Below are 57,003 nucleotides of genomic sequence, written 5' to 3'. Positions count from 1 at the left end.
GTCGTCGCGACGTCGCTCCCCCGCTGATCTGCTGCGTGAAGCCGTTCCGGTGTGGGCTGGCCAGTTGCGCCACGGCGGTGCGCTGGGAATGTCGTGGAACACCCTTGGTCTGTCCCGTGAGGATCTTGTGGCGATCCTGTCCGGCGCTGGTCTGACTACCCTCGATGACAACCCTTGGCGTCAATTCAGCCACCGCGTCGACTCGTCGATCCACCGCGACCTCGTCGTCGCTGTCAAGAGCTGAGCAAAGGTTCAGGGGAAGAGCTGAGCCAGCACACCGAGCTGGTTCCAGCGCTGCACGTCCTCCCCGGCCGAATGCCCTGCGAAGGGATAGACGGCAATCTGCTTGTCCGCAACCATCCCGTCGCCCCAGGCGTTGTAAGCCGCCCACACCGATGATGGCGGCACCAACTGGTCCATCATCGCCACGGAGAACCAGGTGGCAGTACGGGCGCGACGAGCGAAGTGCAGACCGTCGAAGTAACCCAGCGTCTGGAAAGCCTTGCCACACAGGGACGGATGAGCCGCCAGGTACTTGACGACCTCGAGATACGGACCAGCCGTGGCGATGTCACAGCTGCGCCTCATGTGACACAGGAAGGGGGCATCGACGAAAGCACCAGCCAGCTTGATGCCACGCATGGCTGCCAACCCGCACACCGCGATCGTCTGACCAGCTCCCTGGGAGTGACCGTGGACGACAATTCTGGTGGGATCGACGATCTCCATCTCCCGGGCGGTCTGCAGGCACCGGAAGGCGTCGGTGAACAACCGGCGGTAGTAGTGGCCATGCGGGTCCGACAGGGATTGAGTCATGAATCCGGGAGCACCGGAGCCCTCGTGGACATCCGGGGAGTTCTCGGTCAGAGCGGGGTGGCCCCATCCCTGACCGCGCGGGTCGACGACGATGTGCGCGTACCCGGCTGCCGCGAAGGCCGACCCGATCGGGACCCCGCGCGAACCCGAGTAGCCGAGATACTCGATGACAAGGGGCAACGGCCCATTCGCCCCGGCTGGGGCATGCAACCAACCGCTCACCCGAGAGCCGTGATATCCCGCCCATGACAGATCCCAGGTGTCGATGAGGGCCTGGCGATTGTCGAACGGAGCTGCCGTCAGATCGAGTGGGACGTCGGCGTGCTCGTCGAGGGTTTCGGTCCAGAAGGAGTCGAAACCGTCGGGTTCAGGGACAACCGGGCGGTAGTTGCGCGCCTCGTCAATGCCCATATCCGTGAGCGGCATGCCAACATCGTAGGACCACCTCGCCCACGGGGTGCAACCATGGAATCATGCATACCCTGTTTCTCATGAGACATGCACAGCCCGTTTCCCATGCCGCTGGTGGCGACCGAGAGCGTCCGCTCACCGACGTGGGACGCCGTCAGGCACGCGAGGTCGGAATGCGTCTTGGACTGCGTAATGTCGGCCATGCGCTGGTCTCCGACGCCTTGCGCACCCGACAGACGTGGGACTGCCTTCAGCTGGATTGCCCCGTGGGATTCATGCGCGCCCTGTACTACTGCGGCACAGACACCATGCGTCAGCGCATTGGAGAGATCGACGACGACGTCGACAATCTGCTCGTCATCGCCCATGCCCCCACGGTCCCCGGTCTGGCGGCGCAGCTGGCCGCGATGAGCGGGGCCGAGGAGGAGGTCGGCTGCTGGTATCCGCCAGCAACCCTCACCGAGGTCGAAATCGACGGCACCTGGGCCGATCTGACCGATGACTACTTCGACAAGGTGCGCCTCGTCGGAGTCCAGCGGCCGATGTGACGAGCTGCCTTGGTCCTCGCTCAACGCAGGATGTGAACCTCGGCAGCGACGCCGCCGGTGCAGGTGGTGTGCGTCTCCTCCGTCCTGCACTTCATGGTGTAGTCCTTGCCGGTGACCGGGCTGTGGGCGTTCACCTCGTAGTTGCCCTGGGCATCGTCGGGAACTGCATTGGCGACTTCAAGCGCGAACGGGCATGACGTCGTGCCCACGGCGCCGACAGTCGAGGAGCAGACAGTGTCGCCGTCAGGAAGCTTGTCGGCAACCTGGCGAGCACTCGACGCCGGGGATTCCGGGGTGGAAGGGGCCGAACTGGCCGCGGGCGCAGGCGAGGACTCGAGGAAACTTGGCGTGGCGCCAATGGATGTCGCGCCCTCGTGGGGTTCCTCCGAGGCGTGGGGCTCCTGCGAGGTGGATTGCTCGGCATGAGTGCTGGCCGATGGCGTCGCCGCCGGAACGGGTTCCCCGCTTGAGCGCCCCTTCCGACCACCGGCGAAGAGCAGGATCGCACCCAGGATGACGAGCACGAGTAGCCCGATCACCAAGCCAATGAGCACGTTCCGGTGGCGGGACGAGTCATCCGGAGGCTGCGGGTGCGACGTGGCAGGGGAAGACGGCGGCGGGGGTGGGGTGAAGACAGGGTTATCCGGGACCGTCGCCATCGCGCGAGTCCGCTCTGCCTCGGGGTCACGGAACCAGTCGTCGGGCAGCTGGGAATCCCCGGCCTCCTGACCCTGACCTTGCGGAGGCTGCTGCTGACCCGACCAGGGCTGGCGGCTGTTGGACCACTGCTCGTTGGTGCTCCACTGTTGGGTCGGCGTGGACTCCTGCCGCTGCCACTGCTGGGTTGGTGTCACGTCCTGCTGATCTCGCGGCTTCGGCGGGATCTGCACCCGAGGAATCTCCCGCGTCGGAGCTTCATCAACGCCCACGGGGCTCTGCACGACCGTCTCGTCGAAGGAGCCAGGGTCTGTCATGCGCACGGCACCGGGCAGGTGCAGGTCCAGCCCACACTGTCTGCAGGCGGCATCGTGCGCACCCACCTGGGTGCCGCATCGCGCACAAAACATAGTCTCATCTCCGTCCATGAGTAGCTCGTCAAGGATATGGCATGTTTTCACGGCCTCCGCGTCACGTTCCTGTCACCGCCGTAACACCGTCGTCACACAAGAGCGCGATTCTTCACATGTCAGTAACGCCGACCAAACGGTTCCGCAACGCTGCCAGATGACGATTGACACCATGACACCACTGCTTGAGATCAATGCCGGCGACACCGCCTGGGTGCTCGCCAGCGCGTCCTTGGTGCTGTTCATGACACCGATGCTCGCCTTCTTCTACGGCGGTATGGTGCGAGCCAAGGGCGTGCTCAACATGCTCATGATGAACGTCGTTGCGATGGGGACCATCGGCGTCCTCTGGGTGGTCTGCGGTTACTCGATGGCCTTCGGTGACCCGCCGTGGGGAAGCCTCATCGGCAACCCCGCCCAGTACTTCGGACTCCACGGGGTCATGGGAACCGAGGTCGGAACCATTCCCGGATTCGTCTTCGTCGCCTTCCAGTCCGCCTTCGCCATCATCGCAACTGCCCTCATCAGCGGCGCCGTCGCTGACCGTATGAAGTTCTCCGCCTGGGTCGTATTCACCATCCTGTGGGGCCTGCTGGTCTACTTCCCGGCCGCCAACTGGGTGTTCGGCACCGGCTGGATCCTCAACACCATGCACGCCGTCGACTTTGCCGGTGGCACCGCGATCCACATCAACGCCGGCGCTGCCGCCCTTGCCCTGGCCCTCATCCTCGGCCCACGCGTCGGATTTGGTTCCAGGCCGATGCGTCCGCACAACACCACCCTCGTCATGCTCGGTGCCGGCGGCCTGTGGTTCGGTTGGTTCGGATTCAACGCCGGATCTGCGCTGGGGGCCAATGACACCGCAGGTCTGGCCTGGGTCAACACCCTCGCCGCTGCTGCCGCCGCCATGCTCGCATGGATCTGTGTCGAGCGCATCCGCGACGATCAGCCCACCACGCTTGGCGCCGCCTCGGGCATCGTCGCCGGCCTGGTCGGCATCACCCCGGCCTGCGCGTCGGTCTCCCCGTGGGGCGCCGTCATCATCGGCATCGTCTGCGGCGCCGTCTGTGCCCTGGCCGTCAGCCTGAAGTACCGCTTCGGCTACGACGACTCCCTCGACGTCGTCGGCGTCCACATGGTCGGTGGCTTCCTGGGCACCGTCCTCGTCGGATTCCTCGCGGACCCGCATGCCATGGCTGAAGGCGCCCCCGCCTCCCTCGAGGCCAATGGAGCCGGCCTGTTCCTCGGCGGCAACGGCAAGCTGCTGGGGGTCCAGATCATCTGTGCCCTCGCGATGATGACCTACTCCTTCGTCGTCAGCGGCCTCATCGGCCTGGTCATCAAGAAGACGATGGGCATCCGTGTTTCCACCGCCGAGGAGCTGCGCGGCATCGACCTGGTCGAGCACGCCGAGTCCGGGTACGACTTCTCCAGCGTCCGCTACTCCTCTCTGGTGCTACCCAAGGCCCACGCCCACCAGGAGGCCGCCCCTCGCCCGGACGGCAAGCCCGCCCGCGCCGCTGACACCACCGCCGACAAGGAAGAGGTCTCAGCATGAAGCTCATCACCGCCATCATCCAGCCATCGGCACTCGACACCGTCCGACTCGAACTCGCCAAGGCCGGAATCTCTGGTCTGACGATCTCCGAGGCCGCCGGGTACGCCCGCCAGAAGGGTCACACCGAGGTCTACCGAGGCGCGGAGTTCACCATCGACTTCCTCGAGAAGGTCCGCGTCGAGGTGCTGTGCACCGACGAGGAGTTCGAGAACGTCGTTGAGACGATCTGTGACGCGGCTCGTACCGGGGAGATCGGTGACGGAAAGGTGTGGTCCAGCGACGTCCAGGATGTCATTCGGATCCGCACCGGGGAACGAGGCCCTGCCGCCATCTGATTCGTAACCCAGGCTGGAACAACAGATCAATTTCGAGCAGTACCCGCTGCGCCGTCCTTCTGAAGGCGGCGCAGGACTGGTCCGGTCACGGTCTGGCCTTGCCAGACCTCATTTCGGCAGCTGATGACGTCGCCGCGGAGAACACCATCACCGCTGCTGACCTCGTGGCAAGGTTCGCCGCCGAGGTCAGCGTCAGACGGATCAGAGCAGGTCGACAGCCTCCTGAGCCGCGCGAGCACCGGCTCGCAGCGCGCCTTCCATGTAGCCGTTGAAGGAGGAGGCGTACTCGGCGCCGGCGAAGAGCACCCTGCCCAACGGCTGGGCGAGGATCGGGCCGGTGGCAGTCCAGAGACTGGGAGCGAAGTGGGCGCCGTGGCAGCCACCGGTGTAGGGCTCGGAGAGCCAGTCGCGGTCGAGGTATTCGATCGCGGAGCGGGGAGCCTCACCGAAGGCGGACTCGACGACCTCCTCGAAGGCGCGCTGACGCAGACTCACCGAGAGTTTGCCGTAGCCCGACGCTTCGGTGCCCTCGAAGAAGCCCATCAGGACTCCCCGGCCGGTCTCGTCGTCGGAGGTGTCGAAGATGACGCGAACGGCACCCTCGTCGGCACCCATCTGGCCGGAGGCTCCGGAGGTGCGCCACCACGGGCTGTCGTAGACGAGGTAGGCCTTGATGACATTGCCTGCGGGTACCTTCTCGGCCATCTCGAGACGCTCTGCCGGAAGAGCGGGATCGAACTCGATCTCCTTGAGAAGACGCGGAGGGACGGTGACGATGACGCTGCGCCCCTGGTACTCGGTGCCGGCGGATGTCGCGACGGTGACGGTGTCGTCGTCTGCGTGGATGGAGCGGACCGGGCAGGAGAGCTTGAGGTCATCGCCGAGACGCTCCGCGAGGTTGCGAGCGACCTGGGCGACACCGCCCTTGACGCGCTGCTGCTTGAGCCCACCGTTGACGGCGACGAGGGATTCCAGGTCCACCCCGGAGTTGGCCTTCGTCAGACCATCAAGAAGTGTGGTGTCGTCGGGAGAGACCCCGAAGGCACGCCGGAAAAGATTGGTGATGTATTCACGTCCGGCGTCCGTACGCACATTCGAGACCACCCACTGACTCAGGGACTGATTCAGCCACGTACCGTTCGCCGTCGTCCAACCCTTGTTGTTGGCAACGCGATCGGCCAGACGGCGGAACCTCAGCAGGCCCTGACCGAGGTCAGACAGTTCGAAGGGGCTGAGGGTGTGGGCAGAGCTGGAGGAATTAGTGACGTGGGAGACCCGTCCGCGAGCCTTGACGACGACGTCGCCCTCGGTGGAGTCGACCAGTTCAAGGCCTTGGGAGGCGATGAGGGAGCGAAGCTCTTCATGGCCCTCACCGACCCATTGGCCACCCAACTCGATGACCTGCCCATTGGACAACTCGGCGTTCTCGAGGCGCCCACCCACTCGGGAGCGAGCCTCCAGAACCACCACCGAGTGCCCTGCGGATGCGAGTTCTTCGGCGGCCGTCAGTCCGGCAAGGCCTGCGCCGATAATGATGCTGTCGTACATGGGTCCCCTTGCAATTCCGCTGTACGGCCGAACCGAGGAGTCAGGCCGCGACCTACGAATCGTGGTGCCTCGATCGTACCGGGCCACCCTGACGCATTGCGCGTAGACCCTGTTCGACACCCCGGTTCGCCCTTCCCGAGTCGGTGAACGCAAATCTGAGTTGAGCGAGTTCGTGCGGTACCTTGTCCGCGATGCTCTCCCAGTTCAACTCCCTGTTGCCCGAACTGTTCCGCGCCATTGACCTCACCGGCGTGCTCCTCAACGGAGTGTTGGGTGGCAGGTTGGCACGCATCAAGCGTTTCGATGCTGTGGGTTTCTGTGTGTTGGCGATCACGAGTGCGTTGGGCGGCGGGATGGTCCGCGACGTCCTGCTGGGAGCCGCTCCCCCAGTTGCCCTGACCGACCCGCGCTACTTGACGGTTGCGCTCGTCGGCGCTGGCGTGGCGATGTTGTGGAAGCTAGATTCCCGACCCTGGCGGATCGCCCTCATTCTCGCCGACGGCATGGTGTTGGGTTGTTGGGCCGCCACCGGCGCCCTCAAGACCCTGGCTGCTGGTTTCGGCATCATGCCCGCCCTACTGCTGGGGCTCATGACGGCCGTCGGCGGTGGCATGATCCGTGACGTCTGCGCAGGCAATGTGCCGCAGGTCTTCGGCGGCAACCACCTCTACGCGACGCCGGCGCTGGCCTCGGCCATCGTCATGGTCGTGGCACAGAAGTGCGGATTCCCCTCCTTCGGAATGGTCATCGCGACCCTCGTCGGACTGGGATTCACAGCATTGGCACATCGCCATCGTTGGGTACTGCCCCAGAATTCGGAGTGGACCCTGCAGCTGTCGTCATCGCAGGTGCAGAACATGTTGCGGACGCGAGCCGCACGCCGTGCGGAGAAGCTGCGAGCACGCCAGGAGGCTCAAGGGGACACTGTCAAAGGTCCACAGGAGTAATACCGGCCACAGCCCACTGGCACCTGCAGGAGAGCCATGGCCCGACCCCTTGCGTCGGGAGGCTGTAGCCCCAGGATGACTTATGGTGGTGTGAGTTAGGAAGGAGTCAGAATGATCTGACTGCTCTTCGCGTTGATTAAGGCAGTGTTGAGCTTTGTGTTCAACATCTTTCTGAACTTCTTCCACGCTCTGGTGATGGTGTTCCGGTGGGCCTGATGTTGTTCTGCGGTGAGCTGTTGCACCTTGGTGGTTTGGCCGGGGCGGTGTGGTCCTTCATCCGGCTGAACACGTTGTCGATGAATCATTGGGCAGGATTCGTCGGGGCGGCAAGGGTTCAAGTCATTGTGGCCGGAGTGGTCTCCTTGGTGGTGCTGTTCAATGGTGGAGGGCTCTTCGGTAGCGGGGAAAAGATGATCGATGAGGCGGAGAAACAAGCCGAGCGCCGTGAATTCATCGAGGAGATCAGGACCGCTATAGCCGGTACAGATTTGGATGGCCTTGATCGTCGTCGCTGAGGACGATGAGCCGGCTGTGGGCCAGTCCTAGTGGCCTCGCAGGGAAGGCGTTGGCTTGGCGTGACGCCCCATACCTGGCCGTGACGGCCCGCGGCTAGCAGGTCGGGACCAGACCGGCCAACGCTGGCTTGTGGTGGGTCAGCTAATGGTGTCGGGTCCGAAGGCGGCGACCTGGGTGTTGTGGAACGTGACGGTCCATTCGTGCAGCCGCATGTCTCGAAACCATCGCCCGTCGCGCTTGTAGGCGCGGTGGAACAGGACCGTGACGGTCATATTGGGATCGCGGTCAGGAGTCGAACCGGGTTCCTGCCCGCTGCCGCCTCCCAGAACGTTGTCAATGAGTACGGCAATGAATCCGTCATCAGCGCACATCTCCTTCCACCACGGGCTTGGCGCTACGTGCTTTTGAGTGCTGAGCTCGTGAGCGAGATCGGGTGTTGCCAATGGGTTGGCGCGTTTCCACGCGTCCGGAGGCGCACCGTCAATACGGCAATCAGCGGTCGCGGCCAGGATGACGAAGGTAGCAGCCACCTGTTGGGGGTGGGTCAAATCGTCCGGAATACGCGAGTAGGAGACTCCTCTGGACTTCTGCTGACTGGCAGCTGAGACCCGGTTCTGCGGTGGAAATGATGCAGGAGTGGTGGTGTCCATTGCCGGTGCACTGGCCGACGGCGGGGGCGTGGTGGAGGTGGGTGCGCGATCAGAGTGATCGGTGCTTGTGCATCCTGACAACGTAAGCCCCGCCACGGCCAGAGCGATACCGAGACGACGGAAGGTGGTGCTGGTCATTGCGTGCTCCTTATTTCTCGGAGTCGATAGCGACGTCGACGTCCGTCCCCGTGCGCAGGCCAGTTCGAGAGCCGGACGTATGGCGGTTCTTGTCGTAGGTCTTGACGGCGAAGAGGCATATGACCGCCTACGTCTCCGGAGGTGTACCCCACGCCGGTTGGTCTAGTCGTCGTCCGGGAACTCGGCTTCGACCTCCGCCTTGATCCTGTCCAACTGATCCATCCACTCGGCCCATTCCCGCAGAGACTCCGGACTTCCTGCGTGCCCGTAATTCGGGTCCGAGTCGGGAGGCTCGGGTCGATCAGGTCGTCCTCCTCGACCTCGGGAGGTGCCATGATCTCGGCCCGCGCTATCTCCTCGGCCTGCATCCTCGCCCGGTTCAGTCTCCCCACCTTGTGAAAGTACGTCTCCCCCGGTTCATCCGGTCCGGCCAGCTGAGTCGTCAAGTCGCTGATCATCCTCGATGCCTGCTGGCCCAGACTCTCGAAGAATTCCTCGGGATTGTCCATCTGACGCACCTCGTCCGGGCAGGCCATCTCCCAGGACCGCTGTATCTCGCTGCCGTACCTGTTCATCGCTGACTTCCTGTTCTTGAGACTGTGTTTGCGACCATGCCGACGCTTTCCCGGCCATGGATAATCTTCGCCCTTTGGTGGGCCAGTAATGCCGCCAGCCTGCTACGGAAGACACGACGAGGATCGTGGCGACTACGACCACGCCGGTGTAGACCTCGATCAGCGGACGCCGCGGTGAGACCTCCCCCTGGCCCACGTTGACTGTTATAGCCTTGAAAAGGAGGGAATCCGGCCCTTCTTGGAACTGGATCCCCTCTTTGGTTACCGGCGCTTGCCGCCTCGCCGCCTCCGAGTTGCAGCTCGGGGGCGGCTTTCGTTGCGGAGCTTGCGCACCGCAATCACGGCGGCTGCCACATTGGCGACCGCAGTCGCCGGCTGAAGCGCCGGGATAACGAGATCAGCCATGCTGACCTCCTTTCTGCCACGTCAGGAGGCGAGGCACCTGCCTTGCCTCCTGACGGGGTTAAGCGCGGTCCAGTAAGGCGCGCGTACGCCGTCGAGCCGTGTGACACTCGGCGGAAGAAGATTCTTGAATGCCTGACCGCGCGCAGCGAGCCCACGGGGCAAAGAGGTCTCTGCAGACGGCGTCAGTGAGAGATCCCGCAGATCGGGGAGTGACCAGATGGCGTCGACGCTGATGCGTCCGGCCATGATGGAGCCAACTACGGGAATCGAACCCGTGACCTACGCTTTACGAGAGCGTCGCTCTACCGACTGAGCTAAGTTGGCACGCCCGCCATGGCAGGCTCGCAAGACTATACCGGCATGATGACCTCGGCGCGAAACCGGTACGCTTCTTTCTGGAACACCACGCGACTCCCACCTGTCCACGACTCGCGATAACGTCATCCTCGTGACCAATGACAACGCACACACCACCCACCAGATGGGGTCAGAGGTCGACGAGGTTGCCGACCACCACTGGGACTCCCTCGTGGCGTCTAGCCCCATCCTGGCCACCGCCCTCGGCCTGGACCTCAACCAGGATGAGTACGACGACCTGACCCCCGCCGGAATGGAGACCCGGTACCAGCTCGTCATGGACACCTTGGACCGTCTCGACCAGGCCATGCCTGCCGACGACACCGACAGGGTCACCGTCTCCGCCATGCGCTCCAGCCTGGGTCTGGAGGCCGAGAGCCACGACAAGGGATACGACCTCCTCACCCTCAACGGCATTGCCTCGGGCGTCCACGAGATCCGCGAGGTTTACGACGCGATGCCCACCGAGACCCCCGATCAGGTGTCGACGGTCGCACGTCGTCTGCAGGCCACCGGCGCGGCTCTCGACGGCTGGCTGCAGACCCAGCGCGCCTCGATCGATGCCGGTGTCGCGCCCGCCATCCGTCAGGTGAACCTTCTCGTCGAGCAGATCACCTCCTGGACCGGCGACGGTGGATTCTTTGACGACTACCTCAAGCGGACCGCCTCCGACGACCTGCCCGACTCCGTGAAGTCGGAACTTGCTGAGGGCATCGACGCCGCCAAGGCCAACTTCCGTCGCACCGCAGAGACCCTCGCCGCCGAGATCGCTCCGCGCGCCACCGAGACCGACGCCGTCGGCATCGACCGTTACCGTCTCGCTTCTCGTCAGTTCGTCGGCACCACTGTCGACCTCGCCGAGACCTACGAGTGGGGCAAGCAGGAACTCGCCCGCATCGAGCAGTTGCAGCGCGAGACCGCCGAACGCATCCGTCCAGGAGCCAGCGTCAAGGAGGCCATGGCGGTCCTCGACGCCGATCCGACTTACCAGATCTCCGGCATCGAGTCCCTCAGGACATGGATGCAGGAGCGCGCCGACGAAGCCATCTCTTCCCTGGACGGCACCCACTTCGAGGTTCCCGAGCAGGCCCGTCACATCGAGGGCATGATCGCCCCGACCCACGACGGAGGCGTCTACTACACGCCTCCGTCTGAAGACTTCTCCCGTCCCGGCCGGATGTGGTGGTCGGTGCCAGAAGGCGTCGACACCTTCACGACCTGGCGAGAATTGACGACCGTCTACCACGAGGGCGCCCCGGGTCACCACCTGCAGACCTCATCGGCCATCGCTGCTCGTGACGAGCTCAACTCGTGGCGACGCAATTACTGGACGTCTGGTTACGGGGAGGGCTGGGCCCTCTATGCTGAGTGGCTCATGGCTGATCTGGGCTACATGGACGATCCCGGTCACTTCATGGGCCTGCTCGACGGGCAGTCCATGCGCGCTGCCCGCGTCGTCCTCGACATCGGCCTGCACTGCCAGTTCGAGGCCCCCGAGGAAGTCGGCGGCGGCGAGTGGGACTGGGACAAGGCCTGGACCTTCTTCAACAACCACGTCTCCATGGACGAGGGATCGGCTCGCTACGAGGTCAACCGTTACTTCGGCTGGCCCGGCCAGGCCCCGTCGTACAAACTCGGTGAGCGCACCTGGCTGGAGCTGCGGGAGGCTGCGAAGGCCAAGAACCCGAACTTCGATCTGAAGGAGTACCACACCAACGTCCTGCGCATGGGTGCTCTGCCGCTGGACGTACTGCGTCGAGCGGTGCTCTCCTGAGGACTCATGCCTGAGATCCCGCCAGCTGGCCACGAGGTGGCTGGCGGGATCGGGGCCTCACATCAAGGATGTCGCAGGCACAGGGCGCCGACGTACCCGGTGTCGTGGCTGAGCTCATGTCGCACTGACACCCGCGTCAATCCTTGCGGACAATTCGTACCGGGCTTGACGACGTCCTTGACGTAACGGGCACCGTCCTCCTCGCATGCCACCCTCGGGACACGTCCGTCGTCGACCCGTGCCCCGACCATGACGCAGTGCCCGTCAACGGCTTCCAGATCGTTCCATGCGTGGGACCGCCACGCCCACTCCAGGGCAAGGAGTGCGCCTGCGAGCAGGGCCAAGCCCGTGACACGCAACACGATGCCAATGACATGGCGCTGACCCAACGTCATGAGCGATCCCTCCTCATGACGACAAGGGTAACGACGTCTCCCAAACCTCCCGCCGGGCTCGCACGTCTGTGCTGACAGCCGTCACGAACAGCGGATACCGTCGCACCAGGACGGCCTGCCGCCACACCCCAACGTCAGCAGACTGTCTTGTCTCTGGGGACCTTCGCGTCATTGACGTAACTCTCGACGGCCTTCTTGACGCATTGGTTACCAAGCTCCCACGCCGAGTGCCCGGCACCCCGCCAGGTCAGCAACACACCGGACTTGAGCTGGTCAGCCATCCACTCGGCCTGCTCGTAGGGGGTGGCAGGATCACCCGTGGCACCCAGAACCAAGATGGGTGCCGCCCCCTGAGCCGTCAGGTACAGCTGGTGAGCCGGGTGGGCCGTCCAGACCTCACAGGTCGGCGTCATCCCCAGAGCCTTGCCGAGGGTCGGCGCCTTGGCTGCCTCCTTGGGCCACTCCTTCCGGACGTGGTTCAGACCGAAGTCAGCCTGATCCAGGCAGGAGATCGCTGGGAAGGCAGAGACGATCGTCTCCCACTGGCCATCCTTGCCACGCCCGTTCAAGAAATCGGAGGCTGTCAGCAGGTAGCTGCCGTTCCCGTCCTTCATGGCACCACGCAAGGAACCCGCCAGGTAGGGATATGCCTCCTTACCCGAGTACAGGAACAAGGCGATGCCAGTCGCTGCCAGACTTTGCGTCAGGGTTCGGTTCTCGACCTTCAACGGGTGGGAGTCCAGATGGTTGAGGAAGTTCAGGGTGGTCTTGCGGACCTCGGCCTCGTTCTTCCCCAGCGTGCAGCGCTGCCCCTGTTTGGCGCACCACTTGGCGAAGTCGCCGAAGGCTCGGTCGAACCCGACGCTCTGGCTGACGGTGTCGTGGTTGGTGATGTTGACCGTAGAGTCCAGCACCATCTGCCCGACTCGCCCCGGGTACAGCTCGGCATAAGTCGCACCGAGGAAGGTACCGTACGAAATGCCGAGGTAATCGAGCTTCTTGTCGCCCACGAGATACCGCAGGTAGTCCAGGTCCCGAGCGGTGTCGATCGTCGAGACATGATCCAGCAGCTCGCCGGAGTGCGCCCTGCAACTGCGTGCGAAATCCCTCGTGCCGCGGCCGAGCGCCTTCCACTCGGCCTCATCGTCGGGGGACGCGTCAAGGTTGAAGAAGGCGTCCATCGTCTTCGCCGGGCCGCAGTCAACGTGGGTGGACTGGCCGGTTCCGCGCGGATCCCACCCGATGACGTCGTGGTTCGGGAAGGCGGAGGACTTGAAGCTGTCCACCATCTCCTGGCCGGAACCGCCAGGGCCACCGGGATTGACGAAGAGGGTCGCCTTCGACGACGACTCCGCTGGCTTGCGCTTGAGGGCCAAGGTAATCGCCGGACCATTCGGATCATCCCAGTCCAACGGCACGAGAACCTTGGAACACTGGAAGTTCCCGCACGCATGCCACGAAATCTTGCGCGACAGGTATCGGTTCATCCCCTTACCGGCTGGCGGCTTGCTGAACTGCTTGTCGTCCTGCGATGCGGGGTGCATGGTCTGGCGGTCCGGGCTCTCCGGACCCTCCAAGTGGGCATGGGCCTTGGGATCGAACGAAGCGACCGGAGGGTTCGGGTCAGCTTTCCCCTGGGTCGGCTTGACTGACGCCGTCACGGACGGCGAGGGCATGGGGCTCGGGGTGGCGGACTGCTGGGTCGGCGAGGCGGATTGAGTGATCGTCGGCCCCGAGGTGGGCTCCTCAGTGGTGCAGGCTGTCACCGAGAACAGGGAGCAGGCGACCAAGGCCGCGGCAATCGTGCGTCGTCGCGGATCGCGTCGAGTCATGGGGACCTCCTGGGTCTGGCATCTTTGCGCTCCTCTTGCAGCCGGCGTCGTCCAGCTGTCGAGCAGGCCGACACCAGCGGACAACCCGGACCGTCCGGGCCGCTGGCTTCTCCCAGGGCAGCCTCGAAATCGGCGTAATAGGGAGACTCGTAGCGCAGGCAGCACATGAGTTTGCCGCATGCCCCGGTCACTGCCAAGGGATTGGACGCCATCCCCTGCTCGGTGACGAGACGATTCGGCACCGACAACGGCTCGGGCAGGAAGGTCGCGCAACACAGCGGACGGCCACACGCCCCTACCCCGCCGACGGCTCGGGCGGTGTCTCGGCCGCGCAGCTGACGCAGGTCTATGCGTGCGTGCAGCCGTCGCGCCAGTGGCCCGACAATGGTGGCGAACTCAACCCGGTGGGGAGCGCGGAAGTACACCGCGATGAGGCGATCATCGTCGGACTCCACCAGGTCGATCGCCAGGACCTCCATCTCGACGCCGAGGTCCTCGACGGTGCGCCGAGCGGTCTGCAAGATCTCATCCCGGTGGTGTCGGTCCTGGGCCGCCGCGGCGACGGCCTCGTCATCGGCGACACCTGCGCAGACCGGCAGGGCCCCATCAAGAACAACCTCTTCCGGCCCCCACACACACCGACACACCAGCGGGCCGTCAGGGGTGGGGTAGAGCAGCCATGAACCCACCTCGACGTCGAGAGTCCCGACGTCGAGGTGGAAAAGTTGTCCGTATTCGCGGAAGGCGACCGCTACGACTCGGCTCAGTAGCCGGCCTCCTCAGCCTTCGCAGCGGCACGGCTGCGCCGGTAGGCGGCGTCAATTGACCAACCACCGGCGCCCAGGAAGAGCAGCAGAACACCGCATCCGGCTAGCAGGAGCTCCAGTTCCCCCTTGAAGCCCATGGTCTTGAAGATGGCGAAACTGCCCCAGAAGATGAAGGTCAACGCCAACACCATGATGATGATGACGCCGACTCCGGCGATGCGGGTGAACAGGCCGAGGATGATGCACACGGCAGCAATGCACTCGCAGATGCCGAGCACCCATACGCCGGTCTGGGCGTATCCGCTGGGCAACGGGAGGGTCTGCACGGCGCGCAGGGTCAGATCACGCTGGGTGAGGTGCTGGAACCCGTGGATGCCCAGGATACCGCCGACGACGATGCGGAACAGGAACATGCCCAAGGAGGCCATGGCCTTGTCGGTGGTGCGTTTGGGGGTCGGCTCAGCCACTGGCTCCGGCTCGGGCTCGGCATGGGCGGCACGACGCTGACGCTCAGCCTCGATCGCCTGACGGTCAGCACGCTCACGGGCACGCTGATCAGCCAGCTCACGGCGGCGACGCTCCTCCTCGAACTCACGATCATCAACGACGCGGGTCTTCTCGGTGTCGGGACGGAATACGTCGTCGTCGATGACGCTGGTGCGCTCCGAGTCCGCCGAATCGCTGGGCTTGATGACTTCAGTGCGGTTGGCATCGGCATCCACGCGGGAGGCCCCCGTCTGGATGACCCGGGTGGTCTCGGCGTCGGTGGAGTCCGCTGCAGTCCTCTTGATCGCCTTGCTCACGCTCAATCCTCACGACTTGGGGACCGCACCGAGGATACGGTACGGCACATTCACACTGTGCCACGAAAATGGCTCCGGCAGTGGTGCAACACACCGTTGTCATTCACTTCGTCAGGCCTTGACAAGTGGGATTCGCCAGAGAGCGAGCTGCTCCCGTCATGGCGATGAGGAGAGTTTCCATCACGAGCAACGGGGTGACGCCGTGCTCGAGGGAGTTCCTCGCGTCCAAGATGGCGTCGATGGTGGCAACGGTGTGTTCGGGGCTCTGGGAATGCGCCACCCGGTGCAAGGAGGCTGACCAGCCGGCATTGACCAGCCGAGCCCCTCGCAGAGCGTTCTCCTCCTCCGGACGTACTGCCCCGGTCTGGATGGCCAACACATCGCGGTGATAGGCGGTCAGCTCCGTCAGGACGCGATCCAAGGCGTCCCGCTGAAGTCGCTTCGACCGCGCGGCCTGCTGCTTCTCCAGATCCCGGATCGCAGCCTGTGCATTGCGCGGACGAGCCCGTGCGGAACCAAATCCCAGGGCCTTCTCCAGCTCGGCGCGCTCGGAGGCATCGGACTCAGCGGTGGCAGCGGCGGCCTCCTCGCTGGCCTGGTTGACGAGGTCCTCGGCTGCTTGCAGGCAATCCCCCAGGCTCCGCAGCCGGGTAGGGAGCTCACCGATGGCGTTGCGGCGCGCTCGAGCCTCCTCATCGCGAGCCAGACGGCGTGCCCGGCCGATGTGGCCCTGGCCAGCTCGAGCAGCCTCGGCGGCCATCTCAGGGGGGATCCCGTCACGTCGAGTCAGTAGGTCTGCCACAGCTTCGTCGCGCGGGGTGGCCAGATGGAGACGTCGACACCGAGACCTGATCGTCACGATGACGTCCTCAGGAGTGGGCGCGCACAGCAGCCAGACGGTCTTCGGCGCTGGCTCCTCGATGGCCTTGAGTAAGGCATCCGCGCCTCGTTCGGTAATGCGATCCGCGTCCTCGACGACGACCACCTGATGACGACCGTGCGCCGGGTTCATCGCCGCTCGTCGCACCAATTCACGCACTTCGTCGACACCGATGGACAGCGCCTCGGTGCGGACCAGGGTGACGTCCGGATGAGCGCCTGACAAGGTGGTTCGGCAGGCATTGCATTGTCCGCAGCCGTGCTCGGCGCACTGCAATGCAGCCGCGAAGGCCTTCGCCGCGTTGGACCGGCCCGATCCTGGCGGTCCGGTGATGAGCCAGGCATGGCTCATGGCGTGGGAGGAGCGACCCGGTTGCGACTCCGCCGCACGGCGCAGCACCTTGACGGCCTTCTCCTGACCCACGAGATCGGCCCACACACCGGTCAACACATCGCTCACGGGATCATCGTTGCAGATCATGCCGACACCTTCGTAGTGACGGCGTTCGATTGCTCACCGGTCGAGGAGTTCGCTCACCTGCTTGCTGACGGCATCGCGGATCTCCTCACGACGCTTCCGAGCGTTGAGGACGAGATAGCGCTCTGGGTGAGTATCCGCAAGGTCGAGGAAGTGTTGGCGAACCCGCCGGTGGAACTCCTCACCGGCCGCCTCCATACGATCCTTGGCGGCAATCTTTCCGGCCCCCTCGGAGGGATCAACGTCGAGCAACACCGTCAGATCGGGGACGAGGCCAGCCGTCGCCCAACTCGCGAGTTGGGCCACCTCCTCAGGATCGAGGACGCGCCCGGCCCCCTGATAGGCGATCGTCGAGTCGATGTAGCGATCACAGACGACGACCTTGCCCTCACGTAGAGCCGGCATGATCACCTGCTCGACATGTTGAGCCTTGTCAGCGTTGTAGAGCAGGGCCTCGGCACGCGGGCAGATCTCCGCCGAGTCGGGGAACAGCACCAGTTCCCGGATCCTCTGCCCGAGCCCGGAGCCACCGGGCTCACGGGTCATGAGATGCGAAATGCGCTGACTCGTCAGCCATTGGTCGAGTAGCCGGGACTGAGTCGTCTTGCCGGCACCGTCCCCACCCTCGAGGACGATGAAGAGGCCGCCCAGATCGCGTCCGGTGCGAGTCTGCTGATCAGTCATGGAGAGCCTTCAGAATCTTGCGACGATGCTGTGGCCAGTCGTCCCGGAACGATTGCCGGGATGCGGACATGGCCGCCCGAGCCCGCTCCACCTGACGTCCAGCCTCGAAAGCCTGCTCGGGAGACATCCCGGAGACGTCGACGTCCTCGGTCACGTTGTTCTTGGTCCGGGCCAGTTCCTTGACGACCGGGCGCAGCCGCTTGGCCACCTTCTCGGCTCGACCGGTGTCAAGGATGCCGGCGACTGCGGCAGCATGACGGGCAGACGTCTCGGCGGCCGCCCATCCCTGGGAGTCCTCGATGTCGTCGCAGACTGCCACCGCATGAGCGACCGACTCCTTGAGCATGCGCTTCATCGTCGAACGGGCGGGCAGGTCGGGATCAACAGTCACACGCGGCGACCGCGCCGCCGCCGTCATCTCCTCGAGCAACTGGTAGTACTCACGGGGCAGGCTGTGGATGCTGATGTGGCTGGGGTCCAGCTTCATCATCCGCAGACACAGATCCCGGGCACGATCGACCCATGGCGGATCGAGCAGACCCGACATCGCGTCAAGGGCCTCCGACAGCGCATGAATCTCCTTCTGGAGAGGCCGAATGGACCCATGAGTGCCGTCGTGGATGCTGGGAGCCGAGGTCGTCACCGGGTCGTACCCCATGCCAACCAGGTCAGTGCGGTCCGGGGACTCGGGAAGGACGCGCGGCTCGGTACGTTTCGTCTCAGTCGACCCGAGGTCCATTCCCTGGCACCGCGCGGCCAGGTCTGCCTCGACGACGTCGCGCAGTCGCCCGGCCAGCTGGGCCGACACCCACGCCTGCGTACCGGCACCGTCATGCAGATGAGGACGTGGGTAATCGGTCAGGGCTCCGGCACCCGGGCCCAGGCGGCGCAGCACCGAGGGATGACGGGTGACGGGAACCCCACCCAGAGCGAAGATGCGGTTGGTGAGCCATTCCCGCTGACCCTCCGTGAGACCCCGACGCGGGTTGATGGTCAGCTCGCGAACCCTCGACGTCGTCACCCCGGATTGGACGACGGCAATCCGGTCGTCGCGGATAAGGGCCAACTTGGTGGAGTCAGGGGCCTCCAGCATGGTCTCGTTGCGCTCCCAGGACAGGGCCGCCACCGGACACAGGGTCGCCCCACGCAAGAACGGACGAGCCAGGCAGGTGAAGTCCCGGGGCAGCTCACCGGCCGCGTCGAGGGCCACCGACCGAGCAACCGGAAGCCATGACGACCATTCCGGAGCGTCCATGTACCACTCTCCCAGCCCGTCGACGACGCGGTGAGCGATGACGATTCCCGATCTCAGCAGTCGGTGGTCCGGGGAATCGAGCAGGGTGACCTCGCACTCGATGGTGCGACGCGCCCCGACAGTGGCGACGGTGGTGTGCAGGTCGGGCGGAACCGGTCGAGCAGCCGTCCACGCCAACTCGAAGTACAACGGTTCGGTGCTTCCCGAATGCCACGCCGTGGTCATCTCAGCTTCCTGACGACGACTTCGCAGCTGCCTTCTTCGTCGTGGTCGACTTGGAAGACGTGGACCTCGAGGTGGACTTGGTCGTCGACTTCCTCGCAGTGGTCTTGCGGGTGGTCGTCTTCCGCGTCGTCCTCTTCTTGGCCGGGCCCTTGGCCCTCTTCTCGGCCAGCAACTCCTGTGCGCGCTCGGGGGTGATGGCCTCGACCGAGTCGTCCCTGCGCAGGGTCGCGTTGGTCTCGCCGTCGGTGACGTAAGGGCCGAAACGGCCGTCCTTGACGACGATCGGACGCCCGGAGGTCGGGTCCTCGCCGAGCTCACGCAGCGGCGGCTTTGCGGCCGCGCGACCGCGTTGTTTGGGCTGGGCGTAGATGGCCTCGGCCTGCTCCAGAGTGATGGAGAAGATCTCCTCTTCGCTGCCCAGGGAGCGCGAGTCGGTGCCCTTCTTGAGGTACGGCCCATAGCGTCCGTTCTGAGCGGTGATCTCGGCGCCGTCGGCGGCCGTGCCCACCACGCGTGGCAGGGAGAGCAGCTTGAGAGCATCGTCGAGGGTGACGGTCTCGAGATTCATCGACTTGAACAGGCTGGCGGTGCGCGGCTTCACCTTGCGCTTGGTGCGACGCTTCTTGCCGTCCTTGGTGGTCGTCTCGACGACCTCGGTGGCCTCGTCGTCGTCGAGCACCTCGGTGACGTAGGGACCGAAACGGCCATTGCGGGCCACGATCGGACGGTGGCTGTGCGGGTCCAGCCCGAGCTCGCGATCCTGACCGTTCGGGCTTGCCAGCAGCTCCTTGGCAGCCTTGATGGTGAGTTCGTCGGGGGGAAGGGCGTCGTCGACGTTGGCCCGGTTGCCCTCGGAGTCCTCGACGTAGGTGCCATAGCGACCCACCCGGACGACGACGGAGTCTCCGATCGGGAAGGTGCAGATGGACCGGGCGTCGATGTCCCCGAGCTCGGTGACGAGCTGGTGCAGTCCCTCGTGGCCCTCGGCGGGCGTCGGGACGTCACCGTCGTCGGACTTGGTCTGGCCGAAGTAGAAGGTCGAGAGCACCGCGACGCGGTCAGCGTTGCCGCGCGCAATCTGATCGAGGGTCTCCTCCATGTCGGCGGTGAACTGGTAGTCGACGAGGTTGGAGAAGTGTTCCTCGAGCAGCCTGGTGACGGCGAAGGCCAGCCAGGTCGGAACGAGGGCCGATCCCTTCTTGAAGACGTAGTCACGGCTGGTAATGGTGCGGATGATCGAGGCGTAGGTCGACGGACGGCCGATCTCCAGCTCCTCGAGTTTCGCCACCAGACTGGGCTCGGTGTAGCGGGCCGGCGGACGTGTGTCGTGACCGTTGGCCGTCACCTCGCGCGGATCCAGGTCCTGGCCCTGCGAGAGCTGGGGCAGGCGCTTCTGGGCGTCGTCGGAGGCTCCCTCGTCGACCGACTCGACGTAGGCGCGCAGGAAGCCGTGGAAGGTGATGGTACGACCGGATGCCGTGAAGGTGGCAGTCCTGACGTGACCGTCGGCAACGCTGATCGGGGAGGACGGGGTGGCGCCGATCGTCACCGAGAGAGTCTCGCCCTTGGCGTCAGCCATCTGGGAGGCCAGGGTACGCATCCAGACGAGCTCGTAGAGCTTGAACTTGTCGCCGGTCAGGCCGGTCTCGGCCGGGGTGCGGAAGTGCTCGCCGGCGGGACGGATGGCCTCGTGGGCCTCCTGAGCGTTCTTGACCTTGGAGGCGTAGATGCGCGGCTTGTCCGGGATGTGGTCGGAACCGTAGAGCTCAGCGGCCTGGCTGCGGGCCGCACGGATGGCCTCCTGGGACAGGGCCACCGAGTCGGTACGCATGTAGGTGATGTAGCCGCCCTCGTAAAGCTCCTGGGCCACCGACATGGTGCGCTGGGAGGTGAAGCCGAGTTTACGGCCGGCCTCCTGCTGCAGGGTCGTGGTGCGGAAAGGAGCGTACGGACGACGGGTGTACGGCTTGGACTCGACCTTGGTGACGGAGAACGAGGCCTTCTCCAGGGCCTTCGCGATGGTGGTCGCGGTGGCCTCGTCGAGGCGGCACACCTTGGAGGTGAGGTCGCCGTGGGAGTCGAAGTCGCGTCCGGCAGCGATCTTGGTGTCGTCCAGGGCGACGAGACGAGCGTTGAACTCATCGGACTTGGCGGCCAGAACGGCCTCCATGTCCCAGTAATTGGCGCTGGTGAAGGCTATCCTCTCACGCTCACGGTCGACGACCAGACGGGTCGCCACCGACTGCACACGACCGGCGGACAGCCGCGGAAGCACTTTCTTCCACAGCACTGGGGAGACCTCGTAGCCATAGAGACGGTCAAGGATGCGTCGGGTCTCCTGAGCGTCGACGAGGTCGGTGTCAAGTTCACGGGTGTTGGCGACGGCCTCGTTGATAGCCTTCTCGGTGATCTCGTTGAAGACCATCCGGCGCACCGGAACCTTGGGCTTGAGTTCGTCGAGCAGATGCCAGGCAATGGCCTCTCCCTCGCGGTCACCATCGGTGGCGAGCAGAAGTTCGTCGGACTCCTTGAGCAGGCCCTTGAGCTCACGGATCGTCGACCGCTTCTCCGGGGAGACGACGTAGATGGGAGTGAACTCGTCGTCAACATTGACGCCGGTGCGCGCCCAGGACTGACCCTTGTACTTGGCGGGCACCTCGGAGGCGCTGGTGGGCAGATCTCGCACGTGACCCTGGCTGGCTCGCACGGTGTACTTGGGCCCCAGGTACCCGGCAATCATCGTGGCCTTGTGGGGTGACTCGACGATGACGAGGCTCTTGGTCGGTGACATTCCTGCCTTCTCCGTTGACGTGATGTGGGCTGCCCCGAGGAGGACGGTCCGCGACCCAATGTAGCGGCACCGTCGCCGGTGGTCGCGCGTCAACCGTAACAACAGCCGTCGCATCGAGCACCTCGAGTTCGCTCGCAACGAGAACACCCTGCCCCCGACGAGCCTGTTCGGCCAGCCTGTTTCGGGCTGGACGGCAGGAGGTCGAGGGCAGGGCGCGTTCACATCCTGCGAGAAAGCCTCAGGCCTGCTTGGTGAGCTTGATGTGCCACTCCTCCGGGCCCTCGGTGAGGTACTCGATGCCGAGGGATCCATTGATCTGCTCGAGCTGGCTCAGCAGGGGCAGCGGATTGTGTGGGGCAATGAGAACCATCGAGGCGCCCGGCTGCAGCTGGGCGAAGGCACCGATGACGGCACCGTGGCGTATGGCGTGCGGAATGGTGCGCACGTCGAGCTCGGGCAGTCCGGCATTGCTTTCGCCACAGCTGCAGTGATGGGTCTCGGTGAGGGGGATCTCCTGGTGATCGGTCATCAGTTCTCCTTTTTGATGATTTACTCACCAAAAATAGCGCACCGAGGAACACCCCTGCCACCGGGGCTAGAGTGGTCATCGTCCACCGGTTCTGAAGGACTCAGGCAGCCTCGAGGATGCCGTGACGCAGGCACTCGCGGACCAGCGGGAGCACCTCGGCGAGGACGTCCTCATGGTCGACCTCGAGGATCGCCGAGACGGCGCCGGTGATCTGTCCCAGGGTGAGTTCCCCGTCGCAGGCTCCCAGCACCCCACCGGAGGCCGTCGTCATCTCCACGGCACGGCACAACCCTCGACGCTGACGCAGCACGATGTGCTCCGGATCGGTGGCCCCGGGGCGTCCGGTGGTCTCGTTGTCGACGTCAGAGGCAATACGCCAGCGCCGGGCCACCAGGTCCTCGTCACTCAGACGAGCCCAGGTGACGGCCTGGGCTCGCTGGGCCATCGTCCCTCCGATGGGTTGTGCGACCTGCCAGGGCCATTCCTCGAAGGACAGATCCGGCTCGTCGCGACCAGCCTTCGTCAGCGTGATCCAACCCAGGGAGACACCGGTGACGTCGAGGGTGTCGAAGTAGGACAGCCACTCGTCGTAGCGAGGACGCCATTGAGGGGATCCGTCGAGGCCGGCATCAGTGAGCCACGTCTCGATGTATTCGCAGACGTCGAGGTGTTCCCGCTCGACAGCCCACAGGTCACAGCCAGTCCCCTCGACCCAGGTGGCCAGTCGCTCGGACCACGGCTGATCTCCGATGTGGGCCCAGTTGGCGAGAACCTGAAGCATGCCGCCGTCGTTGAGGCGGGCAGGGGCGCCACGGACGACGGCTTCCACCAGGCCGTCGCCGGAGAATCCGCCTTCTCGGTAGACCAGACGCTGACCGTCCGGGCTGGGAGGGGCCATGACGTATGGCGGATTGGTGACGATGAGGTCGAAAGTGTCATCTCCAGCAGGGTCGTAGAGGGACCCTTCCCGAATGTCCACGTCCGCATGGGAAAGACGGCACGTGAGTTCGGCCATCTGAAGGGCTCGTGGATTGATGTCAGTGGCAACGACACGGTCAGCGTGGCGAGACAGGTGCAGGGATTGCACGCCACATCCACAACCCATGTCCAGGGCGCTCCCGACATGGGTGGGAACGGCCATCTGGGTCAGGGACACCGATGCCGGCGAGACGCCCAACACGTAGTCGGAGCGGGTTTTGGTGATGACCCTGTCCAATCCCGGGGTGAGGTCGGAGACAGTCCAGCCGGAGGCGCCGTCGTCGGGAGAACCGTAGGGACGCAGGTCGACCAGGGCACGGACCGTCGGCCCGTCGACGCTCACGATTCCTGCCTCGGCGAGGGTCTCCAGTGGCAGTGGCGAGAGCTGCTCGGCGGGGACCTGCTGTTGAAGCAGCCAGAGCCGGATGGCCCCAGCCAGCGGATCGGTGCGACCCACGAGGGCCCGGGCGGCCGGGGTGGTGCTGTTTCTCGTCAGTCCGAGCTGCCCGGGGTCCCCGATGGCGGCCATAACGGGGTCCGTGAGGAAGCCGATATCAATGAAGGTGTTCCGCAGCTGTTCGATCTCGTCGGCGGTGAGGTGTCTGCCCATGGTGGCAATCTTGGCGCGTGGCCGTTCCATCTGTCCCGTCGATACCCGACGGCAGGACTGTGTCACGACTGCTGGCCAGCCCCCAAGTGGTGCACGTCGATCATCGTGACGCTGCGTCTGGGCGCACCTGTGAGTGGCCGTCATGGCTGCCCGAGGATTGTCGCAAAGCCGTGGAGAAGGCCGGCATCTCACACCCGTGGGAGCATCAAGCGCTGCTAGCAGAGTTGGCGAAAGCCGGACACCACACCGCCATCTGCACCGCAACGGCATCTGGCAAGACCTTGGCCTACCTGTTGCCCATCATGGCGGCGACGGCGTCGACGACTCCGGTGCTGCCTGACCCGCCCACCCCGAATCTGTCGGCCTCCCTGCGCGATTCCCTGAAACGCAACAGCGCCTTGTATCTGGCCCCGACGAAGGCCCTGGCCCACGACCAGGACCGGGTCTGTCGCGAGATCGGGCCGCGCAACTGGTTGGTTTCCACCCTCGACGGTGACTCCGACGACGCCGAGCGTCGATTCGCCCGGGAGCAGGCCCGGTACGTCCTCACCAATCCAGACATGCTGCACCACACAGTGTTGCCCTCCCACTCTCGGTGGGCCTCCCTACTGGGAAGTCTGAGGTATGTCGTCATCGACGAGGCACATCGGTACCGCGGGGTCTTCGGGGCCCACGTGGCCCAGGTCATCCGTCGGCTTCGCAGGCTCTGCCGGATGCACGGGGCTGATCCGGTCTTCCTGCTGTCGAGTGCGACGTCAACGAATGCGGCTGAGGCCGGGGCGCGTCTGCTCGGAGTGGAGAAGGTCGATGTCGTCGACGAAGACTGCTCTCCCCATCCGGGACGCGACGTCGTGCTGTGGCAGCCGGCCGAGTCGGTGTCCAGCGACGCCACCGGGTTGGTGGCGGACCTTGCCGACGCCGGGATGCAGACGATCTGTTTCGTCGCCTCACGGTCACTGGCAGAGGTCATCTCTGCCCACGCCCAGGACCGGGTGACCGGTGGGGCGTGGATCGCCTCCTATCGCGCCGGATACCTGCCCGAGGATCGTCGAGCCATCGAAGCCGGGTTGCAAAACGGATCCGTGCGAGCCGTGGTGGCGACGAACGCCCTGGAGCTGGGGGTGGACGTCTCGGGGATGGACGCCGTCGTCATCGCCGGATATCCCGGACGACTGTCGTCCCTGTGGCAGCAGGCCGGTCGCGCCGGCCGGTCCGGACGTGACGCCCTCGTCGTCCTCATGGCCCGGGAGAATCCGCTGGATCAGTACCTCTTCAACCACCCAGAACTGTTGTTCTCCTCGTCGGTGGAGTCGACAGTCCTGCATCCAGACAACCCTTATGTCCTCGGTCCGCATCTGGCTGCGGCCGCCCAGGAGGCCTACCTCTCCCCTGCCGACGAGGAGTTCTACGGGTCAGCCTTCGCCGGAATGTGCGAGATGTTGGCAGCCCAGAAGGTGCTGCGACGACGTGGGAATCGGCTGTTCTGGACCCGCCCGGGGCGAGCTGTCGACGCCATCGACCTGAGATCGGCAGCTGGCAAGGGGATTGACATCATCGATCGGTCCACCGGTCGAGTCATCGGGGTGGTCGACGAGGCCGCCGGGGATCGAACGGTTCATCCGGGAGCGGTGTACCTGCACCAGGGCGACCAGTGGTTGATCGACGAGTATGACCCCGCCGAGCACTACGCCCTGGTGCACCAGGGTCTGCCGGGCTACTGGACCCAGCCACAATCGGCGTCAACGGTACGCATCATCCAGGAGGAGAAGCGCCGAGATTTTGGGCCGGGCTATGTGGCATGCGGGCAGGTGGAACTGACCGAACAGGTCGTCGGATATCTGCGTCGCGACGAGATCACCAATGACGTCTGGGACTCCACAGCCCTGGAGATGCCCACCCACACCATGATCACCCAGGCGTGCTGGTGGGTCATCCCTGACGAGGTCGTCGACAAGCTGGGACTGGATGCGGTTCATCTGGCGGGGGCGGCTCATGGTTGCGAGCACACCGCGATCGGGCTGTTGCCGATGTTCTCGCCGTGCGATCGGTGGGATGTCGGCGGGGTGTCGACGGTCATGCTGCCCGATACCGGGGTGTGCACCATCGTCATCCACGATGGCCAGGCCGGTGGGGCTGGTTTCGCGCAGGCCGGTTTCGACAAGGCCGAGGAGTGGTGGCATGCGACCGCTCTGCGGCTGGCCCAGTGTGAGTGCGAGTCGGGGTGTCCTGCCTGCGTCGTCTCGCCCAAGTGCGGTAACGCCAATCAGATGCTCGACAAGGCATCGGCGGCCGCGTTGACAGCGGAGATGGATCCGCTGGGAACCTGATCTCAGTTCAGACGTCGCCTGCCACCCCGGCAATACCTGTCGGATCGCTGGACGATGACCGCCGGTGCGGCGATGGAGTAATCCCCCAGGGTCTTCGACCCTTCCTCCGCATGAGCGAATTACCTACTGAGAATGGCACCCAGTGACGACGGTGATCCGCCCCAGCTCCATGACGAGGTCACGAATTACTGCGGTATCCGTGCACGATCACCTGGCTGATCATGACCGCGACGCTGGGGACGGATCACTGACGGTCTCGACGTCACACGTGTTCTTCCTTGCCAACCTCCTGTTTCCGGCTCACTCGACCGGGCCGGCTCGAGAGGTTTTCACCACCGTCGTGGGCATGCCAGGCAACTCCCATCCGCGGTGGAGCCTCATCCCCACATCGACGATGACGGTGAACCCCGTCGGTCCACCACGCACCTCACAAGCCATCAGCTGAGCTCCGTTCGCCCGCACCGTCTGATACGCGACCGGACATCCCGACTCACCGAGGGCTTCAGCTCGTCCGGCCGCCAAGGAAGCCATGTCGGCCACCTCCTCAGCGCGATGACCGGCCGACCACCATCCCGTCACCAGGATGGACAGCCAGACCGCCGCGACGAATCCCACCCCGGCAGCCGCCAGTATCACGGTTCCCGAGCCTCGTTCCCGGCGCGCATCGCGACCACCGGACGAGCAGCGATGACACCACCTCCTCATGACTCCCCCGGTTCCATCGGCGAGCGCGCCTGACCGCGCAGATGAACCGGTCCGAGCCGTCCCAGGGACCGATCAACCTGGACCGTCACCTCAACCCAGCCACCCGAGGACCTGGTTGACACCTGCGCCCCGGTCGGGGCGTGTCTCTCGGCCTGACGTGCCGAGGCTGTGTCGCCACGAGCCACTTGGCGGGCCACCTGGGCAGCCGTCGTGCGACAGGTATCCTCGACGACCACCAGCCCCACCACCCAGCAGCTGGCCACCACGACCAGGGCTGCCGTGATGAGACTGACGGCCATCTCGACCGTCACCATTCCCCGCGACGCGTTCTGTCCGGATCGCCGCGAGGAGCGACCCGGCGTGGCGGACGCCCGTTGACGCCCACCACGACGAGTCAGCCTGATCACGGCAGCATGCCTCCGGCCTTGCCGATGATGCCGACGACCAGCTTGAGCAACTTAGTGAAGACCTCCTGGTGAGTGACGATCTTCAACATCACCAGGGCGAGGGCGACGGCAGCAAGAATGCCGACGGCGTACTCTGCGGTGGCCATGCCGCGATCGATGAGTTTGTTGCGGGCTGCTCGGTATCGTCCCCGAGCTGATGGTTCCACCGCAGCTTCGGTTGAACCAACCAGGTCGAGGGACCTTGCAGAGATGACGGGTTCAGTCGTTGGGTTCTTCTCAGACACTGTCGTCTCCTGTCTGTTCTTGCGGCCGGACCACTCCCGGCCGAGGTGAGGCCCACGCCTCACACCTTCAGTTGTCGTCTGAACCCTCGAGATCCGTCACCTTTTTCATTTCTGTGGACAACCCCCGCACGACCGTCTCAACCCCTTGTGGATAACCACTTTTGCCATGGACATGACGATGCCGGCCGCACCCTCAAGCACGGCCGTCACCCTCGTCACACCACCCCGAGCACCATCCCGGCGATAATCGGCACCACCCCAACCAGCAGGAAGGCTGGGAGGTGACAGCAGACCAGCGGGCCGATGGCGTCGACGCCGGCCTTGCGTGCCTTCTTCCCCGCCTGCTCGGCAGCAGCGATCTGCAATTGCGCGGCGTGGGCCGACAACAGCTCACTGACACCCTCGCCCGAATCAACGGCTCGTGAGACGTCCTGAGCCGGATCTCTCCACACCGGCGCCGACGCGAGGACGCTCCAGGCCTTGGAATCCGGAACCCCAGCAGCCAGGGATGACGCCAACCGGCGCAAGTCCTCAGCACAGGGCCCGTCCAAGGATTCCGCCACCGTCGTCACCGCCGATCGCAAGGGCAGGCCGGCCTCCATCGCGCTGGAGAGCATCATGAGGGTTTCTGGCAGTTGGGCCGCCCTCCGCTGCTCCTCCCGCCGATGCGCAGAAGACTCCAGCCGCCCAGATCCCCACCACACCACGGCTCCGGCAGCCCCGGCGACCACTACTGCCACCGGGAAGGACCAGGAAACTGCGGCCATGACCCCGCACCCGGCCGCCAGGCCCGCCACGACCCGAACCTCGGGAGCGGGGGCACCGCTGCGAGGGGCAAGCCAGGCCGGAGAACGTTTGCGAGATTTCGTTCGAGATTCCCCCGCTGGTAGGACGATCAGCCAGGCCGCTACTGCAGCCATCACCATTGCTGGAATCAGCGTTCTGTCCACATCGATGTCCGTCATGGCAGGGCCTCCCTCGCCACACGATCCGCCAGGGACTCGCTCCACAGCACCCCGACACAGGCCAGCAGGGTCGCACCCACCAGGCAGGCCCTCCCCAACCAGGTGGTCGTCAGGAAGACCGTCGGGCGCGCCCCGACGAGATGTCCCATGAGCAACCCGACGAAGGGCAGCAGGCCCATGATCCGTCCAGACGCCCTGGCCGCGGCGAGTTCGGAGTCCAAGGTGGCTTCCAGGCGAGCCCGCCGAGCGGTTCCTTCCGCCACTGACTTGGCAGCTGGGGCGAGTGGAGCACCCGTCGTCGCGGCCAACTGCCAGGCATGGGCCAGGGGCACCAAACCCGCCATTCCCGGTTGACGGGCGGTCGCGATGAGGGCGTCGGGAACACTTCCTCCCACCGCTTGGGCCCTCTTGGCCCGGGCCAGCACCTCGACATCGTCAGCAACGTGGTCCAAGGCCATGGCCGGGATCTCCCCGACCGACACTCGGCCTGCCAGGGCTCTCGTCGCCCGAGCCACTTCCTGTCCGCCTCTGAGAGTCTGGGTTCGTCGTCGCTGTCTCCGCACGACGATGAACACCGTCCCTCCCACTGCAGTGGCCATGACGGCCCACACCACACCGCTGATGCCACACACCAACCCGACGGCCACAATCCCGGCCGGCACCACTGACCAGGCTGGCGGGCGTCGTCCCTCTTGTCGTCTCATGGGAGGCGGGACCACCATCCACACCGCCACACCCATGAGGGCCGCGGCCGCCACGATCATCATGGGGCCACCTCCGTCCCCAGCAGCTCGGACAATCTCCCGGCACCCGCACCGAGGCTCGTTGCACCATCCGCGTCCCATCGCACGGCTGGCAGCACAACTGCTCGACCGTCGACGTCAGTGAAGACGCCGATCTTGGCCACCCGTCGCCCTGACGATCCCCGTTCCAGGTGGATGACGGTATGCAGGGCTGCGGTGATCTGGGCCGAAGCCGCGTCTCGCGACAGGCCGCCCAGGGCGGCAAGGGCCTCCAGACGAGCTGGCACCTCGGCCACACCGTTGGCGTGCACCGTCCCGCATCCGCCCTCATGACCCGTGTTGAGAGCCATGAGGAGGTCCCGCAGTTCGGCACCTCGCACCTCTCCCAGGACGATCCGATCGGGCCTCATGCGCAGGCACTGCCGCACCAGGTCCGTGAGGGTGACGGAACCTTTGCCCTCGGAATTGGCGGCCCGGGCCTCCATCGACACCCAGTGCGGATGGTCTATCCAGATCTCCCGGGAATCTTCGACGATGATCAGCCGCTGATCCGCTGGCAGACTCGTCAGCATTGCCGACAGCAGGGTCGTCTTGCCGGTTCCGGTGCCTCCAGTCACCAGGAAGGCCAGCTTGCGGATGAGGATCTCGTCGATAATCTGTCGGCACCCCGGGGTCATCGATCCCCAGGCCACCCAGTCGTCGAGGGACAGGTTACGTCGCGATGGCACGCGCAGGCTGAGACAGGTTCCCGGTCGGGCCAGGACGTCGAGGACGGCATGAACTCGGGTGCCGTCAGGCAACCGGGCATCCACCCACGGGTTGCCGTCATCAAGACGACGTCCCACCGCAGCTGCCAGGCGCACCGCCAACGCCCGCACTTCCTCTGGTCCACTGAAGGTGACGTCGGTCAGTTCCAGCCCCTTGCCGCGGTCGATGAACACTTGGTCCGGGCCGTTGACCAGGACATCCGTGACCCCATCGGTCACCAGGAGAGGCTCCAGACGGCCCGCCCCGGTACTGGTCCGACGCAGCTCCTCGACGACTGCCAATACCGTCTTGTCGGAGGCCACCCGACCGCAGTCGAGGATGGCGTGGGCGACGTCCATCGGCGTCCAGTCACGGCCAAGACCTGCCAGCCGACGACGCACCGGCTCGACCAGCTGACGGTCTGGCTCGTCGCCGCTCATGCGCACATCACCATCTCAGCCAGATCCTGGCACCGGCGACGCCATCGTCGAGATGCCACCACCCACGGTGCCTCGGCGTCGCCCTGCCCACGAACCAGACGGCGGTCATCCCTCACCACGACGTCCGGTCGGACTCCCAGTACCGACTCGATGTCCTCGTCACACATCGATCGCCCAGGGCCACGCCTGACCACCAGCAGGTTGGGCAGGTCCTGGCCTCGCGCGGTCATGACAGACCTGAGATCGGCGGCGACCACACCGACCCTGACGTCAACCGACACCTCCGGGGCCGACACGTGTCCTGGATCCACCACGACGAGATCGTGATCCCCCGACAGGGAATCCACCACGGCCCGGCGCGCCGCTGGAGGCACCTGGGCACCCACCCTTCCCGCGCTGACCACCTCGACGCCGTCAATCGATGGCAGGTGGGACCCCAGATCGGTGGTCACTCCACGCGCCGAGGCCAACTCAGGCCACCGCCACCCGTCCGTCCTCTCGATACCCAACAACAGATCGATCCCGCCGGCGTGAGGATCGAGCTCGACCAGCCCGACCTTCATCCCTGATCTCGCGGCAGCCCATGCCAGTCCGACCGCCAGGGTGCTCACCCCGGTGCCGCCACCACTCGAGTCCACCTGCACCACCGTGGCCTTCGCGGTCGCGGCCATTTCGTCATGGAGGATCTCGGTGAGCACCTGGTTGGCCCGCGGCACGACGATGACGCTGGCCGACAGTCCTGCCGACCACCGTGCAGCCTCCTCGGCGTCGAAACCGACGACATGGGTTCCCGGCCGAGCCGACAGGCCCCAGGCCATCACTGTCCCGGCCATGTCGGCACCCACGAGCAGGGGGCCGTGACGCGACCATGCCCGCGCCACGGCGTCCCGATCTGCCACGACCTCGACGACCACCCCGCCACTGGCCGCCACCGACCCGACGACTTCGGACAACCGGCTGTCTCGACTCACCAAGGCCACGGAGTTGGCGTCCGGGGCAGCGTCCTCGGCGGGCTGGCGCGGCGCCAGGTCCCGTCTTTCTCCAAGAATCCTCATACCTTCAGTTGTCGTCACAGGACGCGAAACCTGTCACCGAATCCTGGTTCTGTGGAAAACCGTGGCGAACCGCCGAGGAACCCCTGTGGACAACCCGGCCTCAGCAGTTCCCCCTACAATCGGGCCCATGGCAGTCACCTCCACCCCGCGTTTCCCCAGCGGCACGCTCGAATGGCTGACTGCTGGGCGCCTGGAGCCGGGTAGTCGGGTCATCGTGCTGTGCCCGACTGTCACCTATTGCCGGGCCGTGGCCTCTCACGGGGTCGACGTGCTGGCCGTCCATCGCGACCCTGAGACGGCAGCAAAGCTCAACCGGACTCCCGGCGTCATGGCTGTCTGCGGATCGCCCGAGTCCTTACCCCTCAACCCCTGTAGCTTCGACGCCGTCCTGGTACATCAGCGATTCCACGAGCTCGCTCCCGGACTCGTGCTGCCCGAGGTCGCCCGCGTCCTGCGACCCAGTAGCGTCCTCGGTGTCTCCTGGCTGGTGCGTGACGACACCGTCCCGTGGGTCAAGAGGCTGGCAGCCCTGTTGCGCACTGTTGACGAAAGCGCCATGAGTGGCGATTACGGCACTGAGTCGGTACAGGAACTCGTCTCCAGCAAGTACTTCCCCGACGACGAGCACACCACGAAGCGCCTCTGGGTTCCGGTCGATCGGGATTCCCTCATCGCCATGGCGGCCAATCTTCCTGCTGTCCAGGACCTCGACACCGACTCTCGCTCCGAGCTGCTGACCAAGGTCGCTGCTCTTGCTGACGATTCCGCCGGCATGAGTGGTCTGAGACTGCCCTACCAGCTGGAATGCTGGCGGGCTTGGGTCGATCACGACGAACTCACCACCCCCATCCGTCCTGACGACAACGGGCTCACCATCACCCTCTGACGCCCACTCATGGTGTAACGACACCGTCAGTCCACGAAATGAACATCGATGGGTGACGTCACACCCACTTGGTACCATTTTCAACGAGGTGTGCCGGGAAGTCTGGTCGGCGTGACCCTGTCCCCTATCCCCGCTGAGCCTGTGGCGCGGGTACGCGAAAGGCATTTATGACAGATTCCCACAAGAACAAGCGACCTCACATGAGCATCCTGCGGCCAGTGACGGGCCCCAACGCCCTTCACCTGTCCGACATCTTCCGAAACGAGACCACCGGCGGCATGCTCATGCTGGCAGCCACGGTCGCAGCCCTCTTGTGGGCCAATTTCGGTCAGCATTCGTACCACTTCTTCCGCGAGTTGACCGTTGGTCCTCTCACGATCGAGGGGTGGGCAGCTGACGGTCTGCTGACGATCTTTTTCTTCATCGCAGGCCTCGAACTCAAACGAGAGTTCGTCGAGGGTTCACTGTCACGACCCGCCGACGCCCTGGTTCCCATCGTCGCCGCCGTCTGCGGAATGGTGTTCCCGGCCGGCATCTACACGTTGTTCAACCTACTGTCCGCCGAGGGACATCCAGCAGGTTGGGCCATCCCGATGGCCACTGACATCGCCTTCGCCCTGGCAGTACTGGCCATCGTGGGATCTGGACTACCACAGGCCGTGCGAGCATTCCTACTCACACTGGCCATCGCCGACGACCTCGGTTCCATCATCGTCATCGCGGTCTTCTTCTCCAACGGAATCGACATCTGGTGGCTCCTGGGCGCGATCGTCTGTATCGCCCTGTGGGGAGTCATGCAGCGCTTCCACGTCGACAACGGCTGGTGGTACGTCCCGATCTTCATCGTCGGGTGGTGGTGCATGCTGCACTCCGGTGTCCACGCCACCATCGCCGGTGTCGCTTTCGGTCTGCTCACCCGCACCGAGGAGGACGTCCTCGACGACCCCGTCGACCGTTGGCAGCACAAGGTTGAGCCGTGGTCCGCTGGTGCCGTCGTCCCCTTCTTCGCCCTCATGAGCGCCGGAGTGCAGGTTAACAAGGAGACCTTCCTCGGTCTGTGGGCCCACCCCATCTCCCTGGGCATCATCTGCGGCCTCATCGGCGGCAAGGTCATCGGCATCACGTTGGGCTCCTGGCTGACTGCCCGATTCACCTCTGCCGAGCTGGGTCGAGGCGTCGTGTGGCGCGATATCATCGCGGTCGCCATGCTGGCCGGCATCGGATTCACCGTCTCGATGCTCATGACCGACCTGTCCTTCCCGAAGAACCACAATTTCGCCGACGAGGCCAAGGCCTCCGTGCTCGTGGCCTCCTTCCTGGCAGCCATCCTCGGAGGTGCCCTGCTCCATCATCGCGGCAAGAGGCACAGCTTGTGGGAGGAGAAGCATCCTCACGAGGTTCCGGTGGCTGCCGGTACCTCGAACAACACCGACTGACCCTGTTCCCTCGACGACAACTCGACCCGAATACAGCAGATCGAACCGATTCCCGTTAGGCTGAGATCACCATATTCATGACGCGGAGGCATCCCATGGCAGACAAGCTCCCGGTTGGCGACACGATCGACAACCTCAAGACGGACGGCCAGAAGTTCGTCCAGGACTCCAAGGCCTTGGTGACGGCGGAGATCAAGCCTGCAGCCAAGCACGCCGGGATTGGTGCCGGCATGTTCGGCGGTGCTGGCTACTTCGGCATCGTCGGCGCACTGCTGCTCTGGCTGTGCGGCGCCTTCGCCTTCTCCCTCATGTGGCAGCACATCGGTAACTGGAGCATCCTGCTGTCCCTGGTCGTTGGTTTCGCGACAATGGCCGTCGTCATGTTCATCCTGGCCGGCATCCTTGCCCTGGTCGGCAAGGGCCAGATCTCCCAGGTCAAGGCCCCTACCGGCGTCGTCGACGAGGCCAAGTCGACCCTCGCGGCTGTCAAGTCGGCCGTTGCCCGTGGCAAGTACAACGCCACTGCTCGCAGCAGTGTTGATGCCAGCGAGGTGTCCTCGCATGCCGCGTCGGCAGCCACTGGTGTTGCCGCTCCTCGCCGCGCCAGCGGCGCCACGGCTACCCGCCACTGAACTCAAAGTTTGACGCTGGCCCTCCCACGGCACTGTGGGAGGGCCAGCGTCGTTTTGTGCACCTTGATCTCGTGCTCTGACCTCGAGGATCAGGGGATGTCGTCGGGAGTGGTGCCCTCCGGCAGACGACGAGCCCCCAGATAGCCCTCCGGAATCTCCACCACGCGCTCTCGGTCCCACGGACGCGACCAGCCACCGCGGTCGAGCAAGGACTCGAGGACGTGAGCGGTGAATCCCCAGACGAAGAGGTCCGGCAGCACGAAAGCCGGCCCGCGATACCCCGACGGGTGACGGGTCGTGGCCCGAGCGGCCGGATTGGCCAGGTCTGCCAGCCTGACGCGCTGCACCAGGGCGACCTCGGCGGGATCGACGACCCCGACGGCCCCTTCTCCTCCCCAGGTCGCCACAACGGTGGCGACGTCGGACTGGCTGGCTGCTACGTGGGCCGTCGGGAGCACTCCCCTGACGGTGACGAGGCCTCGGTCCAGCCCGACCTCCTCACGAGCCTCCCGCAGAGCTGTGTCGACGATGGTGTCATCAGTCTCCTCCGCGCGTCCCCCCGGCAGGGCGACTTGGCCGGCGTGGTGACGCAAGGACAGCGGGCGTCGCGTCAGGATGATGTCATTGTCGGTCTCGCTGATGAGGGCGAGTACTGCTGAGGACTGTCCACCACCAGGACGACGTCCCACCGAGAAATCGGGATCGTTGCGGCCCAGGCTGGCGATGAGGGTACTCAGATGACTCATGACGGCCTTTCGAGAGCCTTGTCGATAGCGGAGTTGAGCTCCTGCTGGGAGCGCCACTGACCGCTGTGGCGGGTGACGATGGTGCCGTCCCTGACGATGAAGGTGACGGGGACCCCGCTGACCTGCCATGCGCCTCGGATGGTGCTGTCAGGATCTTGAAGCTGCGGGAAGGCCAGGCCGACCTCGCCGGCGAAGGAGATGGCCTCGGATGCGTCGGACTCGGCGTAGTCGACCCCGAGGAAGGCGACCCGGTCGTGATAACGACGGTAGGCGTCTGCGATGAGAGGGGACTCGCTGCGGCAGGGTCGGCACCACGACGCCCACACCGTCACCAGGGTTACTCCCTTGGAGGTTGCCCTGGCCATCGAGACCGTCGGTCCCTCGCCGAGGCATTGCAGGCCGACGTCAGGCATCGGCCGACCTTCCGCGGCCGTCCCCGAGGTCTTGGAGATGGGCCCTGAGGACAGATGGGAGCAGTCTGGAACGCCGACCTTGTTGCGTTGATGGGCCATATCGGCGTCTCCACCGCAACCAGCCAGCATGGCGACGGCCATCACCGCGCCGAGAGTGACCGTCTTCTTCATCGTCGCGGCTCCCTGACGAGGGTGGCGGCCTCCTCGGGGTCGGTCGGTCCCTCACCGTAGGAGGGACACCATTCGGCCACTGGGCAGACCCCACATGCTGGGCGTCGGGAATGGCAGCGACGACGACCGTGCCAGATGAGGCGGTGGCACAGCATCACCCAGTCGTTCGGGTCGAAGAAGTCGGCGAGATCGGTTTCCACCTTCGCCGGGGTGGTCGCGTCGGTCCAGCCGAGCCGGCGCGACACCCTCATGACGTGGGTGTCCGGGGTGATCCCGGGGACTCCGAAGGCATTGCCGAGGACGACATTGGCGGTCTTGCGGCCGACGCCTGGCAGGGTCACCAGGGAGTCGAGGCCTTCCGGGACGTCGCCGTCGAACTCGTCAACGAGTTTTGCGGCCATCGAGACCAGCCGCACCGCTCGGGTCGGCCCGAATCCCAGGGGTGCCACGACCGTCTCGACCTCGCTGACGTCAGCGTTCGCGAGGGTCTGTGGGTCGGGCCAGCGGGAGAACAGGGTGGGAGTGACGGTGTTCACCCGTCGGTCGGTCGTCTGGGCTGACAGCACGGTGGCGACGAGGAGCTGATAGGGGCCGTCGTGGTCCAATTCGCAGCGCGCATCCGGATAGGCCTCGGCCAGCAACCTGGCCACCTCGTCAGCGTGCTCCCTACACTGATCCCGACGCACTGAGGTGGTGGATGTGGCTGCCATGATTCCAAGCATAGAAGGAGAAAATAACCCCCGTGCCATCACAAAATGTGACACCTGCCACAATATGGGGACATGCATACGGTGACTCGACCGTCGATGGTCGGACGATGCAGGTGCTCATGAGGGGAGATGTTCGGATGGCAAATGTGGTGGCAACAGCGGCGACCCAACCGCTCTTCGCAGCTCTCGGCCCCGCCTCGGCCGCCCGGATCATGGCGATGTGTGAGGCCTTGGTCTGTCCGCGAAATACGGTGATCTTCGAGGCCGGCGACCCAGCCGACAACCTCTACCTCGTCGTCGAGGGCAAGGTGAAACTCACCCGTTCCACCACTGCCGAAGACCTCACCCCTCGAGACTCGCTGCTGTGGCTCATGGGCCCCGGTGACATGTTCGGGGAACTGTCACTGGTCGACGGCGGCATGCGCTCCACGACGGCCACCACCCTCACCCGCTGCAGCTTGTTCAAGGCACCTGGCATGCAGATGCGCGAACTCGTCGAGACCCGCCACGATGTCGCCCTGGCCATGCTGGGTCGACTCTCGGAGCGACTGCGTCGGGCCGACGACAACACCGCCCACTTCGTCTCCGGTGACGTTCCCAGCCGTCTGGCCTACACCTTGCTCGACCTGGCACGCCGGTTCGGCACCGCGAACCCGTCGACAGGTCACATCGTGGTCCGTCATGACCTCACCCAGCACGAGCTCGCCCAGGCCGTTGGTTCCTCCCGTGAGACCGTCAACAAGGCTCTCACCGACTTCACCGCTCACGGCTGGATCGCCGCACGTCCCAAGGTCGTCACGATCATGGAGCCGGAGAAGCTCGCGGCGCGCGCCAACTGAGTCCCAAAAGGCCGCACCCCAAGAGGATCCCAGACCGACGAAAAACGTCCGGGGCCAAGTACGAAACCTGGACCCGGACGCTGTGGTGATCCTTGGGCGATCAGACCTCGACGGTCAGCTCAACCTCGACGGCCGATCCGAGCGGCAGGGTGGCCACACCGACGGCGCTGCGGGCGTGACGGCCGTGCTCACCGAAGATCTGTCCGAGCAGCTGGGAGGCGCCGTTGGCGACACCGGCCTGGCCGGTGAAGTCCGAAGCGGAGTTGACGAAGACGACAACCCGGACGACGCGCTTGATGGCATCGAGCCCACCGGCAACGTCAGCGGCAGCCGCGATCGCGTTGAGGACCGCAGTATGTGCAGCCTCGGTGGCCTGCTCCGCGGAGACGGTGTCCCCCACCTTGCCGACGGCGGTGAGCTCGCCGTCGACGAAGGGCAGCTGACCAGAGGTCAGGATCTGTGACCCAGTCTGGATGGCCGGCACGTAGTCGGCCACCGGAGCCGCAACCGACGGGAGGGTGATTCCCAGTTCAGCGCACTTCGTCGTGGCACTCATCGGGACTGCTCCTGGTCAGGCAGCGGGCGCTTGAAGTAGCCCACCAGTGATTCCGGATTGGGGCCGGCGACGATCTGGACGAGTTCCCAGCCGTCGGCTCCGAAGTTGTTGAGGATCTGCTGCGAGGTGTGCACCAGAATCGGTGCCGTGAAGTACTCCCATCGAGTCATAACTTCACCCTAGCGGTTTTCGGTTGAGAGCCCTGATCGGCGAGCAACACGTCGCGCCAGCTCGTCACGTCCGGACGCTCGCGCAACAGGCGTCGCCTCTCGCGCTCGGTCATGCCTCCCCAAACTCCCCACTCGAGGCGGTTGTCCAGGGCTTCGGCAAGGCACTCGGGACGCACGCGGCAACCAGTGCAGATCCGCCTGGCTCGGCGCTGCTCCTTCCCGTCCGGGAAGAGGGCATCTGCCATACCGCGGCAGTTCGCGAGGAGTGTCCAATCGTCAGCTTCGTTGCTTCCCACGAGCCTCACGGTACGCGGTACGGATGCCTTTTGACAAGGCACGGCGCCTACGAATCGACTGCGCATCGGGACAAATCGTGGTACTGCTCACGCCGACGTCTAGAGTTGTGTCATGGACACCACGGCCACCATTGGTTGGGGAATCGCGGGCACTGGACGCATCGCCCGCACGGTTCTCGACGACTTCGCACACGTCCCTGGAGCACGCATTTCCGCCGTCGCGTCGAGGTCGATCGCGCGCGTCGATGCCTTCGCCGATCTGGTCTCCCAGAGCCTCGGCACACCACGTCCCAACGCCCATGACTCGTATGCCGAAATGATCGCCAACCCCGCCGTTGACGTCATTTATGTGGCAACTCCACACCCTCAGCACCGCCCGATCGCCCTGGCTGCCATCGAGGCAGGCAAGGCCGTTCTGGTCGAGAAGTCCTTCGCCGCCACCGCGGAGGCAGCGACCGAAATGGCCGAGGCTGCTCGGGCCCACGAGGTCTTCGCGATGGAGGGGATGTGGACCCGATTCCTCCCCGTCGTCACCGAGATGATCGACGCCGTCAACAGCGGTGCGATCGGGGAGCCGACAGGTGTTCAGGGGGACTTGTTCGCCCTGCGCGATTATGACCCGGAGGACCGTCTCTTCTCGCCTGCGCTGGGTGGCGGAGTGACCCTCGATCTCGGTGTCTACGCCCTCGATTTCGCCATCCGGCTCCTCGGTGAACCCACCGAGGTCATCGCTCGTGGCAAGCACTTCCCGAATGGCGTCGACTCCGATGCCTCCATGCTGCTGACCTTCCCGAAGGACAAGTTCGCCACACTGGCGATCTCCCTGACCTCCGACGGCCCGGGACGCATGACGATCCAGGGCACTGACGGATGGATCGAGGTGGAGCCCCGGTTCCACCATCCCAGCCGCATCCTCATCCATCGTCGCGGGGTCATCCCGGAGGTCCACAACACTCCTGCCCTGGGACGTGGTTATGCCCACGAGCTCATCGAGGTCTGCGAATGCCTGCGGGCTGGGCGCACCGAGAGCCAGACGATGCCGCTGGATGCCACCCTGGCAGTGGCTCGCACGATGGCCAACATCCTCGACCAGCTCGGCGTCGAGAATCACGACGACACCGAGTTGCCGTCCTGATCCTGACCCCGATTCTCCCCCTGACAACGTGCATCGGGCGGCCACCTTTGAAGGGTGGCCGCCCGATGTTATGGGTCCATCAAACCTTCTCGACCTTCACGGCGAGGCCGAGCTCCTCGTCGCGGGACCACTGCTCGTCAGCCTCGCCGCGGTTGGCCGAGGTGGCCAGCACCTCGCCGGTGATCTCGTCGAGGTGCTCCTCGATTGCCACCGCCAGCTCACCGTCAGCCTGCCAGGACAGGCAGATGCGGTCGGAGACGTCCAGGCCGGCCTTCTTGCGGCTGTCTTGGATGAACCGGATGACCTCACGAGCCTGACCGGCGCGGGCCAGCTCCGGGGTGATCTCCAGATCCAGGGCCACCGTCTCACCCTGCTCGTTGAGGACGCTCCACCCCTCACGCGGGCGCTCGGAGACAATGACCTCGTCAGCAGTCACGACCGCCCTGCCGCCCTCGACCTCGGGCACCTCCAGCTCGACCGAGCCGTGGGAGGCCAGCTCGGAGGTCAGCCATTCTGGATCGGCAGCGGCGATGGCGGCAGCGACCTTCGGGGTGGCCTTGGCGTACTTCTTGCCGAGTGCCCGGAAGTTGCCCTTCGCGGAGTGGTCGACGAGGTCGCCGGCCGCGGTGAAGGAATCCAAGGCCATGACGTTGAGCTCGGAACGGATCTCGGCCTGCAGATCCTCATCCAGCTTGGCCAGGGCAGCACCCGAGATGAGGGCACGCGACAGCGGTTGACGAATCTTGGCCCTGGCCTCGGCACGAGCGCCACGACCCAACTCGACGATACGTCGGGCCAGATCCATCGACTCGGTCAAGGACTCGTCGATGACGGACTCGTCGGCAACCGGCCAGGTCGACAGGTGCACCGACGTCGGGCCCCCAGGATTCGTCGTCACGAAGAGGTCCTGCCAGACGCGCTCAGTGATGAACGGGACCATCGGGGCCATCAGACGGGTGAGTGTCTCGAGGGTCTCGTGCAAGGTCCACAGGGCGCTCTGATCGCCGTCCCAGAAGCGGCGACGGGAGCGACGCACATACCAGTTGGACATCTCGTCGACGAACTGGGCGATGAGGGTTCCGGTGCGCTGAGTGTCGAAGTTGTTCAGTGCTTCGGTGACCTCACGGACGAGGACGTTGGTGGCGCTAACCAGCCAGCGGTCCAGGACGTGGCGCCCGGCGACGGCCGGAGCCGCGGGAGCGGTGGCCGGGGACCAGCCATTGGCGCGGGCGTACAGGGCATGGAAGCTGACGGTGTTCCAGTAGGTCAGCAGGACCTTGCGGACTGTCTCCTGGATGGTCTCGTCACCGACGCGACGAGCGCTCCATGGGGAACCGTCAGCGGCCATGAACCAGCGCACCGCGTCGGCACCGTGCTTGTCCATGAGAGGGATGGGCAGCAGGATGTTGCCCAGGTGCTTGCTCATCTTGCGGCCGTCCTCGGCGAGGATGTGGCCCAGGCACAGCACGTTGCGATACGAGGACTCGTCAAGGACGAGGGTTCCGACGGCCATCATGGTGTAGAACCAGCCACGGGTCTGGTCGATGGCCTCACAGATGAAGTCGCCCGGGTAGTGGGCCTCGAACTTCTCCTTGGAACCGGGAACGTGCGGGTAACCCCACTGGGCGAAGGGCATCGAGCCCGAGTCCAGCCAGGCGTCGGCCACCTCGGGGACGCGGTGGTAGGTGTGACCGTCACGAGTGAGGGTCACCTCGTCGATGAACGGACGGTGCGGGTCCATTCCGGTGAGGTCGCGTCCGGCGTACTGGGACAGTTCAGCCAGGGACTCAACGCAGATGACGTCGGAGGGATCGTCGTCGTTGCGCCACAGTGGCAGCGGGGTGCCCCAGTAACGCGAGCGGCTGACGGCCCAGTCGATGTTGTTCTCGAGCCAGTCGCCGAAGCGGCCGTGCTTGATCGTCTCGGGGTACCAGGTGGTGCCCTCGTTCTGCTCGAGCAGCTGCTCCTTGACGCGGGTGGTGCGGATGTACCACGACGGTTGGGCGTAATAGATGAGGTGGGTGTCACAGCGCCAGCAGTGCGGATAGGAGTGCCAGTGCATCTCGAGTCGGAACAGGATTCCGCGCTTGTCGAGGTCGTCGCACAGCGGCTTGTCAGCAGTCTTGAAGAACTGCCCACCAACCATCGGGACCGACTCGTCGAAGGTGCCGTCGGGACGGATCGGGTTGACCAGCGGCAGGCCGTAGCGACGGCAGGTCAGCAGGTCGTCGGCACCGAAGGCCGGGGCCTGGTGGACCAGACCGGTACCGTCCTCGGTGGTGACGTAGTCGGCGAGGACGACGAAGTTGGCGTCAGCAGGGGTTGGACGACCGTCGGTGGTGACGCGCTCGGTCCTGGGCCACTCCAGGAAGTCATAGGGACGCTCATAGGCCCAGAACTCCATCTCGGTACCCATGAAGGACTCGCCGGTCAGGCTCCACCCCTCACCCAGCACCTTCTCAAAGAGCGGCTCGGCGATGACGAGGTCCTCGGAAAACGGGTCGTCCCCGGAGGTGGTGGCGACGGCGTCGGAACCTTCGGGAACCGGATTCTGGTGGGCGACGACGTAACGCACCTCGGGATGCACCGCGACGGCGGTGTTCGAGAGGAGGGTCCACGGGGTGGTCGTCCACACCAGCAGCTTGGCGCGACCGGCCAGTGGGCCCGAGGTCACCGGGAAGCGGACGAAGATCGACGGGTCGCGGTCGTCCTGGTAGCCCTGGGCCAGCTCGTGGTCGGACAGGGTCGTGCCACACCGCGGGCAGTACGGTGCGACGCGGTGGTCCTCGCCGAGCAGACCCTTGTCCCAGATCCGCTTGAGGCCCCACCACACCGACTCGACGTAGGACGGGTTCATCGTCCAGTACGCCTCGTCCATGTTGACCCAGTAGCCCATTCGCTCGGTGAGCTCGCTGAAGGCGTCGACGTGGCGGGTGACGGATTCACGGCACTTGGCGTTGAAGGGCTCGACGCCGTACTTCTCGATGTCGGGCTTGCCGGAGAACCCCAGCTCCTTCTCGACGGCAAGCTCGACCGGCAGGCCGTGGCAGTCCCAGCCGGCCTTGCGGTCGACGCGGAATCCCTGCATGGTCTTGAAGCGGGGGAAGACGTCCTTGAAGACGCGAGCCTCGACGTGGTGGGTACCAGGCTGACCGTTGGCGGTCGGTGGACCCTCGAAGAAGGTCCACGGCTGGCCGTCCTTGGTGGCCTCCAGGGTCTTCTCGAAAGTGTGTTCCCGGGCCCACAGATCCATGATCTCGTGGTCCATCGCGGGAAGGTCAATCTGCGGCGGCACGCTGTTGTACTGCCGGCAGTCGTCAGGGCGGACTGAGTTCACATCGGTCATCGCGGTGGGCGGATCCTTCGTCTCGGGTATCCGAGGGACGAGCACACCGGATTCTCCGGGTACCCGCGGTACCACCCTCCTTGCGCGACGTCGACGACGTCGGCCTCTCGGTTCGTCGATCGCTGCCGGTTCTACTGAGGTGGTGTGTGCACGTACCCGTTCTTCCGGCGACTCCGGGGTGATCGCCCCATCACTGCCTTGCGGTCGCAAGCATCCTACTCCAACTGGAGAGAATTGTGGCGGGTCTCCGGGCACGGTGGCAATGACGTCGCTCCACGGCGTCTTTGCCACCACCGACGCCACGAACGACCATCATGTACCGAAATGCCACACACCCGGGATATCCGCCTGCCCGCACGTAGACACGTGATCGAGGCGTCGTACCACAAGCGCCGGTGGCACGCAGCTTTCAGAGTCAGCCACGGACCCCGGAGGAACCCCACCTGCCCATACCGGCCAGTTGGCCCCGTCCAAGCGGATCACCCACGGCTACACCACATGGCGAGACCTCACCAGCGAAGTAGAGATCCCCAGAAGGCAAAGGGTCCCTGAGAACACTGCAGACAATGCATCTGTGCGATCCTTCACCGGCCAAGACCACAGAGCTTCGAGACTCGTGGTGCTCCCCGCCACAAGACTCATGAGGACCCAGATAGTGGCAGGTAGGGCTGACAGCCTCTTGACACCAAGTGCGTTGGCGAAAAGGGTCACCCCAGACAATCCGACAATATTTCGCGTGGCAACCATTCCGACGGGAAGATCTCCCACATATGCCACGGTTCCAAGAAGCACGGCCGACGTCATTGACAAGAGACAATCGGCAAGTGCAGTCCGCCGCCCCGATCCTACTTCCAGCCGCGTGTCACGCCGCGAAAGACACCAACCTTGCACGATGACCACGCACAAGGGAACTACGGCGGCATTAGGAACGTCAACACCCCTCCCGGTCAAAAACGGGGGGATCGCGACCATGACCTCGGAAGTGAGCCCGATGAGGACACAACAAACCACAGTAGCTGCAAGCAAAGATAACAGGGACCGATTTCGCGCCCATGCCCTCCAGCCCAGCACCACATTACGGCTCAACATGTCCGAAGCCGGGCTCGATCTTGTTCAATAATGCTGGCCTGTTTCTCGATCGGCAATCGATCGATGGATTTCAACCACTCACGAGTCTCTGGGGACAATGTCGCGTCTCGCGCCTCGATGCCGGAATGTTCCACCAACCAAGCGACAACACGCTCCTGGACATCTTCCACCCAGATCTCCACTTGGTCTTTACGAGCTTGGCATGGAGCAACAGCCATGCCATCTGCGACTGCTGACAATGTGGGTCCTGCCGATCCAGACGCATTCTCTGCTGACGCCGACCACCAAACGGTTGTTTGAGTCGATTGTCCAGTGCCCTGCCGATATTCCCTTGGAACATGAATCCCGCTAGCCCTCCACGCAGCATCTGCCTTCTGCACTATGGGACCCAGGAGTTGGAGGTCCTGCGGCCCCCAGGTACACACCGTGGGATCCTTCAAACACGTCTGTGTTCCAGTTCGAGGCACGGCAGGGAGAGCACCCACACCCTCCACCTCACGGAACCCAATTAACACTGTTGAGACCAGCCCGATAATCAAGACCACGGTCACGATGGCATTTGGATGACGGCGCTCTCTACCCGCAATGAGCGCCATCATCGACACGACAAGAACGCCGCATGCCATCGTCATACCGGCCACAAGGACTCGCGGATCTAGCATCTCCCCCACATTGCAGCAGCTCATGTAATAGCCAACCAGATACCTCAATTCCAGTACCGATACGGCCGGGCCATACAAAACGAGAACAAATGGGACCCCAAGAGCTGTCGGTGCTGCCAATGCCAATGGCCATGACGCTCCAATCACGGCACCAAAGACACCCCACGCGAGCATCCAGACAACACCAATCAATGACATTCTTACAATTTTATCCCCAGATCCTGAAAGCAGAACTGAAACACCTACAGCCATTGCGGAGGGAAGAACAGCAATTGCCCACCACGGCGCCACAATTCTCAACCGAGACCGCTTGGATAATCTCTTTAGAATCTGGCCTTCGGTAAATCTCCGAAGTTCCAAGCAAGTGCCCAGTGCGACGGGCCCCGCAACCATCATGAATGCGTAAAGTGTGCTGGAAGCTCGCTCAATAGTTGAGTGTGCCGGAGGATTCCCAAATGCTCCATACCACCACATGATCAGCATTACCGGCAAAAGACGCACACCATAAGATCGCCGGAGCAGGAGACACCACGTCATGATGTCTGCTCCGATGCACCCACGACACCAAGAAACGCCGCCTCTGCTGCATGAGAAGATCCCGCACCATGCATCAGGAACTCATCGGTCGATCCGTCGTAGACAATATGCCCCTCATGCAATATCACGACCCTGTTGTACATTGAGTCAATGTCGGAAGTGTCGTGAGTGGACACCACAAAACTACGAGTAGCGCCGAGTTCCGTGAGCAGATTCCGAAATACGTGTTTCTGCGCTGGATCAAGGCCAGCGGTCGGCTCATCGAGCAATACAATCGGCTGTCCTCCTACCAGGGCTTAAGCCAGACCAACTCGACGCAGCTGTCCTCCGGACAACTGATTGGGCTTGTCCTTCAGGCAGTCTCCAATTGGACTGCCTCTAGCGCCATAACTGCCCGCTTCTCGCTCTGGGATGAACTACACCCGCCAAGCCAAGCTGAATATGCGACTTGCTCAACCACCCGGAATCCAGGAATTGGCCTGATCTGCTGGGGCATCAGAGACATAACGGAGCGGGGATCCTTGCCTCCATCCACAGCAATTAACCCCGCAGAGGGCCGAAATTCGCCCGCACATAACCGCAGCAGGGTAGTCTTCCCCGCTCCATTAAGGCCCAAGAGAACCGTCGGCCCCATATCACCCAGAATCAAGTTCAGTTCAGCAAAAAGCCGGGATCTGCGTCGCGGATAGGAGAAATGAACCCCTTCAAGCTGTAGGGTCCGGGTCATCATCGGATCCGGAAATCACGAACAGAAAGCTTCAACCACATAGTTGATCCTTCATCGGGCCAACTAGCCGGAATCTGTAAGTTCCGGCAGGCATGCGCCGATAGTAAGTGGAACCTGTCTTCGCGCACGACAGCATCCTTTCACCGAAGTTTACGTTTGGTTTGAAGCCCCGTGCCGTGGCGCACCCAATTACACCGCGACAAGTAGCCGCTAGTGTCACGCCTGCAACCGTTCGATTCTTCACGAGGCTAGCCTCGTAGCCCAGTGCCCGCCGCCACTCGGGGGGTCATCGCCGGGTCAGCGTATTTGCAGATTTTGGTTGCGGTCAAGACGGTGACGACGCTCATGGGTTTCCGCGTACGAGGGACCGTGCCTCACCTCATTTTCCCCGCGAAACGGTGTAGGTCAGCCACGATGGAGGGTCGGTGACTGTTCTCTCACCGCCAGCAGCTCCTCGACGACCTGGGCAACCCCATCCTCGGCGTTCGAGGGCGCCTGGTGACGCGCTGCTGCGGCCGCGAGCGGGACCGCGTTGGCCATCGCGTAGGAGTCTCCTGCCCACTCCAGCATCTCGACGTCGTTGGCCCCATCCCCGAAGGCGACGGTATCGCGCTGATCGATTCCCAGGTGATCGCACAGCATCGCCAGACCAGAGTCCTTGGTGACCCCCTTGGCACTGATCTCCAGCATCGGCTTGCCGGAGGTGGTGACGTGGACCTCGTCGGTCATCCCGACACCGGTGGCACGGGCGGCAAGCTCCTCAATGGGCAGGCTGGGGTGACGAGCCACCATCTTGAGGCAGTCCCCGTCGAGGACCTCGTCGAGGTCCAGGGCCGGCATGTCGGAGGGGTCGCGAGAGTGGTCGGCGAAGGTCGTCAACTCTGCGTAGCCACGCTGGGACGCAAATGTGAGACCGTCGTCCTTAATCGTCAAGAAGCGGGTGCCGGGAGCAGCAGCAAGGAGACGGTGGGCGAACTCATTCGCCACGGCAGCCGACATCAGCTGGCGGAAGAGCACCGTGTAGGCCTGGAGATCCCAACAAATGGCGCCGTTGGAGCACAGTGCCCACCGGCCCAGGTCGTCCCGCCATTTCTCAATGCCGTAGATCTGCCGGGCGGTGACCGGCACCACCGGCACCCCGACCTTCTCGGCAGCACGGATGGCATTACGGGTACGAGGGCTGATGGTGCCCTCAGGGGTCAGCAGGGTCCCGTCGAGATCTGTCGCGATGAACACACTGCGAGGTTATCGGGATGCCAAGATCTTCTCGACGACAACGGCGAATCCGTCGTCGACGCACGAAGGTGCCCGCAGATCGGCAACGGCGACGGCCTCCGGCTTCGCACCACCCATCGCGTAGGAAGTCCCAGCCCACTGCAGCATCTCGACATCATTGGCACCATCGCCCAGGGCGACGACGTCGGCGCGGTCCTGTCCGAGGACCTTGCAGATGTGCTCCAGGCCACTGGCCTTGGTGACGCCGGCGGGTCCGGCCTCGGTCACCGTGAATCCCGCCCAGGTGGAGTGGACTCCGGGGGCGTCGAGAAGCCTGGACCGCTCGTAGACCTCGGCTGCGGGGACGCTCGGGTGCACGATCATGAGCTTGACGGCCTCGGTGGAACACAGTTCGTCGCGACTGACGAGGACATGCTCGGCGGGGTCGTTCTTGGACTCGAACGGCGGGACGATGTCGTCATACCCGTCCTCAACGAGGAAGACCGAGGAGTCCCCGATCTCCGCGCAGAAGACTGTACCCGGGATCTCGGCGGTGAGCCGATCGACGTAAGCCCTGACGGTCGAGGCCGACATCGTCTTGGTGAAGAGGGTCGCACCGGTGGACAGGTCCACCCCAACGGCACCGTTGCTGACCAAGGCGTACTGACGGAAAACCGGACCGAGGATTCGTAGCCCGCCGATGGCTCGCCCCGTCACCGGGACGACGTGAACCCCGGCTGCTTCGGCAGCCTCAAGAGCCGCGAGATTCCGGGCAGAAACGGTGGCGTCCGGGCGTAAAAATGTTCCGTCGAGATCAGTGGCGATGAGCACATTCCCAACCCTATCTGCCCGTGCTGAACCCGCCCGGTCACCCGCACGGTTTGGGTACCGTCGGTGGGGACCATCACAATGGTTTCTGCGGGGCGTTTTGTGCGGAGGGGGTACTGGCCGATGGCGAGGAAGCAGGAGGGCGCTCGTAGCGGGTCCGCGTCGTCTCATCGTTGGCACGGGGACGAGCCCATCCCGCTCACCGCTGACGGTATCGACGCTCGCATCTTCCGCCCCGGCCAGGCATCCGCTCAGCCGACGTCCCAAACCCATCCGACTCCGCCGGAACCTCCGGTCGAGGATGACAGCCCGACCCGGCTCGGCCCGGTGCGCACGGCCTCGACGTCGTGGACCCTGCGGCCGTCGGCGACGACCTCGCCGGAGACGACCGCTCCGCAGAGCCGTCGATCCGGGCCTCCCAAGGTTCACCATGCCCGTCGCGTCCCCCTGGAGCGGTTCTTTCGAGCCGCGACCCCGATGGAGACCACCCTCGCCCTCAACCCGGGCAACTCCGACATGGCGACGCGGCAGGCTCGACGGGTCGTCGATCTCGTGACGAGGGTCTCCGTCATGGCGATCTCGGTCGGAGGTTCGGTCTCGGAGGCCATCGCGATGGCCCTGCGCATCACCGCGACCTACGGGGTGACGGTTCACATCGACATCACCAACACCTCCGTCATCGTCACCCAGCATCGCGGCCTGGAGGAGGACCCCATCACCGCGCTGCGGGTCGTGCGCTCCCGCAGCAACGACTACCAGCGTCTCGGTGAGCTCCAACTCCTCGTCGACGACATCTGCGCCAGGACCGTCGGGCTGGAGGGGGCCGCTGATCGCCTTGCCGCCATCACCCGCAGCCCGCGTCTGTACCGGCAGTGGTTCGTCACCCTGAATGTGGGCCTCATGGGGGCCGGGTTGTCGACTCTCTTCGGTGGCGCCCCGATGGACGGTGCACTGAGCTTCTTCTCCACGTGCATCGTCGACGCCACCGTGCAGGCCATGGCGCGCAGGAGGATCACCAACTTCTTCACCCAAGCTGCCGGCGCGGGCATCGCCACTGCTTTCGCCCTGCTCGTCATGGTGTACATGGCGGCCTCCCACCACACCATTCCGCTGTCCCCCTCTCTCATCGTCGCATCCGGAATGGTCTCCCTGCTGGCGGGAGGTTCCTTCGTCGCTGCTTCCCAGGACGCTCTCGATGGCTACGTCGTCACCAGTTCGGGACGATTCCTGGAGGGGTTCGTGCAGACCGGCGGGATCATCCTCGGTGTCATCACCGTCATGTGGGTCGGACTGCGACTAGGCGTACCGGGATACATCTCGCCATCCCTGGGATTCTCGACCGATCCCATCCTGCAGATGGTCTGCGCAGCTGTCATCGCCGTCACCTTCGGTATCTCCTCCCACGCTGGTTACCGCACCCTGGCCATCTGCGCGGTACTGGGAGCTGCCGCGTGGGGCGGCTACATCATTGGCATGCAGCTGACGGGATCGGTGTCTGCTGCCTCGGGGCTCGGCGCCATGGTTGCTGGCATCATCGCCGCCCTGGGGGCCCGACGTTGGAAGGTGCCGCAACTCGGTCTGGTGACGATCGCCATCGTCCCCCTGATGCCCGGTGTCATGATGTACCGAGCGCTGTACATGATCGTCAACGCCCAGAACGGGACCGGCGTCGCCACGGGCGACGGCTGGACCCTCTTCCTGGAGGCCCTGCTGGTGGGAGTGGCGCTGGCCGTGGGCGGCAGCTTCGGAGCCCTCATCGCTCGCCCGTTCACCTTGCCAAAGGATCTGCGCTCCCGGCTGGCGACCCTGGCCTCCTGGGGTGCTGGCCAGGCCGTTCCGCGCGAACGGCGTCGCCGTCGGTCCCAGCCCCCGGCTGATCCGCGTCATCCGGCTCTCAACAATCCCGACAACGACCCGTCCATGACGGGAACCTGGGCGAGGTAGCGCGCCTGGCCGACGCCGTCCTCAGTCCACCCGGGTCATCCGGGCCTTGGGCACCGGGACACACCACCTGGCCACGAGCCCCAGCAGGACCGGCGGAACGACCACGATGAGTGCCAGCCAGCCGAGTGGCCATGCGACAGGCTGCACCGTGTCGGCACACGCAATCATGATGACGATGGGCACGAATCCCACGATCAACCCGAGCACCTGGCCGATACCTGTCGTGACGAAGGCCTGTGCCGCAACCATGCGTCGCAGCGTCGCGGTGGAGGCTCCCACCGATGCGATGGCAGTACGCGAGGCGTTAGAGTCCGACAAGGTCAGGGCAAGTACCACGGCTCCCACAAAGGTGGCCAGGAGCGCCCCGATGATCGCTGCCCAGCGCACGACGGTTCCCGAGATGTCCGCGTATCCCTCTTCCCAGAAAAAGTCGGAGGTGCTTCCGGTGATGTCCATCAGGGAGCGCTGCAGACGGTCCCCCTCCTCCGAGGTCGGGGGGTGTGGCAGACGAAGCCACGTGTCCGTCGTCTGGGTCTTCATGTCGTCGGGACTGACTCCCAGCACCTTGGCAGCAGTGTTGCGTCCGATGAGGGCTGGCATCTGGAGGCCGAGAGAGTTCTCGGGGGCCCTGATCGCCGTCACCTCGAGGTCATGGGCCCCATTCGGTCCACCGTCCTGGAAGACTGATTCCCGGGATCGCTCTCGCGCATCGGGTTGGAAGAGGATGATGCCCTCGTCAAGGGCCTTCATGACCTCATCATCGGCATTCTGCCCAGTCAGCAACTCGTAGAGGGTGCCATCGTCAATGACCACCGATGGGATGTACAGATTGCGCACATTCACATCGAGACTGTTGCTGCAGTTCTGTCCGTTCTTGTCGCAGGTGACAGGTTCCACCGCACGCTGGTACTTCACGGATGGCCCGAAGACTGCCTCAACCTGCTTGATCTCCTTGCTCATGCGTTTTCCAGAAACATGATGACCACCGGTGTCATCCCCAGCCAACACCGCCACGTTGGCGGCATAAGTCGGCTGGTAGTTGTTTCGCTCCTGGATGGCGATGCCGTCCGCCAACGTCACGAAGGCACATGCCAGGACGGTGATGGCCATCGACGCCGCTGCTCCGGCAACCGCCCTTCCCCGATTCCGGTTGAGATCGCGCAGCGCAAAGCGGAGCGACAGTCGCGAGGACGGCCGCCCAGACAGCCTGTCAACAAGCCGCGGCAGAGCCAAGATCGCGGCCAGGTACAAGATGACGATGGTGACGACGATCCCGATGTTGAGAGGGATGACGTCGTCGGAGCCCGACACGTGGACGAGATCGTAGACGACGACACCGATCCCAACGAGCACTCCAACGATCGCCACGACGGTCGCTGCGATCGGACGACGTGCTAGAGGGGCAGCTGCCTCAGCATGTTGAACCCCCATGAGGACGTCCTGCCGAGCCACCTCCCGCGCCGGGAACCAACAGGCGACCACCGCCGCCAACAGACCGATGACCAGGCCGATGATTGCGTACTCCCAGTCGACGCTGTAGGTCAGGAGGTATCCGGGATTGGCTCGGCGTCCGATGGCCACGAACGCATTGGCCACTCCGATGCCGAGCACTACTCCGAGCACCGCACCCGTCGAGCCGAGCAACAGTCCTTGGCCGATCATCACACCCATGAGGTCTCGTCGGGCTGCACCGGTGGTTCCCAACAGAGCGAGCATGCGACGCTGCTGGCGAGCCCCGATGGAGAAGGCAGCAGCAGCGATGGTGGCGGTGACGATCGAGGAGAGAACGGCGGCAGCCAGGACCAGGGCGAAGATCTGGCCGGCGACGAGGCCGTCATCGTCAGAGGCACTGTCGGATTTCCGGTCCTCGACGCCCAGGCCCGACGCGTTGAGTTTCGCGATCTGTTCCTTGGCGAGCTGCGGACCTCTGACGTAATAGATGAGATCCCCATTCATGACGAGTGGATCCTCGGGTCCCACCCAGAAAGTCGGTTCGTAGCTGGACCGGTCCCGCGTCAGCCCTGTGATGGTACGTTGACGACCCTCGATGGTGACGTGTGAGCCGATGGACCAGCCATACGTCTTCGCGGCGTCCCCGGAGACCCAGACGCTGTTGCCACGAGGCATCGGGCCACTCGGGAACTCCATGCGATCAGGACGCATGGCGGTCACGTCCATCCCCTTGACGGTGACCTCGAAGGTGGCAGATCGCCATGCCACGTCGACAGTCTGGGTCCGCAACGGATACAGCTCGTGGCCCGCGACGTGAAGGTTCTCCATCGCCTGCCGTTGACGAGCGTGCAACTCGGGAGTCGGCGATCCCTGGACGCCACAGTGAGCGGAATCCGGACCGTACTGGGAGCAATGACCATCCCAGTCCTCAATCGGCATGATGAGCATGTCGGCGTCGCCATACTTCGAGACGGCCTGGCCCTCCGTGGTGGTTCCATCGGCCTCGAAGATCGTGCCCAGCCCGGACATGATGGCCACGGGCAGGGCTATCAGCAGCACGATGAGCAGGGAACGCGCCTTGTGCTTGCGGATGTCCCGGACGGCCAACCGGGTGATGAGACGGCGGTGGGATCGTCCACGTGCGACGACCTCTCCGGAGAGTCGGACGGTGGCGCCGCTGTCGGGGGTGTTCTCGGTTCCCATCACCACTCCCCGCACTTCGGGTTGTGGCTGAGGAGTTCCATGGGGTCGCTGACGACCTGGGACTCATCGACGAGTTGGCCGTCACGCAGGAAGACCACGCGGTCTGCCCAGGCTGCGTGGCGTGCCTCGTGGGTCACCAGGACGACGGCAACCCCCTCGTCGGCAAGCGCCCGGATGAGGGCCATGATGTCGTCACCCGTCGCAGAATCAAGGGCACCGGTGGGCTCGTCGGCGAGGAGTACCCGGCGGTCCCCGACAATGCCGCGCGCGATGGCGACCCGCTGGCGCTGTCCACCCGACATCTCCTCGATGTGACGATCAGCAAGGTCGGGCAGACCGACACGTTCCAGGGCGATCTCAGCCGCATTGCGGGCACGCTTGGCCGATGCCCCGTCGAGTTCAAGGGGCAGGGAGACATTCTCGACCGCGGTGAGGGTGGGGACGAGGTTGTAATCCTGGAAGACGAAGCCGAGCTGACGGCGTCGCACCCGTGCCAGGTCGTCACGGGACATGCCCCTCAGCGGCTCTCCACATACGGAAACCGTGCCGGAGGTGGGCTGATCCAGTCCGCCGGCGAGGCCGAGCAGGGTGGACTTGCCCGAGCCTGATGGCCCCATGACGGCTGCGAAGGTACCGGGATTGATGCCCAGACTGACGTCGATGATGGCGTCGACCCGTTGCTCGCCCTCACCGAAGGAACGACTCACGTGGTCCAGGGACAAGACGGTGCGAGGCGCCGGAAGGGTGATCTCGTCAGCGGCGCGCGGCGGGGTCGACGTCATGCGGTTCAGGCCTCCTGGGTGACCTTGGGCTCTTCGGTCACGGCCTCGACGGACTCGTCACGGCGACGGCGAGAGGTCTGGATGGCCTTGGACTCACAGTGGTCGAGCCAGCGGATCTCGGCCTCGGCGACGAAGATCATTCCCTCAACGAGGAGCTGACCGGCGAGGTCTTCCTCGGCGACACCACGGCGGGCCTGACGGTATTCCTGCAACTGGTGCATGGTGGCGCGGCGCTGATCCTGGATGAGGGCAGCGACGTCAACTTCCTTCGAGGTGGCCGCAAGGGCAATCTTGATGGCCAGCTCGTTGCGCGGCGGATTCGCCGGGGTGATCGGGGTGGCGAACCACTTGCGCACCTCTTCGCGGCCCTCGGGGGTGATGGTGGCAATGACCCGACCATCGGGGGTCTCGTCGCCCCGGAAGCACAGCCGATCACGCTCGAGGCGGTCCAACGTTGTGTAAACCTGTCCAATATTTAGGGGCCAGGTGTGATTTGTGCGGCGATCAAACTCATTTTTGATCTCATACCCATGACGGGGCTTCTCAGCCAGCAATGCGAGGATGGCGAACCTTATGGACATGTGACCTCCGGGTGCCGTGGTGGAATCTTGGCCAAGACTCGCATACGCGATATCCACCAGTCAAGGAATCATCGGTTTTTGACCACATAGTGAGACATAGTGCAGATCAGGCGCCGACACCGACGTGGAGACGCCCCTCGAAAGCGCGCCCCAAGGTCACCTCATCGGCGTACTCCAGGTCGCCGCCGACGGGCAGACCGGAGGCCAGACGCGACACCGTCACACCCATGGGGCTGATGAGACGGGACAGGTAGGTCGCCGTCGCCTCCCCCTCGAGGTTCGGGTTCGTGGCCAGGATGACCTCGGTCACCGCCTCGTCGGCCAGACGCTGGCACAGCTCGCGGATGTGAAGATCAGCAGGACCCTTGCCGTCCAGCGGGGAGATGGCCCCACCCAGGACGTGATAGAGACCACGGAACTGCCGGGTGCGCTCCACCGCGATGACGTCCTTGGACTCCTCGACGACGCAGATCATTGCCTGGTCCCGACGCGGGTCGCGGCAGTACTGGCACACCTCGTCGGAGGAGACGTTGAAGCAGATCTTGCAGAACTTGGCCTTCTCCTTGACCTCGCGCAGGGCGTCGGCCAGTTCATTGACCTCCTCTGCCGGGGCGTCGAGGATGTGGAAGGCAATCCGCTGTGCACCCTTCGGCCCAATCCCGGGCAGCCGGGAAAGGGCGTCAATGAGTTCCTGCAGCGGACCGTCGTACATCAATTCTCCTGTCTGACGTGGTGGGGGTGGATCAGAGCCCGAGGCCCGGCATCTGTGGCATGAGGGACTGCTGCATGGTGTGAGCCTGCTCGGTGGCGTCCTTGACGGCAGCCACGACGAGATCGGCGAGGGTCTCGGCATCGGTGCCCTCGAGGGCCTCGGGAGTGATCGTCAGGGCATCGAGATCGCCAGTTCCGGTGACGGTGGCACGGACAAGTCCGCCGCCGGCAGTACCCTCGAAGCTGCTCTCCGCGAGCTGGTTCTGGGCCGCCTCGAGCTGGCCCTGGACGGACTGGGCCTGGGCGAGCAAGGCGCCCATGTCGATTCCGCTGAGGTCGAATCCTCCAGTGGTCATGATGTCTCCCATGTGTGTGGCCCCTGATCCTCGTCGGTGGGGCGGCCTGGTGTCGCCAACCACAGTAGCCGCTGATGACGACGAGTTCGCGAGTCAGTACGTGCCGTGAGCGCAATCACCTGGCAGCTGAGTCACGGTCGTCCGAGGTGTCGATGACGATCCCGCCCAGCTCACGCATGATGAGGTCCACCGGGCTCTCGTTGGACTCCTCCAGGACGGTGTCGTCCCACACGCCATCCTCCTCAGGAGGCTCCTCGATCTGAGCTGGACGATGATGAGCTGTCTCGAGGGGGCGCACACTCCCCTTGGCACGCTCACTCCAGCGGTGGGTGAGGCTGTGGGGCGCCTGCGCTGCAGCGTCCTGTGAGGATGCCGTGGAGGTGTTCTGCCCCCGGCCTGCGTCATGGGACTCACCGCCCTGTGCTGCCTCGACGTGATCCTCGGCGGGCACGAGGTCAGGCTCGGGATCGGCGGCCTCACCACTGTCGGGATTGGGAGCGCCCGCCACCGGGCCGGACTCGACGATCTCATCGCGGACGTCTCCGGACTGATCCTCGGCGGTGGAACCCGGGGCCGAGTTGTCGTCACCCGAGTCGGTGGGATGGGAACTGTCGATCGGCGAGTTCGAGGGCTCCTCCGAGGCATCAACGAAACTCGACTGACGGTCACCCGGTCGGTCCTGGGGAGCCCGACCGGGACGAGTAGGGTCCGGCTGACCGTCACCCCGTCCCGGGCCCTGATGTGTCGGACTCTCACGGGTGGCCCCATGATCGGGAGGTTCCGGAGCCCAGGAATCCTCCGTCGGGGGTTCCTGGGCACCCGGTTCCTCATGGAACTGAGGACGTACCGCCGCCGGAGGTTCCCCGATCACTGCGGTGAAGGTCAGGTCCGCTCCCAGCACCTTGACGACGGCGTCGTGGAGGATCTTGGGGTAGTTGCCGTTGGCGAACCGTTCCCGCGCTCCAGGGTTGGAGAACCCCAGGGTGGCTTGGTTCCCGTGGACCTCCAGTACCTGGGCGTAGCTGCTGAGGACCATCCACGCGACACGTCCGCCGTCCTTCACGGCCTCGAGCACCTGCGGCCACTCGCGACGCAAGGTCGTGATGTCGATGGCACCCTCGGCACGATCACTCTGGTTCCCAGAGGGTTGCTGCGGCGCAGCCGGGGAGGGAGGATCACGGCGGGTCTGGTCAGAGGTCTGCTGTTCCTGAGGCCTGGGCTGTTGGCGCTGTTCGGTCGCCGGGCCGCCATCAGCCGTCCCCTGCGGTCCCTGAGCATGACCTGGGCCATTCTGGGCGGGGTATGGCTGACCGCCCGGTTCGTTGCCGGGTTGGTAATCCCTACGGCTGGGGCGCGGGCGCCCGGACGAACGCTGTGCCGGCTGGGAACCGCCACGAGGCGCGACCGACTGTTGGGGAGGTCCGAACTGCTGAGGACGTTCGGCGGGGCGGGAGACAGGCTGGCTGGCGGTAGGGCTCTCGACGCGGTCGGCCTCGTCCACAGGACCCGAGACGCCGATCCTGCGCTCCAAGCGCTCCAGACGGGCATGGATGCCGCGGCCGCCGGTGTCAGCCGCAGGGAGCAGGATCCGCGAGCACATCAGCTCCAGGTGAAGCCTGGGAGCAGTGGTGCCGCGCATGTTCGTCAGCCCGGTGGCCAGAACCTCCGCGGCACGGGTGAGCTCGCCGGCGCCGAAGCCGGCTACCTGGTGGGTCAACCGGGTGGCCTGCTCAGGAGAGACGTCGATGAGGCCGGTCCGGCACGCGTCTGGGACGGCCGAGATGATGACGAGATCACGCATCCGGCGCAGCAGGTCCTCGGCAAAGCGGCGCGGATCTTGCCCCACCTCGATGATCTTGTCAATGGTGGCGAAGACCTCGTGGGCGTCCCCGGCTGCGAAGGCGTCAACGATCTCGTCGAGGAGGGCTTCGGGGGTGTAACCGAGCAGGGCTGCCGCCTGCTCGTAGCTGACGTGGCCATCGGCGGCGCCGCCGAGTAACTGATCCAGCACCGACAGGCTGTCTCGCACCGATCCG

Annotated in this window: 53 protein-coding genes and 1 tRNA gene (2 of these 54 cut by a window edge); 14 read left to right on the top strand and 40 right to left on the bottom strand. The window is 64.8% G+C overall.

Going from position 1 to position 57,003, the window contains the following annotated elements:
• Positions 1-244 carry the 3' portion of a TRM11 family SAM-dependent methyltransferase gene (locus ACP8ML_RS01445; RefSeq protein WP_117189781.1) on the top strand. It extends 770 nt beyond the left edge of the window, so the window shows 244 of its 1,014 coding nt (coding positions 771-1,014); the start codon falls outside the window, past its left edge; its stop codon occupies positions 242-244.
• A gap of 8 nt (positions 245-252) precedes the next feature.
• On the opposite strand, the gene ACP8ML_RS01440 is transcribed toward ACP8ML_RS01445, so the two are convergent.
• The gene (locus tag ACP8ML_RS01440) at positions 253-1,242 is read right to left on the bottom strand and encodes an acetylxylan esterase (protein ID WP_117189764.1); all 990 of its coding nucleotides are present in this window, start codon (positions 1,240-1,242) and stop codon (positions 253-255) included.
• 47 nt (positions 1,243-1,289) lie between these two features.
• Here ACP8ML_RS01440 and ACP8ML_RS01435 point away from each other — a divergent pair, with 47 nt between their 5' ends.
• Positions 1,290-1,775: a SixA phosphatase family protein gene (locus ACP8ML_RS01435; protein ID WP_486702997.1), complete on the top strand. Its 486-nt coding sequence runs from the start codon at positions 1,290-1,292 to the stop codon at positions 1,773-1,775.
• A 20-nt stretch (positions 1,776-1,795) separates the two neighbouring features.
• Here the strand turns inward: ACP8ML_RS01435 and ACP8ML_RS01430 are convergent, their stop codons facing one another.
• Complete coding sequence (locus ACP8ML_RS01430) at positions 1,796-2,749, bottom strand: hypothetical protein (protein WP_486702996.1); 954 nt, start codon at positions 2,747-2,749, stop codon at positions 1,796-1,798.
• A 265-nt stretch (positions 2,750-3,014) separates the two neighbouring features.
• Here ACP8ML_RS01430 and ACP8ML_RS01425 point away from each other — a divergent pair, with 265 nt between their 5' ends.
• Together ACP8ML_RS01425 and ACP8ML_RS01420 are read left to right on the top strand one after the other, a co-directional pair.
• Positions 3,015-4,400, top strand: a complete 1,386-nt coding sequence (locus tag ACP8ML_RS01425; RefSeq protein ID WP_486702995.1) for an ammonium transporter — start codon at positions 3,015-3,017, stop codon at positions 4,398-4,400.
• Positions 4,397-4,735 carry a P-II family nitrogen regulator gene (locus tag ACP8ML_RS01420; RefSeq protein WP_069101975.1) on the top strand — a complete coding sequence of 113 codons (339 nt, stop codon included), beginning with the start codon at positions 4,397-4,399 and terminating at the stop codon, positions 4,733-4,735. Before ACP8ML_RS01425 ends, ACP8ML_RS01420 begins: the two co-directional genes overlap by 4 nt.
• Positions 4,736-4,936: 201 nt before the next feature.
• Here the strand turns inward: ACP8ML_RS01420 and ACP8ML_RS01415 are convergent, their stop codons facing one another.
• Complete coding sequence (locus ACP8ML_RS01415) at positions 4,937-6,283, bottom strand: flavin monoamine oxidase family protein (RefSeq protein WP_065673349.1); 1,347 nt, start codon at positions 6,281-6,283, stop codon at positions 4,937-4,939.
• Positions 6,284-6,474: 191 nt separating this feature from the next.
• On the opposite strand from ACP8ML_RS01415, the gene ACP8ML_RS01410 reads away from it, so the two are divergent.
• Both ACP8ML_RS01410 and ACP8ML_RS01405 read left to right on the top strand, forming a co-directional pair.
• Positions 6,475-7,230, top strand: coding sequence for a trimeric intracellular cation channel family protein (locus ACP8ML_RS01410; protein ID WP_065673348.1), 756 nt, complete (start codon positions 6,475-6,477; stop codon positions 7,228-7,230).
• Between the two features lie 206 nt (positions 7,231-7,436).
• Positions 7,437-7,745, top strand: coding sequence for a hypothetical protein (locus ACP8ML_RS01405; protein WP_065673347.1), 309 nt, complete (start codon positions 7,437-7,439; stop codon positions 7,743-7,745).
• A gap of 138 nt (positions 7,746-7,883) precedes the next feature.
• Here ACP8ML_RS01405 and ACP8ML_RS01400 read toward each other — a convergent pair whose 3' ends face one another.
• Both ACP8ML_RS01400 and ACP8ML_RS01395 read right to left on the bottom strand, forming a co-directional pair.
• Positions 7,884-8,534 carry a hypothetical protein gene (locus ACP8ML_RS01400; protein WP_065673346.1) on the bottom strand — a complete coding sequence of 217 codons (651 nt, stop codon included), beginning with the start codon at positions 8,532-8,534 and terminating at the stop codon, positions 7,884-7,886.
• A 1,228-nt stretch (positions 8,535-9,762) separates the two neighbouring features.
• Positions 9,763-9,838, bottom strand: a tRNA-Thr gene (locus ACP8ML_RS01395).
• Positions 9,839-9,995: 157 nt separating this feature from the next.
• Between ACP8ML_RS01395 and ACP8ML_RS01390 the strand changes: the two genes are divergently transcribed.
• The gene (locus tag ACP8ML_RS01390) at positions 9,996-11,645 is read left to right on the top strand and encodes a DUF885 domain-containing protein (protein ID WP_065673358.1); all 1,650 of its coding nucleotides are present in this window, start codon (positions 9,996-9,998) and stop codon (positions 11,643-11,645) included.
• A gap of 62 nt (positions 11,646-11,707) precedes the next feature.
• Here ACP8ML_RS01390 and ACP8ML_RS01385 read toward each other — a convergent pair whose 3' ends face one another.
• The 10 genes from ACP8ML_RS01385 to ACP8ML_RS01340 all read right to left on the bottom strand — a co-directional run bounded on the left by ACP8ML_RS01385 (position 11,708) and on the right by ACP8ML_RS01340 (position 23,901).
• Positions 11,708-12,040: a hypothetical protein gene (locus ACP8ML_RS01385; RefSeq protein ID WP_016666864.1), complete on the bottom strand. Its 333-nt coding sequence runs from the start codon at positions 12,038-12,040 to the stop codon at positions 11,708-11,710.
• A 134-nt stretch (positions 12,041-12,174) separates the two neighbouring features.
• Complete coding sequence (locus ACP8ML_RS01380) at positions 12,175-13,617, bottom strand: alpha/beta hydrolase (RefSeq protein ID WP_171048673.1); 1,443 nt, start codon at positions 13,615-13,617, stop codon at positions 12,175-12,177.
• Between the two features lie 251 nt (positions 13,618-13,868).
• Positions 13,869-14,561, bottom strand: coding sequence for a regulatory iron-sulfur-containing complex subunit RicT (ricT, locus tag ACP8ML_RS01375; protein WP_486702994.1), 693 nt, complete (start codon positions 14,559-14,561; stop codon positions 13,869-13,871).
• A gap of 74 nt (positions 14,562-14,635) precedes the next feature.
• Positions 14,636-15,442, bottom strand: coding sequence for a DoxX family protein (locus ACP8ML_RS01370; RefSeq protein WP_016666861.1), 807 nt, complete (start codon positions 15,440-15,442; stop codon positions 14,636-14,638).
• Positions 15,443-15,545: 103 nt separating this feature from the next.
• Complete coding sequence (locus tag ACP8ML_RS01365) at positions 15,546-16,781, bottom strand: DNA polymerase III subunit delta' (protein ID WP_486702993.1); 1,236 nt, start codon at positions 16,779-16,781, stop codon at positions 15,546-15,548.
• Positions 16,782-16,835: 54 nt separating this feature from the next.
• A complete protein-coding gene (gene tmk / locus ACP8ML_RS01360) occupies positions 16,836-17,483 on the bottom strand; it encodes a dTMP kinase (protein ID WP_016666859.1) in 648 nt (215 codons plus the stop codon).
• Complete coding sequence (locus tag ACP8ML_RS01355) at positions 17,476-18,963, bottom strand: hypothetical protein (protein WP_486702992.1); 1,488 nt, start codon at positions 18,961-18,963, stop codon at positions 17,476-17,478. The genes tmk and ACP8ML_RS01355 overlap by 8 nt, the downstream gene beginning before the upstream one ends.
• A gap of 1 nt (position 18,964) precedes the next feature.
• Positions 18,965-21,754 (bottom strand): type I DNA topoisomerase, encoded by a 2,790-nt coding sequence (gene topA, locus ACP8ML_RS01350; protein ID WP_117189770.1) that lies wholly within the window; start codon positions 21,752-21,754, stop codon positions 18,965-18,967.
• A 238-nt stretch (positions 21,755-21,992) separates the two neighbouring features.
• Complete coding sequence (locus ACP8ML_RS01345) at positions 21,993-22,283, bottom strand: DUF2249 domain-containing protein (RefSeq protein WP_004810388.1); 291 nt, start codon at positions 22,281-22,283, stop codon at positions 21,993-21,995.
• A 100-nt stretch (positions 22,284-22,383) separates the two neighbouring features.
• Complete coding sequence (locus ACP8ML_RS01340; RefSeq protein WP_016666856.1) at positions 22,384-23,901, bottom strand: methyltransferase; 1,518 nt, start codon at positions 23,899-23,901, stop codon at positions 22,384-22,386.
• Between ACP8ML_RS01340 and ACP8ML_RS01335 the strand changes: the two genes are divergently transcribed.
• Complete coding sequence (locus ACP8ML_RS01335) at positions 23,889-26,198, top strand: DEAD/DEAH box helicase (RefSeq protein ID WP_249361341.1); 2,310 nt, start codon at positions 23,889-23,891, stop codon at positions 26,196-26,198. The two genes, ACP8ML_RS01340 and ACP8ML_RS01335, sit on opposite strands and share 13 nt — an antisense overlap.
• 300 nt (positions 26,199-26,498) lie before the next feature.
• Here ACP8ML_RS01335 and ACP8ML_RS01330 read toward each other — a convergent pair whose 3' ends face one another.
• The 7 genes from ACP8ML_RS01330 to ssd all read right to left on the bottom strand — a co-directional run bounded on the left by ACP8ML_RS01330 (position 26,499) and on the right by ssd (position 31,544).
• Positions 26,499-26,903, bottom strand: a complete 405-nt coding sequence (locus ACP8ML_RS01330; RefSeq protein WP_081302639.1) for an Rv3654c family TadE-like protein — start codon at positions 26,901-26,903, stop codon at positions 26,499-26,501.
• Entirely contained in the window at positions 26,900-27,217 is a 318-nt protein-coding gene (locus tag ACP8ML_RS01325; RefSeq protein ID WP_117189772.1) for a TadE family type IV pilus minor pilin, read from the bottom strand. The genes ACP8ML_RS01330 and ACP8ML_RS01325 overlap by 4 nt, the downstream gene beginning before the upstream one ends.
• Positions 27,218-27,306: 89 nt before the next feature.
• Entirely contained in the window at positions 27,307-27,594 is a 288-nt protein-coding gene (locus ACP8ML_RS01320; RefSeq protein ID WP_004810383.1) for a DUF4244 domain-containing protein, read from the bottom strand.
• A 215-nt stretch (positions 27,595-27,809) separates the two neighbouring features.
• Positions 27,810-28,559 carry a type II secretion system F family protein gene (locus ACP8ML_RS01315; protein WP_065673338.1) on the bottom strand — a complete coding sequence of 250 codons (750 nt, stop codon included), beginning with the start codon at positions 28,557-28,559 and terminating at the stop codon, positions 27,810-27,812.
• Positions 28,556-29,326, bottom strand: a complete 771-nt coding sequence (locus tag ACP8ML_RS01310) for a type II secretion system F family protein (protein ID WP_016666852.1) — start codon at positions 29,324-29,326, stop codon at positions 28,556-28,558. Before ACP8ML_RS01310 ends, ACP8ML_RS01315 begins: the two co-directional genes overlap by 4 nt.
• Positions 29,323-30,489 carry a TadA family conjugal transfer-associated ATPase gene (locus tag ACP8ML_RS01305; protein ID WP_486702991.1) on the bottom strand — a complete coding sequence of 389 codons (1,167 nt, stop codon included), beginning with the start codon at positions 30,487-30,489 and terminating at the stop codon, positions 29,323-29,325. The genes ACP8ML_RS01310 and ACP8ML_RS01305 overlap by 4 nt, the downstream gene beginning before the upstream one ends.
• A complete protein-coding gene (gene ssd, locus ACP8ML_RS01300) occupies positions 30,486-31,544 on the bottom strand; it encodes a septum site-determining protein Ssd (protein ID WP_065673336.1) in 1,059 nt (352 codons plus the stop codon). Before ssd ends, ACP8ML_RS01305 begins: the two co-directional genes overlap by 4 nt.
• 271 nt (positions 31,545-31,815) lie before the next feature.
• Between ssd and ACP8ML_RS01295 the strand changes: the two genes are divergently transcribed.
• The 3 genes from ACP8ML_RS01295 (at position 31,816) to ACP8ML_RS01285 (ending at position 34,498) form a co-directional block, all read left to right on the top strand.
• Complete coding sequence (locus ACP8ML_RS01295) at positions 31,816-32,430, top strand: methyltransferase domain-containing protein (protein WP_231097143.1); 615 nt, start codon at positions 31,816-31,818, stop codon at positions 32,428-32,430.
• Between the two features lie 167 nt (positions 32,431-32,597).
• Positions 32,598-33,866, top strand: coding sequence for a Na+/H+ antiporter NhaA (nhaA, locus tag ACP8ML_RS01290; protein ID WP_065673335.1), 1,269 nt, complete (start codon positions 32,598-32,600; stop codon positions 33,864-33,866).
• 95 nt (positions 33,867-33,961) lie between these two features.
• On the top strand, positions 33,962-34,498 hold the full coding sequence (locus ACP8ML_RS01285; RefSeq protein ID WP_117189773.1) for a phage holin family protein: 537 nt from the start codon (positions 33,962-33,964) through the stop codon (positions 34,496-34,498).
• Positions 34,499-34,587: 89 nt separating this feature from the next.
• On the opposite strand, the gene ACP8ML_RS01280 is transcribed toward ACP8ML_RS01285, so the two are convergent.
• From ACP8ML_RS01280 to nth, 3 genes are read right to left on the bottom strand one after another with little or no spacing between them, the layout of a single operon-like run.
• Positions 34,588-35,244, bottom strand: a complete 657-nt coding sequence (locus ACP8ML_RS01280) for an NUDIX hydrolase (RefSeq protein WP_065673334.1) — start codon at positions 35,242-35,244, stop codon at positions 34,588-34,590.
• Positions 35,241-35,828: a TlpA family protein disulfide reductase gene (locus ACP8ML_RS01275; protein WP_016666845.1), complete on the bottom strand. Its 588-nt coding sequence runs from the start codon at positions 35,826-35,828 to the stop codon at positions 35,241-35,243. The genes ACP8ML_RS01280 and ACP8ML_RS01275 overlap by 4 nt, the downstream gene beginning before the upstream one ends.
• Positions 35,825-36,550 carry an endonuclease III gene (nth, locus tag ACP8ML_RS01270; RefSeq protein ID WP_117189774.1) on the bottom strand — a complete coding sequence of 242 codons (726 nt, stop codon included), beginning with the start codon at positions 36,548-36,550 and terminating at the stop codon, positions 35,825-35,827. Before nth ends, ACP8ML_RS01275 begins: the two co-directional genes overlap by 4 nt.
• A gap of 95 nt (positions 36,551-36,645) precedes the next feature.
• On the opposite strand from nth, the gene ACP8ML_RS01265 reads away from it, so the two are divergent.
• Positions 36,646-37,377, top strand: a complete 732-nt coding sequence (locus ACP8ML_RS01265) for a Crp/Fnr family transcriptional regulator (RefSeq protein WP_117189775.1) — start codon at positions 36,646-36,648, stop codon at positions 37,375-37,377.
• Between the two features lie 100 nt (positions 37,378-37,477).
• Here ACP8ML_RS01265 and ACP8ML_RS01260 read toward each other — a convergent pair whose 3' ends face one another.
• Genes ACP8ML_RS01260 through ACP8ML_RS01250 form a run of 3 tightly spaced genes read right to left on the bottom strand, consistent with a single transcriptional unit; the run spans position 37,478 to position 38,399 of the window.
• Entirely contained in the window at positions 37,478-37,933 is a 456-nt protein-coding gene (locus ACP8ML_RS01260; protein WP_117189776.1) for a RidA family protein, read from the bottom strand.
• The gene (gene sp36, locus ACP8ML_RS01255) at positions 37,930-38,103 is read right to left on the bottom strand and encodes a Sp36 family protein (RefSeq protein ID WP_016666842.1); all 174 of its coding nucleotides are present in this window, start codon (positions 38,101-38,103) and stop codon (positions 37,930-37,932) included. Before sp36 ends, ACP8ML_RS01260 begins: the two co-directional genes overlap by 4 nt.
• The gene (locus tag ACP8ML_RS01250) at positions 38,100-38,399 is read right to left on the bottom strand and encodes a WhiB family transcriptional regulator (protein ID WP_081302637.1); all 300 of its coding nucleotides are present in this window, start codon (positions 38,397-38,399) and stop codon (positions 38,100-38,102) included. The genes sp36 and ACP8ML_RS01250 overlap by 4 nt, the downstream gene beginning before the upstream one ends.
• Positions 38,400-38,511: 112 nt before the next feature.
• On the opposite strand from ACP8ML_RS01250, the gene ACP8ML_RS01245 reads away from it, so the two are divergent.
• Positions 38,512-39,534, top strand: coding sequence for a Gfo/Idh/MocA family protein (locus tag ACP8ML_RS01245; protein ID WP_117189777.1), 1,023 nt, complete (start codon positions 38,512-38,514; stop codon positions 39,532-39,534).
• Positions 39,535-39,613: 79 nt separating this feature from the next.
• On the opposite strand, the gene ileS is transcribed toward ACP8ML_RS01245, so the two are convergent.
• From ileS to ACP8ML_RS01215, 6 genes are all read right to left on the bottom strand, one after another.
• Positions 39,614-42,880, bottom strand: coding sequence for an isoleucine--tRNA ligase (gene ileS, locus ACP8ML_RS01240; protein ID WP_117189824.1), 3,267 nt, complete (start codon positions 42,878-42,880; stop codon positions 39,614-39,616).
• A 489-nt stretch (positions 42,881-43,369) separates the two neighbouring features.
• Entirely contained in the window at positions 43,370-43,951 is a 582-nt protein-coding gene (locus ACP8ML_RS01235; protein ID WP_081302641.1) for a hypothetical protein, read from the bottom strand.
• An 11-nt stretch (positions 43,952-43,962) separates the two neighbouring features.
• Complete coding sequence (locus ACP8ML_RS01230) at positions 43,963-45,114, bottom strand: hypothetical protein (RefSeq protein WP_117189823.1); 1,152 nt, start codon at positions 45,112-45,114, stop codon at positions 43,963-43,965.
• A gap of 406 nt (positions 45,115-45,520) precedes the next feature.
• Complete coding sequence (locus ACP8ML_RS01225; RefSeq protein ID WP_346723508.1) at positions 45,521-45,898, bottom strand: ATP-binding cassette domain-containing protein; 378 nt, start codon at positions 45,896-45,898, stop codon at positions 45,521-45,523.
• 402 nt (positions 45,899-46,300) lie between these two features.
• Positions 46,301-47,131: a Cof-type HAD-IIB family hydrolase gene (locus tag ACP8ML_RS01220; protein ID WP_065673330.1), complete on the bottom strand. Its 831-nt coding sequence runs from the start codon at positions 47,129-47,131 to the stop codon at positions 46,301-46,303.
• Between the two features lie 9 nt (positions 47,132-47,140).
• Positions 47,141-47,941, bottom strand: a complete 801-nt coding sequence (locus ACP8ML_RS01215; RefSeq protein ID WP_065673329.1) for an HAD hydrolase family protein — start codon at positions 47,939-47,941, stop codon at positions 47,141-47,143.
• 474 nt (positions 47,942-48,415) lie between these two features.
• Between ACP8ML_RS01215 and ACP8ML_RS01210 the strand changes: the two genes are divergently transcribed.
• Positions 48,416-49,882, top strand: coding sequence for a threonine/serine exporter family protein (locus ACP8ML_RS01210; protein ID WP_065673354.1), 1,467 nt, complete (start codon positions 48,416-48,418; stop codon positions 49,880-49,882).
• 21 nt (positions 49,883-49,903) lie between these two features.
• Here ACP8ML_RS01210 and ACP8ML_RS01205 read toward each other — a convergent pair whose 3' ends face one another.
• The 6 genes from ACP8ML_RS01205 to ACP8ML_RS01180 all read right to left on the bottom strand — a co-directional run.
• Complete coding sequence (locus ACP8ML_RS01205) at positions 49,904-52,537, bottom strand: ABC transporter permease (protein WP_117189821.1); 2,634 nt, start codon at positions 52,535-52,537, stop codon at positions 49,904-49,906.
• Positions 52,537-53,319, bottom strand: coding sequence for an ABC transporter ATP-binding protein (locus tag ACP8ML_RS01200; protein ID WP_117189820.1), 783 nt, complete (start codon positions 53,317-53,319; stop codon positions 52,537-52,539). Before ACP8ML_RS01200 ends, ACP8ML_RS01205 begins: the two co-directional genes overlap by 1 nt.
• Positions 53,320-53,324: 5 nt before the next feature.
• Positions 53,325-53,900: a PadR family transcriptional regulator gene (locus ACP8ML_RS01195; RefSeq protein WP_065673326.1), complete on the bottom strand. Its 576-nt coding sequence runs from the start codon at positions 53,898-53,900 to the stop codon at positions 53,325-53,327.
• 106 nt (positions 53,901-54,006) lie between these two features.
• A complete protein-coding gene (gene recR, locus ACP8ML_RS01190) occupies positions 54,007-54,612 on the bottom strand; it encodes a recombination mediator RecR (protein ID WP_004810355.1) in 606 nt (201 codons plus the stop codon).
• Positions 54,613-54,643: 31 nt separating this feature from the next.
• Complete coding sequence (locus ACP8ML_RS01185; RefSeq protein WP_081302640.1) at positions 54,644-54,967, bottom strand: YbaB/EbfC family nucleoid-associated protein; 324 nt, start codon at positions 54,965-54,967, stop codon at positions 54,644-54,646.
• A 115-nt stretch (positions 54,968-55,082) separates the two neighbouring features.
• Positions 55,083-57,003, bottom strand: partial view of a DNA polymerase III subunit gamma and tau gene (locus ACP8ML_RS01180; RefSeq protein WP_065673352.1) — the 3' portion only. Its footprint extends 944 nt past the window's final position; only the last 1,921 of its 2,865 coding nucleotides appear in the window; its start codon lies off the right edge, out of view; its stop codon occupies positions 55,083-55,085.

This window comes from Cutibacterium sp. LaCa_255, assembly GCF_057458005.1.
This window is presented reverse-complemented; position numbering and strand designations above follow the sequence as displayed.

What these genes read in the sequence shown, in the direction of transcription:
- ACP8ML_RS01440 (WP_117189764.1), bottom strand. Translation starts at nt 1,242, where the DNA reads ATGCCGCTCACGGATATGGGCATTGACGAGGCGCGCAACTACCGCCCG.
- ACP8ML_RS01200 (WP_117189820.1), bottom strand. Translation starts at nt 53,319, where the DNA reads ATGACGTCGACCCCGCCGCGCGCCGCTGACGAGATCACCCTTCCGGCG.
- ACP8ML_RS01330 (WP_081302639.1), bottom strand. Translation starts at nt 26,903, where the DNA reads ATGAGGAGGTGGTGTCATCGCTGCTCGTCCGGTGGTCGCGATGCGCGC.
- ACP8ML_RS01430 (WP_486702996.1), bottom strand. Translation starts at nt 2,749, where the DNA reads ATGACAGACCCTGGCTCCTTCGACGAGACGGTCGTGCAGAGCCCCGTG.
- ACP8ML_RS01435 (WP_486702997.1), top strand. Translation starts at nt 1,290, where the DNA reads ATGCATACCCTGTTTCTCATGAGACATGCACAGCCCGTTTCCCATGCC.
- ACP8ML_RS01245 (WP_117189777.1), top strand. Translation starts at nt 38,512, where the DNA reads ATGGACACCACGGCCACCATTGGTTGGGGAATCGCGGGCACTGGACGC.
- ACP8ML_RS01285 (WP_117189773.1), top strand. Translation starts at nt 33,962, where the DNA reads ATGGCAGACAAGCTCCCGGTTGGCGACACGATCGACAACCTCAAGACG.
- ACP8ML_RS01340 (WP_016666856.1), bottom strand. Translation starts at nt 23,901, where the DNA reads ATGGAACGGCCACGCGCCAAGATTGCCACCATGGGCAGACACCTCACC.
- nhaA (WP_065673335.1), top strand. Translation starts at nt 32,598, where the DNA reads ATGACAGATTCCCACAAGAACAAGCGACCTCACATGAGCATCCTGCGG.
- ACP8ML_RS01355 (WP_486702992.1), bottom strand. Translation starts at nt 18,963, where the DNA reads ATGACCACGGCGTGGCATTCGGGAAGCACCGAACCGTTGTACTTCGAG.
- ACP8ML_RS01325 (WP_117189772.1), bottom strand. Translation starts at nt 27,217, where the DNA reads ATGGTGACGGTCGAGATGGCCGTCAGTCTCATCACGGCAGCCCTGGTC.
- ACP8ML_RS01275 (WP_016666845.1), bottom strand. Translation starts at nt 35,828, where the DNA reads ATGAAGAAGACGGTCACTCTCGGCGCGGTGATGGCCGTCGCCATGCTG.
- ileS (WP_117189824.1), bottom strand. Translation starts at nt 42,880, where the DNA reads ATGACCGATGTGAACTCAGTCCGCCCTGACGACTGCCGGCAGTACAAC.
- ACP8ML_RS01345 (WP_004810388.1), bottom strand. Translation starts at nt 22,283, where the DNA reads ATGACCGATCACCAGGAGATCCCCCTCACCGAGACCCATCACTGCAGC.
- sp36 (WP_016666842.1), bottom strand. Translation starts at nt 38,103, where the DNA reads ATGACTCGATGGGAGTACTTCACGGCACCGATTCTGGTGCACACCTCG.
- ssd (WP_065673336.1), bottom strand. Translation starts at nt 31,544, where the DNA reads ATGAGGATTCTTGGAGAAAGACGGGACCTGGCGCCGCGCCAGCCCGCC.
- ACP8ML_RS01230 (WP_117189823.1), bottom strand. Translation starts at nt 45,114, where the DNA reads ATGCTGATCATGTGGTGGTATGGAGCATTTGGGAATCCTCCGGCACAC.
- tmk (WP_016666859.1), bottom strand. Translation starts at nt 17,483, where the DNA reads ATGACTGATCAGCAGACTCGCACCGGACGCGATCTGGGCGGCCTCTTC.
- ACP8ML_RS01310 (WP_016666852.1), bottom strand. Translation starts at nt 29,326, where the DNA reads ATGATGATCGTGGCGGCCGCGGCCCTCATGGGTGTGGCGGTGTGGATG.
- ACP8ML_RS01410 (WP_065673348.1), top strand. Translation starts at nt 6,475, where the DNA reads ATGCTCTCCCAGTTCAACTCCCTGTTGCCCGAACTGTTCCGCGCCATT.
- ACP8ML_RS01195 (WP_065673326.1), bottom strand. Translation starts at nt 53,900, where the DNA reads ATGTCCATAAGGTTCGCCATCCTCGCATTGCTGGCTGAGAAGCCCCGT.
- ACP8ML_RS01420 (WP_069101975.1), top strand. Translation starts at nt 4,397, where the DNA reads ATGAAGCTCATCACCGCCATCATCCAGCCATCGGCACTCGACACCGTC.
- ACP8ML_RS01205 (WP_117189821.1), bottom strand. Translation starts at nt 52,537, where the DNA reads ATGGGAACCGAGAACACCCCCGACAGCGGCGCCACCGTCCGACTCTCC.
- ACP8ML_RS01415 (WP_065673349.1), bottom strand. Translation starts at nt 6,283, where the DNA reads ATGTACGACAGCATCATTATCGGCGCAGGCCTTGCCGGACTGACGGCC.
- ACP8ML_RS01210 (WP_065673354.1), top strand. Translation starts at nt 48,416, where the DNA reads ATGGAGACCACCCTCGCCCTCAACCCGGGCAACTCCGACATGGCGACG.
- ACP8ML_RS01425 (WP_486702995.1), top strand. Translation starts at nt 3,015, where the DNA reads ATGACACCACTGCTTGAGATCAATGCCGGCGACACCGCCTGGGTGCTC.
- ACP8ML_RS01260 (WP_117189776.1), bottom strand. Translation starts at nt 37,933, where the DNA reads ATGAGTGCCACGACGAAGTGCGCTGAACTGGGAATCACCCTCCCGTCG.
- ACP8ML_RS01265 (WP_117189775.1), top strand. Translation starts at nt 36,646, where the DNA reads ATGCAGGTGCTCATGAGGGGAGATGTTCGGATGGCAAATGTGGTGGCA.
- ACP8ML_RS01185 (WP_081302640.1), bottom strand. Translation starts at nt 54,967, where the DNA reads ATGACCACTGGAGGATTCGACCTCAGCGGAATCGACATGGGCGCCTTG.
- ACP8ML_RS01385 (WP_016666864.1), bottom strand. Translation starts at nt 12,040, where the DNA reads ATGACGTTGGGTCAGCGCCATGTCATTGGCATCGTGTTGCGTGTCACG.
- nth (WP_117189774.1), bottom strand. Translation starts at nt 36,550, where the DNA reads ATGCTTGGAATCATGGCAGCCACATCCACCACCTCAGTGCGTCGGGAT.
- ACP8ML_RS01400 (WP_065673346.1), bottom strand. Translation starts at nt 8,534, where the DNA reads ATGACCAGCACCACCTTCCGTCGTCTCGGTATCGCTCTGGCCGTGGCG.
- ACP8ML_RS01315 (WP_065673338.1), bottom strand. Translation starts at nt 28,559, where the DNA reads ATGACGGACATCGATGTGGACAGAACGCTGATTCCAGCAATGGTGATG.
- ACP8ML_RS01280 (WP_065673334.1), bottom strand. Translation starts at nt 35,244, where the DNA reads ATGAGTCATCTGAGTACCCTCATCGCCAGCCTGGGCCGCAACGATCCC.
- ACP8ML_RS01390 (WP_065673358.1), top strand. Translation starts at nt 9,996, where the DNA reads ATGGGGTCAGAGGTCGACGAGGTTGCCGACCACCACTGGGACTCCCTC.
- ACP8ML_RS01305 (WP_486702991.1), bottom strand. Translation starts at nt 30,489, where the DNA reads ATGAGCGGCGACGAGCCAGACCGTCAGCTGGTCGAGCCGGTGCGTCGT.
- ACP8ML_RS01225 (WP_346723508.1), bottom strand. Translation starts at nt 45,898, where the DNA reads ATGATGACCCGGACCCTACAGCTTGAAGGGGTTCATTTCTCCTATCCG.
- topA (WP_117189770.1), bottom strand. Translation starts at nt 21,754, where the DNA reads ATGTCACCGACCAAGAGCCTCGTCATCGTCGAGTCACCCCACAAGGCC.
- recR (WP_004810355.1), bottom strand. Translation starts at nt 54,612, where the DNA reads ATGTACGACGGTCCGCTGCAGGAACTCATTGACGCCCTTTCCCGGCTG.